Source organism: Acinetobacter sp. SFA (assembly GCF_001647535.1).
In the GTDB taxonomy this organism is placed as follows: Bacteria; Pseudomonadota; Gammaproteobacteria; order Pseudomonadales; family Moraxellaceae; genus Acinetobacter; species Acinetobacter pecorum.
This window is the reverse complement of sequence record NZ_LSZI01000017.1, coordinates 115,344-173,014: the sequence shown is the minus strand read 5'-3', so window position 1 is coordinate 173,014 and position 57,671 is coordinate 115,344. Positions and strand designations below refer to the sequence as shown.

At 43.3% G+C, this 57,671-nt stretch carries 53 protein-coding genes (1 of these 53 only partly in view); 18 read left to right on the top strand and 35 right to left on the bottom strand.

Going from position 1 to position 57,671, the window contains the following annotated elements; translation table 11 throughout:
* The first annotated feature begins 102 nt into the window (after nt 1–102).
* The 3 genes from sodC to AY607_RS09225 all read left to right on the top strand — a co-directional run bounded on the left by sodC (nt 103) and on the right by AY607_RS09225 (nt 3,382).
* On the top strand, nt 103–645 hold the full coding sequence (gene sodC, locus AY607_RS09235) for a superoxide dismutase family protein (protein ID WP_064102428.1): 543 nt from the start codon (nt 103–105) through the stop codon (nt 643–645).
* Between the two features lie 130 nt (nt 646–775).
* A complete protein-coding gene (gene yccS, locus AY607_RS09230; RefSeq protein WP_064102427.1) occupies nt 776–2,959 on the top strand; it encodes a YccS family putative transporter in 2,184 nt (727 codons plus the stop codon).
* A gap of 120 nt (nt 2,960–3,079) precedes the next feature.
* Entirely contained in the window at nt 3,080–3,382 is a 303-nt protein-coding gene (locus tag AY607_RS09225; RefSeq protein ID WP_064094560.1) for a DUF3817 domain-containing protein, read from the top strand.
* A gap of 215 nt (nt 3,383–3,597) precedes the next feature.
* Here AY607_RS09225 and AY607_RS09220 read toward each other — a convergent pair whose 3' ends face one another.
* From AY607_RS09220 to AY607_RS09210, 3 genes are all read right to left on the bottom strand, one after another.
* The gene (locus AY607_RS09220) at nt 3,598–4,827 is read right to left on the bottom strand and encodes an MFS transporter (protein ID WP_064102398.1); all 1,230 of its coding nucleotides are present in this window, start codon (nt 4,825–4,827) and stop codon (nt 3,598–3,600) included.
* A gap of 193 nt (nt 4,828–5,020) precedes the next feature.
* Complete coding sequence (locus tag AY607_RS09215; RefSeq protein ID WP_064094562.1) at nt 5,021–5,398, bottom strand: hypothetical protein; 378 nt, start codon at nt 5,396–5,398, stop codon at nt 5,021–5,023.
* 142 nt (nt 5,399–5,540) lie between these two features.
* Complete coding sequence (locus tag AY607_RS09210; RefSeq protein ID WP_064102426.1) at nt 5,541–6,950, bottom strand: FAD-binding oxidoreductase; 1,410 nt, start codon at nt 6,948–6,950, stop codon at nt 5,541–5,543.
* Nucleotides 6,951–7,304: 354 nt separating this feature from the next.
* Here AY607_RS09210 and serA point away from each other — a divergent pair, with 354 nt between their 5' ends.
* Nucleotides 7,305–8,537, top strand: coding sequence for a phosphoglycerate dehydrogenase (gene serA / locus AY607_RS09205; protein WP_064094563.1), 1,233 nt, complete (start codon nt 7,305–7,307; stop codon nt 8,535–8,537).
* Nucleotides 8,538–8,664: 127 nt separating this feature from the next.
* Nucleotides 8,665–9,531 carry an EamA family transporter gene (locus AY607_RS09200; RefSeq protein WP_064102397.1) on the top strand — a complete coding sequence of 289 codons (867 nt, stop codon included), beginning with the start codon at nt 8,665–8,667 and terminating at the stop codon, nt 9,529–9,531.
* A 55-nt stretch (nt 9,532–9,586) separates the two neighbouring features.
* Here the strand turns inward: AY607_RS09200 and AY607_RS09195 are convergent, their stop codons facing one another.
* Nucleotides 9,587–10,732, bottom strand: a complete 1,146-nt coding sequence (locus tag AY607_RS09195; protein ID WP_064102396.1) for a hypothetical protein — start codon at nt 10,730–10,732, stop codon at nt 9,587–9,589.
* A 311-nt stretch (nt 10,733–11,043) separates the two neighbouring features.
* Between AY607_RS09195 and AY607_RS09190 the strand changes: the two genes are divergently transcribed.
* On the top strand, nt 11,044–11,922 hold the full coding sequence (locus AY607_RS09190) for an EamA family transporter (RefSeq protein WP_064102395.1): 879 nt from the start codon (nt 11,044–11,046) through the stop codon (nt 11,920–11,922).
* Between the two features lie 141 nt (nt 11,923–12,063).
* On the opposite strand, the gene AY607_RS09185 is transcribed toward AY607_RS09190, so the two are convergent.
* From AY607_RS09185 to truB, 3 genes are all read right to left on the bottom strand, one after another.
* On the bottom strand, nt 12,064–12,531 hold the full coding sequence (locus AY607_RS09185; RefSeq protein WP_005248295.1) for a hemerythrin domain-containing protein: 468 nt from the start codon (nt 12,529–12,531) through the stop codon (nt 12,064–12,066).
* A gap of 134 nt (nt 12,532–12,665) precedes the next feature.
* The gene (locus AY607_RS09180; RefSeq protein WP_064102394.1) at nt 12,666–13,430 is read right to left on the bottom strand and encodes a sulfite exporter TauE/SafE family protein; all 765 of its coding nucleotides are present in this window, start codon (nt 13,428–13,430) and stop codon (nt 12,666–12,668) included.
* 12 nt (nt 13,431–13,442) lie between these two features.
* Entirely contained in the window at nt 13,443–14,348 is a 906-nt protein-coding gene (truB, locus tag AY607_RS09175; protein ID WP_064102393.1) for a tRNA pseudouridine(55) synthase TruB, read from the bottom strand.
* A gap of 170 nt (nt 14,349–14,518) precedes the next feature.
* On the opposite strand from truB, the gene AY607_RS09170 reads away from it, so the two are divergent.
* The 4 genes from AY607_RS09170 to AY607_RS09155 all read left to right on the top strand — a co-directional run bounded on the left by AY607_RS09170 (nt 14,519) and on the right by AY607_RS09155 (nt 19,107).
* Nucleotides 14,519–15,547, top strand: coding sequence for a lipase secretion chaperone (locus tag AY607_RS09170; protein WP_064102392.1), 1,029 nt, complete (start codon nt 14,519–14,521; stop codon nt 15,545–15,547).
* 390 nt (nt 15,548–15,937) lie between these two features.
* Nucleotides 15,938–16,948 carry an esterase/lipase family protein gene (locus tag AY607_RS09165; protein ID WP_064102391.1) on the top strand — a complete coding sequence of 337 codons (1,011 nt, stop codon included), beginning with the start codon at nt 15,938–15,940 and terminating at the stop codon, nt 16,946–16,948.
* Nucleotides 16,949–17,032: 84 nt separating this feature from the next.
* Complete coding sequence (locus tag AY607_RS09160) at nt 17,033–18,004, top strand: esterase/lipase family protein (RefSeq protein ID WP_064102390.1); 972 nt, start codon at nt 17,033–17,035, stop codon at nt 18,002–18,004.
* A 134-nt stretch (nt 18,005–18,138) separates the two neighbouring features.
* Nucleotides 18,139–19,107 (top strand): esterase/lipase family protein, encoded by a 969-nt coding sequence (locus AY607_RS09155; protein WP_064094572.1) that lies wholly within the window; start codon nt 18,139–18,141, stop codon nt 19,105–19,107.
* Nucleotides 19,108–19,630: 523 nt separating this feature from the next.
* Here the strand turns inward: AY607_RS09155 and rplS are convergent.
* The 12 genes from rplS to ispH form a co-directional block, all read right to left on the bottom strand.
* Nucleotides 19,631–20,005, bottom strand: coding sequence for a 50S ribosomal protein L19 (gene rplS / locus AY607_RS09145; RefSeq protein ID WP_005101283.1), 375 nt, complete (start codon nt 20,003–20,005; stop codon nt 19,631–19,633).
* 185 nt (nt 20,006–20,190) lie between these two features.
* On the bottom strand, nt 20,191–20,925 hold the full coding sequence (trmD, locus tag AY607_RS09140; protein WP_064094574.1) for a tRNA (guanosine(37)-N1)-methyltransferase TrmD: 735 nt from the start codon (nt 20,923–20,925) through the stop codon (nt 20,191–20,193).
* 28 nt (nt 20,926–20,953) lie between these two features.
* Nucleotides 20,954–21,502 (bottom strand): ribosome maturation factor RimM, encoded by a 549-nt coding sequence (gene rimM / locus AY607_RS09135; RefSeq protein WP_064094575.1) that lies wholly within the window; start codon nt 21,500–21,502, stop codon nt 20,954–20,956.
* A gap of 30 nt (nt 21,503–21,532) precedes the next feature.
* Nucleotides 21,533–21,790: a 30S ribosomal protein S16 gene (gene rpsP / locus AY607_RS09130; RefSeq protein WP_004281198.1), complete on the bottom strand. Its 258-nt coding sequence runs from the start codon at nt 21,788–21,790 to the stop codon at nt 21,533–21,535.
* A gap of 143 nt (nt 21,791–21,933) precedes the next feature.
* Nucleotides 21,934–22,392 (bottom strand): type IV pilin protein, encoded by a 459-nt coding sequence (locus AY607_RS09125; protein ID WP_064094576.1) that lies wholly within the window; start codon nt 22,390–22,392, stop codon nt 21,934–21,936.
* The gene (locus AY607_RS09120) at nt 22,386–22,832 is read right to left on the bottom strand and encodes a type IV pilin protein (protein WP_064094577.1); all 447 of its coding nucleotides are present in this window, start codon (nt 22,830–22,832) and stop codon (nt 22,386–22,388) included. Before AY607_RS09120 ends, AY607_RS09125 begins: the two co-directional genes overlap by 7 nt.
* Before the next feature lie 10 nt (nt 22,833–22,842).
* A complete protein-coding gene (locus tag AY607_RS09115) occupies nt 22,843–26,694 on the bottom strand; it encodes a PilC/PilY family type IV pilus protein (protein WP_064094578.1) in 3,852 nt (1,283 codons plus the stop codon).
* Between the two features lie 15 nt (nt 26,695–26,709).
* Complete coding sequence (locus AY607_RS09110) at nt 26,710–27,477, bottom strand: hypothetical protein (RefSeq protein ID WP_064102389.1); 768 nt, start codon at nt 27,475–27,477, stop codon at nt 26,710–26,712.
* Complete coding sequence (locus AY607_RS09105) at nt 27,474–28,496, bottom strand: PilW family protein (RefSeq protein ID WP_064102388.1); 1,023 nt, start codon at nt 28,494–28,496, stop codon at nt 27,474–27,476. The genes AY607_RS09110 and AY607_RS09105 overlap by 4 nt, the downstream gene beginning before the upstream one ends.
* Nucleotide 28,497: 1 nt before the next feature.
* On the bottom strand, nt 28,498–29,007 hold the full coding sequence (gene pilV, locus AY607_RS09100) for a type IV pilus modification protein PilV (protein WP_064102387.1): 510 nt from the start codon (nt 29,005–29,007) through the stop codon (nt 28,498–28,500).
* Complete coding sequence (locus AY607_RS09095) at nt 29,007–29,453, bottom strand: GspH/FimT family pseudopilin (RefSeq protein ID WP_064094582.1); 447 nt, start codon at nt 29,451–29,453, stop codon at nt 29,007–29,009. Before AY607_RS09095 ends, pilV begins: the two co-directional genes overlap by 1 nt.
* Nucleotides 29,454–29,617: 164 nt before the next feature.
* Nucleotides 29,618–30,568: a 4-hydroxy-3-methylbut-2-enyl diphosphate reductase gene (ispH, locus tag AY607_RS09090; RefSeq protein WP_064094583.1), complete on the bottom strand. Its 951-nt coding sequence runs from the start codon at nt 30,566–30,568 to the stop codon at nt 29,618–29,620.
* A 133-nt stretch (nt 30,569–30,701) separates the two neighbouring features.
* Here ispH and gmk point away from each other — a divergent pair, with 133 nt between their 5' ends.
* The 6 genes from gmk to bfr all read left to right on the top strand — a co-directional run bounded on the left by gmk (nt 30,702) and on the right by bfr (nt 35,562).
* Nucleotides 30,702–31,325 (top strand): guanylate kinase, encoded by a 624-nt coding sequence (gene gmk / locus AY607_RS09085; protein WP_064094584.1) that lies wholly within the window; start codon nt 30,702–30,704, stop codon nt 31,323–31,325.
* Between the two features lie 76 nt (nt 31,326–31,401).
* Complete coding sequence (gene rpoZ / locus AY607_RS09080; RefSeq protein WP_004650579.1) at nt 31,402–31,683, top strand: DNA-directed RNA polymerase subunit omega; 282 nt, start codon at nt 31,402–31,404, stop codon at nt 31,681–31,683.
* 215 nt (nt 31,684–31,898) lie between these two features.
* The gene (locus tag AY607_RS09075) at nt 31,899–34,004 is read left to right on the top strand and encodes a RelA/SpoT family protein (RefSeq protein ID WP_064102386.1); all 2,106 of its coding nucleotides are present in this window, start codon (nt 31,899–31,901) and stop codon (nt 34,002–34,004) included.
* Nucleotides 34,005–34,078: 74 nt separating this feature from the next.
* Nucleotides 34,079–34,462, top strand: coding sequence for a RidA family protein (locus tag AY607_RS09070; protein ID WP_004281184.1), 384 nt, complete (start codon nt 34,079–34,081; stop codon nt 34,460–34,462).
* A 220-nt stretch (nt 34,463–34,682) separates the two neighbouring features.
* Entirely contained in the window at nt 34,683–34,877 is a 195-nt protein-coding gene (locus AY607_RS09065) for a bacterioferritin-associated ferredoxin (protein WP_064094586.1), read from the top strand.
* Nucleotides 34,878–35,097: 220 nt separating this feature from the next.
* Nucleotides 35,098–35,562, top strand: coding sequence for a heteropolymeric bacterioferritin subunit Bfr (gene bfr / locus AY607_RS09060; RefSeq protein ID WP_064094587.1), 465 nt, complete (start codon nt 35,098–35,100; stop codon nt 35,560–35,562).
* A gap of 47 nt (nt 35,563–35,609) precedes the next feature.
* Here the strand turns inward: bfr and AY607_RS09055 are convergent, their stop codons facing one another.
* Entirely contained in the window at nt 35,610–37,244 is a 1,635-nt protein-coding gene (locus AY607_RS09055; protein ID WP_064102385.1) for a PglL family O-oligosaccharyltransferase, read from the bottom strand.
* Nucleotides 37,245–37,487: 243 nt separating this feature from the next.
* Entirely contained in the window at nt 37,488–37,892 is a 405-nt protein-coding gene (locus tag AY607_RS14860) for a hypothetical protein (protein ID WP_081408810.1), read from the bottom strand.
* A 341-nt stretch (nt 37,893–38,233) separates the two neighbouring features.
* Between AY607_RS14860 and AY607_RS09045 the strand changes: the two genes are divergently transcribed.
* Nucleotides 38,234–38,689 carry a pilin gene (locus AY607_RS09045; protein WP_064102384.1) on the top strand — a complete coding sequence of 152 codons (456 nt, stop codon included), beginning with the start codon at nt 38,234–38,236 and terminating at the stop codon, nt 38,687–38,689.
* Nucleotides 38,690–38,746: 57 nt separating this feature from the next.
* On the opposite strand, the gene AY607_RS09040 is transcribed toward AY607_RS09045, so the two are convergent.
* From AY607_RS09040 to AY607_RS08975, 14 genes are all read right to left on the bottom strand, one after another.
* The gene (locus AY607_RS09040) at nt 38,747–39,184 is read right to left on the bottom strand and encodes a pilin (protein WP_064102383.1); all 438 of its coding nucleotides are present in this window, start codon (nt 39,182–39,184) and stop codon (nt 38,747–38,749) included.
* A gap of 209 nt (nt 39,185–39,393) precedes the next feature.
* Nucleotides 39,394–39,954: a TPM domain-containing protein gene (locus AY607_RS09035; RefSeq protein ID WP_064102382.1), complete on the bottom strand. Its 561-nt coding sequence runs from the start codon at nt 39,952–39,954 to the stop codon at nt 39,394–39,396.
* On the bottom strand, nt 39,948–41,003 hold the full coding sequence (locus tag AY607_RS09030) for a TPM domain-containing protein (RefSeq protein WP_064102381.1): 1,056 nt from the start codon (nt 41,001–41,003) through the stop codon (nt 39,948–39,950). The genes AY607_RS09035 and AY607_RS09030 overlap by 7 nt, the downstream gene beginning before the upstream one ends.
* 30 nt (nt 41,004–41,033) lie before the next feature.
* Entirely contained in the window at nt 41,034–41,624 is a 591-nt protein-coding gene (locus AY607_RS09025; protein WP_064094594.1) for a LemA family protein, read from the bottom strand.
* 184 nt (nt 41,625–41,808) lie between these two features.
* A complete protein-coding gene (locus AY607_RS09020) occupies nt 41,809–43,230 on the bottom strand; it encodes an FAD-dependent oxidoreductase (RefSeq protein WP_064102380.1) in 1,422 nt (473 codons plus the stop codon).
* 72 nt (nt 43,231–43,302) lie between these two features.
* Complete coding sequence (gltB, locus tag AY607_RS09015; RefSeq protein WP_171255296.1) at nt 43,303–47,778, bottom strand: glutamate synthase large subunit; 4,476 nt, start codon at nt 47,776–47,778, stop codon at nt 43,303–43,305.
* A gap of 448 nt (nt 47,779–48,226) precedes the next feature.
* Nucleotides 48,227–49,099: a hypothetical protein gene (locus AY607_RS09010; RefSeq protein ID WP_064102378.1), complete on the bottom strand. Its 873-nt coding sequence runs from the start codon at nt 49,097–49,099 to the stop codon at nt 48,227–48,229.
* A gap of 10 nt (nt 49,100–49,109) precedes the next feature.
* The gene (gene aroB, locus AY607_RS09005) at nt 49,110–50,189 is read right to left on the bottom strand and encodes a 3-dehydroquinate synthase (RefSeq protein ID WP_064102377.1); all 1,080 of its coding nucleotides are present in this window, start codon (nt 50,187–50,189) and stop codon (nt 49,110–49,112) included.
* A gap of 28 nt (nt 50,190–50,217) precedes the next feature.
* A complete protein-coding gene (aroK, locus tag AY607_RS09000; RefSeq protein ID WP_064094599.1) occupies nt 50,218–50,754 on the bottom strand; it encodes a shikimate kinase AroK in 537 nt (178 codons plus the stop codon).
* Nucleotides 50,755–50,790: 36 nt separating this feature from the next.
* Nucleotides 50,791–52,956 carry a type IV pilus secretin PilQ family protein gene (pilQ, locus tag AY607_RS08995; RefSeq protein ID WP_064102376.1) on the bottom strand — a complete coding sequence of 722 codons (2,166 nt, stop codon included), beginning with the start codon at nt 52,954–52,956 and terminating at the stop codon, nt 50,791–50,793.
* Nucleotides 52,957–52,974: 18 nt separating this feature from the next.
* Entirely contained in the window at nt 52,975–53,502 is a 528-nt protein-coding gene (locus AY607_RS08990) for a pilus assembly protein PilP (protein ID WP_064094601.1), read from the bottom strand.
* Complete coding sequence (locus AY607_RS08985; protein WP_064102375.1) at nt 53,502–54,221, bottom strand: type 4a pilus biogenesis protein PilO; 720 nt, start codon at nt 54,219–54,221, stop codon at nt 53,502–53,504. The genes AY607_RS08990 and AY607_RS08985 overlap by 1 nt, the downstream gene beginning before the upstream one ends.
* The gene (locus AY607_RS08980) at nt 54,218–54,856 is read right to left on the bottom strand and encodes a PilN domain-containing protein (protein ID WP_064094603.1); all 639 of its coding nucleotides are present in this window, start codon (nt 54,854–54,856) and stop codon (nt 54,218–54,220) included. The genes AY607_RS08985 and AY607_RS08980 overlap by 4 nt, the downstream gene beginning before the upstream one ends.
* Nucleotides 54,856–55,914 carry a pilus assembly protein PilM gene (locus AY607_RS08975; RefSeq protein WP_064094604.1) on the bottom strand — a complete coding sequence of 353 codons (1,059 nt, stop codon included), beginning with the start codon at nt 55,912–55,914 and terminating at the stop codon, nt 54,856–54,858. The genes AY607_RS08980 and AY607_RS08975 overlap by 1 nt, the downstream gene beginning before the upstream one ends.
* 165 nt (nt 55,915–56,079) lie before the next feature.
* Here AY607_RS08975 and ponA point away from each other — a divergent pair, with 165 nt between their 5' ends.
* On the top strand, nt 56,080–57,671 hold the 5' portion of the coding sequence (gene ponA, locus AY607_RS08970) for a penicillin-binding protein PBP1a (RefSeq protein WP_064102374.1). Its footprint extends 931 nt past the window's final position; 1,592 of the gene's 2,523 nt are visible here — the first part of the coding sequence; its start codon is at nt 56,080–56,082; its stop codon lies off the right edge, out of view.

The following is a 57,671-nucleotide window of genomic DNA, read 5'->3' as shown; positions in this document are numbered from 1 at the left end:
AAACAAAACAAAACATTTAAGTACTGATTTTATATAGAGCTTCTGGTCTTGCTCTGTTTAAATGATTTCACCAAACAGAATAAAGATCAGGATGCCAGAATCATGTCTTCATTGTTTAAAATTACGACACTTTGCGCGTTAAGCGCAGCACTTTTTACCGGTTGTGCCTCAACCTCTCCATCAAACGAACTTGTCAGAGCAGTGACTGTAAATGCAGTAACTGCTCAAGGTGTAGGCCAAGAGATTGGTACCGTATTACTCAGTGACAGCCCAGCTGGTCTGGTCATTCGTACTAACCTGAAACAGCTTCCTGCAGGTGAGCGCGGTTTCCATATTCATGAAAATGGATCATGTGCACCTGCAATGAAAGATGGCAAGATGGGTGCAGCACTGGCAGCAGGTAGCCATTACAATCCGAATCAGGCACCACATCACGGTACGCCAACAACCGGTCACTTAGGTGATTTACCAGCATTAAAAGTTAATACTGATGGAACTGCGCGTGTCACCCTGCTTGCACCACGCCTGAAACTGGCTGATGTTCAGGGTCGTGCCATTATGGTTCATGCTGGTGGGGACAACTATTCCGATACCCCATTACCATTAGGCGGCGGCGGTGAACGTATTGCCTGTGGTGTGATCTAAATATACCTTCACGCCAATGACCATATAGAGAAAACGGGCAATATGCTCGTTTTTTCATGGATTTTTCTTTTATTTTGGCGTCTAAATTGCATTCAGAACTTTGCGTTTTTACTTTCCGGATCCTGTCCCTGTGAATGCTGCCCGACCTGCGACTGCTATTTTTGTTAAAATTATAAAACCTGTCCTGCTGCCCTTTCAGTCCAGTGCGCTGATGACTTATTGCCTGCAGATCCTGCTGGTGTTTTTAGGTACTACTTTCGGTCTGAAATTTCTGGGTTATGAGTTCTTGATCGTTCCAGTAACTTTAGGGGCAATTGCCACTGCGCTGACTGATTTTGATGACCGGCTAAGCCTGCGTTTGCGCAACCTGTTACTGGTCATCATTCTGTTTTTTAGTGTCAGCAGCATTCTGGAATTTCTTGCTCCGCATAAATTCTGGTTTGCACTGGGGCTATCGCTATCGAGTGCGCTGTTTATTCTAATGGGTGCCTTAGGCCAGCGTTATGCCACGATTTCATTTGGCACCATTTTACTGTCAGTCTATACCATGTTCGGTCTGGGCGAATATCAGCACTGGTATGAACAGCCACTTTATTTTGTCATTGGGGCGCTATGGTACGGCCTGACGTCTATACTATTTTTTCTGCTGCGTCCTACCTTACAGGTTCAGGAAAATCTCGCACAAAGCTTGCAGCACATGTCGGATTTACTGCTGAGTAAAGCCAAACTGTTTGATCCGGACCAGCATCCGAATGTTGAAAACCTGCTCTATGAGTTGTCCCTTAAAAATACTTTAGTCATTCAGAGTTTTAACCGCAGCAAAGATTCGCTATTGACCCGGCTCAAAGCTTCGCGTGCCAATCGCAATACCATTTACTGGCTGAATCTGTATTTTCTGATGCAGGATATTCATGAACAGGCCACAGCCAATTATCTGCATTATGAACAGATCGAACAGCATTTTAGCCGCACTGACCTGATTTTCCGGATTCAGAAAAATATCCGTCTGCAAGCCCTTGCCTGTCAGCATCTGGCAGGCTGTGTGCTGCGCAATGAAAAATTTTATCTGTCTGCAGATGATGAACTGGCATTAAAACATTTACAGGAATCGATGCAGGACTGGATTACCCAACACCCACAGAATATTGAAGTTAAAAATTTACAGCTTATTCTGGCCAATCTGCTGAGTGTACATGAGCAGTTACAACACCTGCATGATCAACAGGCACTGTATAAGCCACGCTATCAGCAGCATTTTGATGACCTGAGCCTGTTTGATGATGATATTCGCGATAGCACAGATCTCTGGCTGAAACTCAAACCACACTTGAGTCCGCAATCGGCACTCTTTCGGCATGCGGTGCGGATTGCCATTGTGTTTCTAGTCGGCTATGCCATTTCATTATTGCCCTTTGCGAAAAATGGCTACTGGATTTTACTGACCAGCCTGTTTGTCTGTCAGATCAGTTATTTTGCCACCAAAAGCCGGCTCAAATTGCGGACCCTAGGAACATTATTGGGGGTCATGCTGGGCGTTCCCATTCTGTATTTTGTGCCAAGTGTCGAAGGTCAGTTACTCCTGACAGTAATTTTTGGTGTCGGTTTTTTCTATCTACGTTCCAAAAAATATGCCATGGCCACTCTCATGGCGACCCTGATGGTACTCCTGATTTTTAACCTGAAAGGTGCCGGTTATGCCATTATTTTACCGCGTATTATTGATACCCTCATAGGCTGTCTGATTGCATGGATGGCAGTAAGCTGGATCTGGCCTGACTGGAATTTTCGTAATATTTCTAGCAATATTAAAAAATCATCGCTTGCTACACTGGACTATTTTGCTGCAGTGGTCGAACAATATCAAAACGGTAAAGATAACAGTATTGCTTACCGGACTGCACGGCGTCTGGCCCACAATGCACAGATTGATTTATCCAGCATGATTTCAAGCCTGAGCACCGAACCGAATCCAGATCCGCAACTGGTTAAAAGTGCCTTTCGCTATCTGGTCTATAGCCATAGCCAGCTCAGTTATATTGCAGCATTGGGGAGTCACCGTGAGCAGGTTACTGATACACAAATTCTGGATTTAATGCGTTGGTGCAAGCAAACCTTAACTGGGGTATTGCTGCAACAACAGCCTTTAGATACCTATGACATTGATCATAAACTGGCAGAAATTCAACGCTTAAGTACACAGGAAAACCTCTCAGCACATCTGCTTTTGGTGCTGAAACAGATCAGTTTATTGCTGGAAACCTTACCGGAATTACTAAAATTACGTCATGAATTACTAGGTGCCGAGATTAAATAACCAACTGCTTTACTTGGTTATAACTTATTAAAAATATTGAATATATCTTTATTATTAAGATTCAATATTCAGGTGATATTCGGTACACTCAAAACTAATTTGGTTAAATCAATATGTATTATGAACATCAAAACTTTGCGTCTGGTCGGTTTGCTTGAAGGGATTTCATTCCTGCTGCTGTTATTTATCGCGATGCCAGTGAAATATATGATGGATAATCCGATTCTGGTCAAATATGTCGGTATGGGGCATGGGGTACTGTTTGTGCTATTTCTGGTGGTTTTATTCGCGGTATGTGAAAAACAGAAATGGTCTCTCAGCATGTTTGTGATGGGTTTAATCGCTTCGATTCTGCCTTTCGGTCCATTCCTATTTGATATGAAACTGAAGAAGCTAGAGCTACCGGTAGCGGAAGAAGCTTAATTGCTCCCTCTCTCTAACTCTCTCCCACAGGGAGAGAGGACCTTGAATATCTATCTATTCTTCATTATTAATTCTAAAAACCATTAAATTTAATGAAAATTCCCTCTCCTAAGCAAGTTTTAAAGTACCGCTTTTAAAACGAAGCGCAAGTGAGGGCTAGGGAGAGGTAAATTTCTTAGAAAATAATCTTTAAGCAAAAAATAAATTTTAAAAAATCAAAACTCTCCACGCTCCTGTCTTTCCAGCATTAACTGTTTGAGTTGCATGCGTGGCAAAGTAAACCAGAGTGCAATCAGAATCAAAGAGGCAGCACAGTAGGCCCAGATATCGTAGGTTTCATATGCCATTCTTACTGCTTCAATGACCACAAAAAAGCTGAGCATCAGGATAATAGAAACCGTCGCGGCCACCGTGCCTTTGGACACTTCTGAAGACATCAGTGCAAAACGGTAAAGTACCGAAAAACTTACCCCCTCACCTAGACTGATACAAGTGGTGCCGATAATCAGACAATGAACAAAATACTCTGGAATCAATAAACCCAGCATCAATAAACCGGCACCCAACAGCATCAGTGGCAGACCCAATAATACGGTTTTACCCAGCGGCATTTTATCGATAATTTTCAGCAGAATCAGATTACCTGCAATCAGGCCGCCCAAGACTGGAAACTGCGCCAGACCATATTGCACACTACTGAATCCAAATTGCTCGACCAGAATCACCGGTGACAAGGCAATCCATAACATCAAAGGCAAACTTACCAAAGGCAAGGCTACAGTCATGATCACAAAGCGTTTATTTTTTAGAACCTGTTTAAAGTCATCCAGAATATAGCTGACCGGCTGTCTGGGAATACTGACGTTCAGGTTTGGCATTTTAGCTTTCAGGCCGAACCAGCTCAGAAATGAAAGAAATGCGATCCCGATAAAACCCCAATGCCAGGAGATGTGATCAATCATAAAGGCACCCAGCACTGGTCCTAGCAAGGGTGCCAGCAAAGACACATTGGCCATCAGTGCCATGACTTTGATGGCATCACGTTCTTCAAAGCTTTCCTGAATGGCGGCATAACCTACAGCGGTAATAAAGGACAGGCCAAAGCCCTGTAAAAAGCGCAGAAATAAGAAACTTTCGATATTGGGTGTTAATAAAATAGCCAGACAGCTGATGGTAAAAAATGCCACACCACCAAGCAGTACCGTTTTACGTCCAAGACGATCGGACAAAGGTCCCAGAATCGCTGCGACAAATGCCCCACCCAACAGGAAAAAGGACATGGAGGATGGTGCCCATGAACTACTCACGCCAAAATCACGGGTAATCGCCAGCATGGCCGGCTGAATCAGGTCATTACAGATATAGACGGAGAATTCAAACAAGACCAGTGCCAGCGGGAACATGAGTGTGGCACGGGTCAGTTTTTGGGTCTGGATATTTTGCATGGGAGTTTTTATTGTCAGTCTGCCGGATGAAGCAGAATGAGCTTTATCTAAAATAGAAAGCAGGAATTTTAGCAGATGAGATATTCAAACGCTCTGAATAAATATAATTGATCGTAGAGATAATCTTCCAAAACAAAAAAGCGCATCACTTAGATACGCTTTTAACCAAAATCTGTCTAAAGATCAAACACTATTATGGACAGACCGCTTTCTGGAAAGTTTTGGTATTTGCCCCACGCATGCAACGATAGGACCTGTCAGTATTATCCAGCTTCCAGCTCCCGTTTTTACGGCTAAAATAGTAAATGGTCTGGACTGAACGCACTGAATCGTCCTTTAAACGGGTTTCAGTTACTTTGACCTGCCCAATGGTAGGTGTCTCCGCCTTATTGAAGAACTGGCGCAATTCAACCGTCGCCAGTTCCTTACGCAAATCCGGTCTCATTTTCAAAACCTGTTCCAAGGGCGTATCTGAAGAAGACTGTACTTTTGCAATGACCTGTTGCGTGGTGGTACAACCCGACCCCATCACACCGAAAGCTAAAGTTATGACTGCCAATATCCGTAACATATTGTTTAACCCCAAATTGTCATTATTATTCCAACACATCATGCCGAGCTTTTGAATCGAAGACTATTTAGACTCTGTAACTGTATTTACACAGCAATAAAAAAGCGCACCTTTCGATGCGCTTTTTTTTAATTTCGAACAATTAAAGATCGAAAAGTTTACCCGGGTTCATGATGCCCTTTGGATCAAAGACTTTTTTCAGGGCTTTCATATATTCAATCTCTTCCGCAGAACGCGAATATTCAAGATATGGCTTCTTGGTCATACCTACACCATGTTCCGCAGAAATTGAACCGTCATATTTTTTCACAGTATCAAAGACATACTTGTTCACGACCTGACATTTGGCAAAGAATTCATCTTTGCTTAAGTTTTCAGGTTTCAGGATATTCAAGTGCAGGTTACCGTCACCAATATGACCGAACCAGCAGATTTCAAAATCAGGATAGTTCTCGCTCACAATCGCATCGATTTCTTTAATGAATGCAGGAACGTGCGTGATCAGAACTGAAATGTCATTTTTATATGGAATGAACGGCGCAATAGATTCTGAAATATCTTCGCGTAAACGCCATAAGCTTTCTACTTGATCAAGGCTTTGGCTCATCACGCCGTCCAGTACCCAGCCCTGTTCCATACAGTGCTCGAAGATTTCCATCGCCTTGTCCATAATCGGTTCAAACGGCGCTTCAAACTCAAGCAACACGTAGAATGGACATTCGGTTTCAAATGGACGCTGTACATGGCCATTGGCCAAGACTTTTTGCATCGCCAGTTCACCAAAGAACTCGAATGCGGTTAAATCAATTTTCGCCTGGAAGGCATGCAATAACGGCATGATTGCATCAAAATCAGGTACACCCAGAACCATCACTTGCAGGTCTTGTGGTTGACGCTCTAATTTAATTTCAGCTTCAGTTACTAGACCCAGCGTGCCTTCACCACCGATGAATAAGTGTTGAAGTGCGTAACCGGTTGCATTCTTGATCATGCCCTTGTTCAAGCGAAGGATGTCACCTTTACCGGTTACCACAGTCAGGCCGAGTACCCAGTTACGGGTCATGCCGTATTTAATTACTTTAATGCCGCCAGCATTGGTCCCGATATTTCCGCCGATTTGTGATGAACCTGCTGAAGCAAAGTCAACAGGATAGTACATGCCCTGTTCTTCAGCATAGTTCTGCAACTGTTCAGTCACCACACCTGCCTGCACGCGTACCATACGGTCTGCCGGGAAGAATTCCAGAATCTGGTTCATCTTGTCCATGCTCACCACGATCTCGCCGTTGGCTGCAACTGCACCTGCGGAAAGACCGGTACGGCCACCCGATGGTGTCACTGCAACATTGAACTGGTTGGCCAGTTTTACGATGTCTTGGACCTGTTCCGTTGAGGATGGAAAAACAACGACTGACGGGTTTGGATCAAAGTGCTTGGTATGATCGCGACCCCAATTCTGGAGGCTATCCGTATCGGTTTTAATACGGTTTTCACCCACAATTGCAGTCAATTGGGTCAATAACTCAGGGGTTAAAGCGACTGGAGCATTCATCGTTTGCAGACCTAGCATGATTTAAACAAGAAAGACTTCGCTGGTTCATTTGCACATTTTTTATGCATAAAAACATGGATACAAATCAGGCGAAACATGCTGATTAAAGCACCAAAAATGGGAGCTTAAACAGCATGGCGCAATATTATAAGCTATTTTTTGGCGTTTCCCTGAAAAAATGACAATTTTGATAATATACCTTTGAAAATGATGGTTTAATTCAACCAGTTCTATCATTTTCACTACTATCACTTGCAAAAATAGCTGATATTGTAGCCATCAAGGAAATGTATAACCGCCCCATTCCTGTGCTATCATACCGCGACTAAATTTGGCCTTTGTAGCGGAGCCGTAATGAGCCAACATCTTTCTCTACCTAAAGATAAAATCCGTTTTCTATTGCTAGAAGGCGTTCACCAGAACGCAATCGATACATTGAATGCAGCTGGATATACCAACATCGACTATCGCAAAACAGCGCTCGAAGGCGAAGCACTGAAAGAAGCGATTAAAGATGCACACTTTGTCGGTATTCGTTCCCGTACTCAATTGACTGAAGAAGTATTTGAAGCCGCGAACAAACTGATTGCAGTAGGCTGCTTCTGTATCGGTACCAATCAGGTCAATCTTGATGCTGCAATGCGTCGCGGTATTCCGGTATTTAATGCACCGTATTCAAATACACGTTCAGTTGCTGAACTGGTATTGGCAGAAACTATTCTTCTTCTGCGCCGTGTACCTGAAAAATCAACAGATACACATGCAGGTGGCTGGAACAAATCGGCTGTCGGTTCATTCGAAACACGTGGTAAAACTTTAGGTATCGTAGGTTACGGTTCAATCGGTTCACAACTTTCTGTACTGGCTGAAAGTCTGGGCATGAAAGTAATCTATTATGATGCGGTGACCAAATTACCTTTAGGTAATGCACGTCAAGTCGGCTCTATGGGCGAATTACTTGCCAATGCAGACGTGGTTACTCTACACGTTCCGGATCTGCCATCTACCCGTAATTTCTTTGGCAAAGAACAGTTTGCGCAAATGAAAGAAGGTTCAATCTTCCTGAATGCGGCACGTGGTACATGTGTCGTGATTGAAGATCTGGCAGATGCGATCAAGTCTGGTCACATTGCGGGTGCGGCCGTAGATGTATTCCCGAAAGAGCCGAAAGCAAATGGTGAAGAATTCGTTTCTCCACTACGTAACCTGCCAAACGTGATTCTTACTCCACACGTGGGTGGTTCTACCATGGAAGCTCAGGCGAACATCGGTCTGGAAGTGGCGGAGAAATTCGTTGCTTACTCAGATAAAGGCATGACCCTTTCTGCGGTGAACTTCCCGGAAATCGCGCTTCCATTGACTGAGGGCAAACACCGTCTTCTTCACATCCACAAAAACATTCCAGGCGTATTGTCCAAGATCAACAACCTGTTTGCCGAACACGGCATCAACATCTCTGGTCAGTCTCTGATGACTAAAGGCGATGTAGGTTACCTGGTCATGGATGTCGATGCGACTGCATCTCAGGAAGCACTGGAAACACTTCACAACGTTGAAGGCACAATTCGCGTACGCGTATTGTTCTAATTCAGATTTTAAAAAAGCCACAGTCTTCGAGCTGTGGCTTTTTTTATTGCTTCAAGGTTTTTAGGTTTAAGCCTGATCCAGCGTTTGCTGTGCTCCCGCTCTTCGAGTCATCGAAACAAATTTAGTCATGCCAAATTTTAAAATTGCACCAGTGGTGCAAGCACCGCTGATTTTGCTAATCGCCATGATCAGTATGCAAAGCAGTGGTTCCTTTGCCAAATATCTGTTCGGTCAGTTTCCCATTCTGACCGTTTCAGCCATGCGCCTGCTCCTCGGCGCATTGATTTTGGCACTGATTTTTAAAATCTGGCAAATTAACTTCAAACAGGTGAAATGGTCAGCGATTATCAGCTATGGGCTAGCTCTGGCTGGTATGAATATGCTGTTCTATCTGGCGATTGATCGCCTGCCTCTCGGAATTGCAGTTTCTTTTGAATTTATTGGCCCCTTAAGTGTTGCCCTGTTCCACGCCCGACAAAAGTTCGACTTTGTCTGGGTTGGAATGGCAATTCTGGGACTGGTGTTGCTGTTTCCTTTTAATCAGGCCACACAACAGCTTGATCCGATCGGAATTCTATTTGCCTTGGGTGCAGGTGCCTGCTGGGCACTGTATATCGTCGCTGGACAGAAGCCTTCCGGGGTTTCCGGCAATCATACAGTGTGTCTGGGAATGTTTGTCGGCATGCTGGTGCTGATGCCAATTGCACTATTTACAGGAATGCCAGCACATACTTTTGAACCGATGAGCTTGCTGTATTTTGTCGCTTTGGCTGTGCTGGCCAGTGCCCTGCCTTTTACGCTGGAAATGATTGCCCTGCGAAATTTAACTGCCTTGAGTTTTGGGACCTTGATGAGTCTGGAACCTGCAGTTGCAGCGCTTTCCGGTTTCGTATTCCTGGGTGAAACCTTATTATGGACCCAATGGCTGGCACTCGCTACCATTATTAGCGCTTCAATTGGCTGCACGGTCACGACTCAAAGACAAAAAACTTGAATAAAAATAAAGGCGCTAGAGCGCCTTTATTTAAGATAGCTGTATTAAAATGCTTTTAACGTGGTGTGGCGTCTTTAATTGCCGTATTCAGTGCATTGGCTGCTGCAACATTGTAGCCATCACAACCTGAAGCGAGCTGATCATAACTGTATTCTGTCCATTTGATCATTAAAGAGCTTGCATCTTCTGCCTTTAATCTGTCCAAGGCAACCTGTCTTGATTGGGCAATATAATCGTCATGATCAATATGTTCCCCATGTTCCGAGAAGGCACTGTCATAAATTCCTCCCTGATATTCGATCGCACCGAAATATTTGTAATATTGCATGGCAGCATCTTTATATTCTGCCTTTTTATATTTCAAACCAGCCATGGTGCCATCTAGAATAGTTTTTGCCATCTCCTGGACAGAGGCTTGTGCCTGCCATTCAGCCAGTGTGGTATAGCGAGTTTTTTCTACCGGGTTAAATTCAATATATTCTTCTTCAGGGTGTTCAGCCAGAAGACGGAAACATTTAGACCCATTCGGGAACTTGCGGGCCTTCTGCAAATCAATAAAATTGGTCGCAAAGGCATTATAATACTTGCGGTCAGCTGCTGTGGCGCTATCACTGTTAAACAAGGTTCTGGTCTCAGTATCCTCATACATTTTCACCCCGGCAATATTGGTACGCTCAGTTAATGCTTTGCCTGACAGATCGTACCATGCTATGTGACGATGATTACTGATGTTGTTCTCCGGTATGGTTACAGGACGGCTCTTGAATTGAGTTGTCGTATTTTCCAGTACTTTTTCCAGCTTGTAACCTAAGGCTGTACGGTTCTGATCTGCAGGGAATACACCTTTGTCTGTGACATAAGTCGGAAAGACCATGTCATCTTCAACATCATATTCAGTATCCACGGCACTGTTATCATCCGCATATAATATGCCGTCAGTAATTTTATTTTTATGACTGGCCAATAGAAGTTTTTTCGACTCCATCTCTGGGGCTTCAGCATTCGGCAGGTTGAACTGGTAGTTATAGAATTCCGAAACCGTGTCTGATGCGCCATCACCCGGAGTAGGATTATTCGGATTACTAGGATTGGTCGGAGCCGGTGGGCTAGGAGCTGGTGTATTATTATCAGAATTATCAGAGCCTCCACATGCTGCAAGCATACAGCTTAAAATGGCGCAGGAAAGTATTCTTAATTTCATTATTATCTACCTTATTATTTTCATTGTTATTTTAATGCCATCCCGAATCGGGATCTAAGACATTTTAATAAATATAAAAATAAGATCAAATTAAAAATTGATTAATTTGTAATCACACCTCAGCTCGCTTCAATTTTGAAAAGCTGATCCTCATGGATTTGATCAAGCCAAAAACCCGGATGGATTGAGTCCAGATATTACTGGACCCTGATAAAATATTGCTCTGCCCTACTCATCAAAAATTAACCATTTTGCTATAATCCCGCTTTCTTCCATGTCCCGATTACACCTTTCTGGTGTAAGTAACTCCCATGCCAAACGCCCAACTCCTTGCTGTGTTGTACATGGTTTTATCCATGACCTCGTACCAGATCAGTGCATCCTTCGCCAAGCAACTTTTTCTGGTCCTTGACCCTATCACAGTGACCATTTTAAGACTCTGTTTTGCAGCGATCATTGTCGGCGTGATGTTTCGTTCCTGGAAAATCATTCAGCGTTTGCCTTTTTTGAAATGGCGGGATTTACTCTGCTATAGCGCCGCTTTAGGCGTAATGAATATCCTGTTCTATATGTCGCTGGGCAAACTCCCCCAAGGGATTGCGGTAGGGCTAGAATTTATTGGTCCGCTCGGCTTGGCTCTTATTTCGATTCAAAACCGCAAAGATTATGTCTGGGTAATGCTGGCAATGCTGGGTATTGTACTGATGGTGCCATGGGGACAGGCCAATAGCAGTAATTTCGACCTGCTCGGCGCCGCCTGTGCTTTAGGTGCGGGTTTATGCTGGGCATTGTATATTTTCTTTGGCCAACGTGTGGTGCAGCAAAATATCGGCATGCATGCACTGACTATTGCGATCAGTATTTCAGCCTTATGCCTGTTACCGATCGGACTGTATAACAATGCTCCTGCCTTGATAGACACCCAGTACTGGGGCAAGGCAATTAGCATTGCTGTACTGGCAACAGCCATTCCTTATGCTCTGGATTTAAAGGCACTTCAGCATTTGAATAAAACCAGCTATGGTACCTTGTCCAGCCTGTCTCCGGCTTTGGCCGCACTGGCCGGTTTTGTACTATTAGGCGAAAAAATTACGCTTCTTCAGACCGTGGCACTGATCTGTATCATGCTGGCATCAGTCGGCGTGACGGTACGTGCCGCCCGTCAAGGATCGGCAGAAAAGAATACCTAAAAGGCTTAATTGGAATTTGAAAAACTAATTAAATATTCTATCCATTCTGTGTTTTTACTTGCTTTGAAAGAAAAATATAGAAGGCATAAAAAAGATGGTACTACTGCCATCTTTTTTATTTATTCGACTTGAATTTAAAGCTTAGCTTTGTACCAGCATATCTTTTTTCATGTCTTTATAACGCTGGTATTCATTCTGGTACTGCACTGCTAAAGCAGTCTTCTGCTTTTCATCCAGAATTTTACCGGCCTGCTGGAAGAAACCATGTTCCTCTTCTTTTAAGTGATGATGCACCTTTTCGGAAAGTTTTTTGGCCATGGCAATCCAGCCCGGATTACTCAATTCAGTTGCAGTTAATTCCTCGATCATTTCATCCATTTCATGATGTTCGGCCAAGGCATGGCGGGTAATATTCAGGCCCGAATCAGTCATCATCAAGGGAATATAAAAATAACGGTCTTCCGCAGCTTCATGGGCAAATAATTCATTTTTCAGTTGCTTGAACAGCTCGCGGCGTTCTGGTGTATCCCCGGAAGTCTGTAATAGTTTTTCTGCAAGATCACGCTGAATCTCATGACTCTCTCTTAATGCTTCAAAAATAGTCGTCATTCCGATATTTCTCCGATTGTTTTATTTTTCATATCATTGATTCTAGAAGATTTTCAGAACAGGTTCAGACGCAGTTTATACAGTGATTTGTTAAGAAATTTTAATATCGAGAATGATTTACATCGGGTTTAGATCTAAAAAAACATCTGGTATGCCATCCGGCAAATCAGCAGACTGACCAGAATCAGGAATAAAATCCGGATAAAACCACTGCCATATTTAAATGCCAAACGCACCCCGACCAAGGAACCACAAATATTGGCTACCGCCATCATTGCCCCGACCATAAACAGCACATTGCCACTGGGAATAAAAAAGCTTAAGGCGGCCAGGTTGGTGGTGAAATTGGCAATTTTCGATAAGGCCGATGCATGCAGGAAGTCGACGCTTAAATAGCGAATAAAAAAGAAAATAAAGAAACTACCGGTGCCCGGACCAAAGATACCATCATAAAAGCCAATCACCAGACTGCCCAAAGCGGCCAGAATCAGCATTTTCCGATTCAGTTTTTGTTCGGTATGCACCTGGCCAAACTGTTTTTTCATTAAGGTATAGATTGCGATCACGATCAACATGACCAGCACAAAAGGCTTAAGTATCTCGACTGGAATTAGCGTAACGCTGGCTGCACCAATAAAAGAACTGACAAAACTGCACAGTGCAATCACGCCCAAGAGCAACCAGGGCAGTTTTACCTGACGCAGATAGGAAAATGCCGCAGAAGCGGTGCCACAAATGGACGCGAGTTTATTGGTGCCAAAGACCGTAGCAGGCTGTAAATGCGGTAAAGTCCCCATAATTGCCGGGATCTGGATCAGACCACCACCGCCCACGGCAGCATCAATCGCCCCTGCAAAAAATGCAAAGACAACCAGACTGATGATGATCTCAATTTCCATATATTGACTCGATTAGAGGTTTAGGACGCGTTTAGGTACCAGACGTTTTTTGTCAGTAATTTCTGCCAGACCCAGACATTTCTCACCATCAAAAACCAGTACCTGTTCAGCTGCTTCATGTTCGATATTACTTTCCATGCCGCGGCTAAAATATTCTGCACGACCTTCGGGTATCTGCACTTTTGGAAAATGATCAACCGGTGCATAGGCCGGCAATAACAGTGCATCACGCTCTGCTTCGCTCAGGCTTTCCAGATATTCAATGGTATAACTCGGAATCAAATCAAAATGGCCGGTTTTGATGCGATGCAGATAAGTCAGATGGCCATAAGTTCCTAGCGCTTTGGCAATATCTTCCCCCAAAACCCGGATATAAGTACCTTTAGAACAGGTAATATCCAGCGTGATACTGTTTTCCGTAAAGGATAAAAGCTCAATCGCTAAAATGGTAATCGGACGTGCTTCACGTTCAATCTCGATACCTTTGCGCGCCAGTTCGTATAAAGGGCGGCCTTCCTTTTTCAAGGCAGAATACATCGGCGGCACTTGCTGGATATCCCCGATAAACTGTGCCAATGTGTCCTGAATCAAGGCTTCCGAGAGTTCAGGAACTGCTTTTTCCAGAAGCACCTCACCTTCCACATCGCCCGTGGTGGTGCTATGCCCCAAAAATACGGTCGTCTGATAACGCTTGACCGAATCTAATAAATAATGCGAAAACTTGGTCGCCTCCCCCAAACACACGGGCAATAAACCGGATGCCAGCGGATCCAGCGCACCAGTATGGCCGGCTTTTTGTGCACGGTACAACCAGCGGACTCTTTGCAATGCGGCATTAGAACTGATACCCAAAGGCTTATTGAGCAGGAAGACACCACTGAGATGACGACGCTGAATTTTAGGAGATGATGCTTTCATGGCAAAAAATCAGACATTTTATAAATTGGCGCCATGGTAAAACCCTGTGAGATGATTTACAACTTTTCTATAGTCTCTAATGATTTTTATAGCATATTGAGCCGGCTTGAATATCTAAAAGCTTGAACATCTAAAAATAATGAAATAACGAGAAAATAGGTGCATAGGATATGCAGAAATATAAAATATGGATCATTCTGGCGTTGCTGATGCTGTGCATCCTCATGCTGATCTTATGGCTGTCTCCAAAAGAAAATACCCAGGCAGATACCGGGACAAAAACGCCTGTAACTGACACTCAGGCAGAGCAAACCGCACTCTTGGTCAATGGCCCTGCCAATGCAGCTTTCCCCAGTGCCAGCCAACAAGATACCGAAATTAATTGTCAAATGCAGTTAGATGCCAGCAATCGTCTGATCGTGAATGAACAGACCCGCAACTGTTTCGAATATTTTATTACCCAGTTTGGTGAAAAAAATCTGCAGCAGATCCAGCAGGATTTTAAAGCCTATATTCGCCAGAATCATAAAGAACCGGCACTCTCGCACATTCTGGATTTATGGGATCGTTATATCCAGTATCGTGAGGGTTTGGGCCAGCTCACTGCACCGACTGGGCTGAATCAGGAAGATCCTGCCTATTATCGTAGCATCTATAACAGTACCCAGAATTTGCGCCAGCAGTACTTTTCCAAGTATGAAATTGAAGGCTTGTTTGGCACAGAAGATGCCTATCATGAATATACCCTGGACCGGATGAGTGTATTGGCAGACAAAAGCTTGACTGAGACTGAAAAAGCCCAAAAGCTCAAAGCACTGTTTCAGCAGCTCCCGCAGGACTGGCAGGAAAACCTGGAACAACTGAATAAACTGGAAGATCTGCGCAAACTCACCGCAGATATTAAAGCCCGTGGCGGTTCCCGTGATGAAATCCGGCAGATGCGGATTAATCTGGTCGGCCCTGAAGCAACACAACGACTAGAGCAACTGGATGTACAACGCAGCGACTGGAAAAACCGGGTGACGGGCTATTTAGATGAACGAGATCAGATTACTCAGTCCGGCATGTCCGATACAGCAAAAAAGCAAGCCATTGCCCAGCTGCGTAGCAAGCATTTCAATACACCGCAAGAACAGCTACGGGCAGAAACCTTTGAACAGGTCCATGATCAAGGGGCCAAGTTACTCTTCGCGGATTAAATCCAAAAGCCATCACCTGTTGATGGCTTTTTTATGACCTCAATATTTAAGACTTAATTGTTGTGCTAAAAACAACTCCTAAGAGTTGTTTCCAAATATTTCTTATTTACACAAAATAACCCGCACGAGCTTTTTGTATTTCAGCCACTTGTAATTTAAATACATGTGTAAATAAAACATATGCTTACAATGTAAAAACCTCCTGTCCTGCATGTCCTGAAATGACATGGTTTAAACGCTTTGAAATGAAAAAATACCTCTTTTTAAAAAGAAAATTTGCTCAGCCACTGAAGGCCAGAACTGTATTTTCATCTTCTGATTTTGTGGCTTGCAGCACTTTATACAAAGCAATGATTGCTTGAATAACGATAAAATTAAAAAGGGACAGTTATGCGTACTTTTAGTAAGACAGCACAGTTTATGACTGTAGCTTTAATAACAACGCTGGGATTAAGCTTTTCTGCACAGACCCAGGCCGCAGCGAGTGCAACCCAAGTCATCGAAAAGAGCAGATCCGACTATGCCAAGACCAAATATCCGATCCTGATGGTGCATGGCTGGTTAGGCTGGTCACGTATTGGCACCGATAGTATCGGGCTGGATTACTGGTATCAGATTCTGCCAGATATGGCTCGTAATGGTTCAACCGTGTTTGCTGCACAATTATCACCGGCAAATACAACGATGCATCGCGGGGAACAACTGATCCATCAGGTTGAAGAGGTTCTGGCAATTACCGGCAAGCAAAAACTGAACTTGATTGGCCATTCCCATGGCGGACCAACAGTGCTGTATGTTGCAGCGACCCAGCCGCAGTATATTGCGTCTATCACTGGCGTTGCAGGAACCTACCATGGCTCCAAAGTGGCAGATGATATTCAGAATAATCGCCTGACCCGTACCGCCTTTAACATTTTAGGTGATTATATTATTGGTCCATTGATTGCACTGGGCCAGTTTAAACCTGAACTGGAAATTGATTTTGATGCTTCCATGAAATCCCTGACCCAGACCGGCTCAAATACTTTTAATGCCACAGTGGCGCAGCAGGTGGTCAAAGATGGTGTATTGGCGTCCACAGAAAACTGCAATAAAAATTTAAAACAGAAAGACAGTAAAGGCATCCATTATTATTCATGGACAGGTGTAGCTCAAGCCACCAATGCCCTGGATATTGATACAGTTCTGATGCAGCTCGGCCCTTTATCTTATGGCAGTAAAGACAATGATGGCATGGTGTCACGCTGTAGTGCATTTATGGGCAAGGTCATTCATGACCAGTACAAACTCAATCATACGGACCTGGCCAACATGATGTTTGGTCTGAAGGGTATGTTTGCACCCGATCCGGTCGCCCTCTATCGCCAGCATGCCAACCGGCTCAAATTAGAAGGTTTATAACCCCAGAGTGCCTATATTTCAGCTGAGATATAGGCTTTTTTCTGATTATTTTTTATTTGACCTATCCGTAATCGGGAAGCTGCAATGAAAAAAATAATATCGTACTTAAGCTTTTTGCTATTGGTTTCCCTATTAACTGGTCCTGTGCAAGCCGCGGCATTACAGCAATATAAAAGCAATTTTGTCCTCTCAAGTTATGCCAGGACAAAATATCCGATGGTCTTTGTGCATGGTTTTGGTCTGGGTTTTAACCGGATTGGAACGGAGAGCATCGGTCTGGATTACTGGTATCAGATTCCCCAGGACCTGAGCCGGCATGGTGCACGGGTATTTTCTGCCGAATTGTCTGCTGTTGCATCCAATGAACTGCGTGGCGAACAGCTCTTGATGCAAATTGATGAAGTACTGGCACTGACAGGTCAGAAGAAAGTCAATCTGATTGGGCATAGCCAAGGTGGCCCAACGATTCAATATATCGAGGGCGTTGCACCGCATAAAGCCGCTTCTTTAACCGCCATTGCAGGCGCCATGCAAGGCACACCGGTTTTTGTCAATGCCAGCCAGACACCTCTGCTTGAACCTTTTATTCATGCCATCGGGACAATTCTGGGCCACAGCATGAATCTGGTTACAGGCAACCAGTATCCGGTCAGTATGATCGAGGCACTGCAAGCCATGAACCCAGAGGCAATTCAGGCTTTCAATAGAAAATATGGTTCCGCTGCCATTCCCCAAAACTGTCAGTCACAAGGCAGCAAACTTACACCCAATGGAGTTTACCATTATTCCTGGATGGGCAACCGCCAAGGAACCAATTCCTTGGATGCGATTGAATCTACAGTCGTGACTTTAGGTAGCAGTTTTCTGAAAGGAGAAGCCAATGATGGTGCCCTGCCACTGTGTAGCGGACGCTATGGCCAGATCATCCGTCAGGACTATGCCCATAACCATTTTGATGAAGTAAACCAGTTTTTCGGCATTTTGGGGGCCTTTGCGCAGGATCCGGTCGCCCTGTATCGCCAACATGCCAACCGACTCAAACTGCAAGGCTTATAAATCACTCATCTTTATGAATAGATCATCTCTATTAATTAAAAAAACTTAGGAAACTAAGTCCCTGCTACAGAGGGGAACTTTAGGCAACTGGATGAGGATCATCCTGTTAAAACAACAAACGTGAGGAAAATATAATGAAATTCGGAATATTAATCACCGGCCTGCTGCTGGCAGGTACATGTCTCAGCACCCAGGCATCCACCCAGGCCAGTCAGGTCACAGCAAAAGCCAGTTCACAATATGCCAAGACCCAATATCCGATTGTCTTTGCACATGGGATGGCGGGTTTCATCCGGATCGGTACTGACCAGTTTGGACTGGATTACTGGTATCAGATTTTACCGGATCTGGCGCGTAATGGCGGCAATGTCTGGGCAACCCGTGTCTCACCTTTTAACTCATCGGAAATTCGTGGTGAGCAACTTTTAGAGCAAGTAAATGAAATTCTGGCCATTACCGGTGCAAAGAAAGTCAATCTGATCGGTCATTCGCATGGTGGCCCGACCATTCGTTATGTCGCAGGTGCGGGGAATGGAATAGTTGCTTCCCTGACTTCCGTCGGTGCTCCACATAAGGGCTCCCCGGTTGCAGACCTGATCCTGCAAGCAGAAGGTACACCGATACAAGGGCCTTTAGTGGGTGGCATCAACCTGGTGTCTAAGGCCATCACCTGGGCACAAGGGTTAGACCCGAACAGTTTCCCGCATGATTCTCTGGCTGGTGGTCGCAGCCTGACCCTGGCAGGATCTGCGCAATTCAATCAGAAATATCCACTGGGTATGCCGACTACCACCTGTGGTGAAGGTGCATATCAACAAAAAGGTATCTACAACTATTCATTCACAGGTGTAGGCCAAGTTACCAACCCGCTCGATCCTGATTCAGCACTCAAAGTTACAGCCCTGCTCATTGATGGCGGCAAGGAAAATGATGGTCTGGTCTCCCGCTGTAGTGCCAAATTCGGTAAAACCATTCGGGATAACTACAACTGGAACCACCTGGACGAAGTGAACCAGTTACTCGGGTTAAAAAATGTCTTTGCTCCAGACCCAGTCGATGTTTATCGCCAGCATGCCAACCGCTTAAAACTGCAAGGTTTATAGAGCTACACAAGCCTCTATTCATCCAGAGGCTTTTTCCATCTTATTTTTCGCTAAATTTTTTCTTAAAATTTACTTGTTAATCATGATTAAACTGCATATAAAATATTCATCAAATATAAAAAGAACTGTGAAATAAAATAAATGCAGATACGTTCTATAGAAATCAAAAACAGATTTAAAAGAATCTGCCCCTGTTGCAAACGAAAAGTGATTAATCCTTTTCAATTTAAAAAATATGAGCCTTATTATTGCCCCTCTTGTCATCGACATATTATCGCAAATGTATGGATCAGTATTTTACTGGCTATCACACAATGTTTTATTTGCATTCAACTTTTTAATGCAGGATTCCAGTCTTGGGGATATTTTGTATTATTCCTGATGTTTCTGCATAAAATTTTCTTGGATATTTTGGATGCCATGATCTTGCCTTTGCAGGAACATTTCGAATAAATCTAAATAAAAATCAGGCATAAAAAATGCGCCCAGAGGCGCATTTTTTTCACTCGTATAAAGCTTAAAATTAAGCTTTAGTTTTACGAGCTGGTAATTTTTCACGAATACGTGCAGCTTTACCAGACAATTCACGTAGGTAGTAAAGTTTAGCACGACGAACGTCACCACGACGTTTCACTTCGATACCAGCAACGATTGGAGAGTGAGTTTGGAATACACGCTCAACGCCAACACCGCTAGAAATTTTACGTACTGTGAACGCAGAGTTCAAACCACGGTTTTTCTTAGCAATTACAACGCCTTCGAACGCCTGTAAACGCTCACGCTCGCCTTCTTTTACTTTAACTTGAACAATAACTGTATCACCTGGTGCAAAAGCAGGGATGTCTTGTTTCAATTGTGCGTTTTCAATTACTTGAACTAAAGGATGCTTACCGCTCATGGGGTATCTCCAATATGTGCGAGTCAGAAGAGGTCTGATCATCGCTGGGTATAGAGGCTAAAGCGCATACACCCGATTATCTTTCCCTTTATGGTTGACCATCTCAACCATAAAGAGCCTATTAAAGAATACTTAAATCATTTTAAGTACTTGCTTGAAGACAGAAATGATCACTCATCAATATCTTACAAATCTTTTAGCCATTTTTTCTGCTGCTTGCTCAGTTCGACTTTTTCCACCAACTCTGGGCGGCGTTCAAGTGTACGCTGATATCGCTGCAAAAACCGCCATTTTTCAATATTGGCATGATGCCCGGACTTTAACACCTCAGGCACATCCAAACCTTCAAAATGATCTGGCTTGGTATATTGTGGGCAATCTAGCAGACCATCCACAAATGAGTCTTGCACGTGTGACTGTTCATCAGACATGGCACCCGGAAGTCTCCGGATAATACTGTCCAATAAAACCATCGCAGGAAGTTCACCACCCGACAACACGTAATCTCCAATTGACCATTCCTGATCAACATATTGCTGGATCAAACGTTCATCGACGCCTTCATAACGTCCACAGAGTACAATTAATCCGTCATATTTGACAAAATCCTGTACCGCAGTTTCGTTTAAGGTTTTTCCTTGCGGTGACATATACACCACAGGAACCTGAACTGCACCCGCTTGCGTTGCAAGCTCTTTGGCATGCTGGATTGCTTTTGCCAGAGGCTCAGCCATCATCACCATACCCGGACCACCACCGAATGGACGTTCATCCACGCGTTTATAGTTGCCCGTCGCATAATCGCGAGGATTGATGCAATGAATTTGCATCAATTCACGTTTTGCTGCGCGCCCGCTAATACCATAGGCTGTAATCGCTTCAAACATTTCAGGAAAAAGCGTAATGACTGCAAAGAACATCGCAGACTCCCTTATTTCCGAAAAATTCTTAGTAATCTACGCCCCAATTGACGTAGATACGACCAGCTTCAAGATCAACGCGTTGCACCACATCTTTATGCCATGGAATCATTCGCTCTTCGCCATCGATGCTGTCGGCAGTTGCGCGAACTACCATCACATCATTAGCACCTGTTTCAAACAGCTCAAAAATTTGACCGAGATTGATTTCTTGTTCCTGCTCATCCAGACCTAACACCGTTAGACCTTTCAAATCAGACCAGTAATACTCATCTACACCAGCTTGAGGCAGTTGCGATTTAGAGATCCAGACATTGGAGCCAACCAGTTCGTCTGCAGCAGTGCGATCACTCACACCTTTCAGCGAAACAACCAGGCCTTTACCATGTGGTTTCCAACGTTTTACATCGACAATTTGCCAACCTGCTTTGGTCTCAATGTACCAAGGCAGATAGTCAAATATGTTGCTCATGGGGTCTGTATTGGAATAGACCCAGAGCCACCCATTTAATCCATATGCTGAACGTAACTGTCCAATCTGAATACGATCTTCGGGAACATTCTGTGTTGGTGTCATGGGCAAGCTACTACCTAATTTATATAAAAATTATGCAGCAACTGCAGCTTTTTTAGCTTGAGCAGCTAAAGAAGCAACACGATCAGAAGGTTGAGCACCTTGAGAAACCCAGTGAGCAAAACGGTCAGCATCTAAACGAAGTTTTTCTGCTTTACCTTGAGCTGTAGGGTTGAAGAAACCGATACGTTCGATGAAACGACCGTCACGTGCATTACGGCTATCAGTCACAATAATTTGATAGAACGGACGTTTTTTAGCACCACCGCGTGCAAGACGAATAACAACCATGATAGAACCTTATAGTTTTTACGGATTATCCTTGTACCGACCATCGATACAGCTCAAACCCCTTTCATAGAGGGCAGTATTTTACTTGAACTTTGCCCTGAATGAAAGATCAAAAAGTATTTAGGTAGAATTTTGGATTTGAGTTAGCGACCGTCCCAAGTAGATGTTTCACTCAAGGCACAAGCTACCGCACCCTTAGCCCAAAATTTCTGGTTTCTTTGATTTAAACAAAGAACACCATTGTTAGCAACCACAGTACCGGTTTTAGGAGTAGCTACAAGTGTCCATGTACTCAACCCGACATTAGTTAAAGCGACGGTATATAGGACTTCACCTTGTGATGGAATATTTCCTGAGTGCTGTATATCTGCTAACGTAATAGCCGTTGGTGTCCCTCCAACATCTTTCATATAAGAAAAATTAGCAATTTTATAGCGCTGTATTTTTTGAGCAATATCCAATAACTCAGCTTGAGCTTCAGTTCTTTTCGTTTTTCGAACATATTCCTGATATGAAGGATAAGTAATCGCAGCAAGGATACCTATAATTGCCACCACAATCATGAGTTCGATAAGCGTAAAGCCTTTATTTTCATTTACCATTCTTCATGCCCCGCTCCACACGTCATGGTCGTGGTATTAATATTAGCCCAAGTCTTATTTTTACAGCGCAAGCCTGTGCTTGACATTAAGAAGCTAAAGTTTCGCGTATCTTGACTTTCAGCTGTCACAACCCATGTTTGTCCGGTGGCGCCAGGAACTAAAACAAAATTGTACTTAACAGCTGTTCCAGTTGCACCTTTAGGCAGCACCCTCAAATCCGTTGGCACATTAGCTCCCTCATAGCTAAAGTTGCGAGACTTATGCTTATCTAACATCATTGCTATTTGTTGGAGTTGATCTTGTGCTTGCGCAGCCTGACCACGTCGTACAGTAGCTTGATAGGATGGAATCGCAACCGCAGCAAATATAGCTACAATTACGACCACAACCATGAGTTCAACCAAAGTAAAACCCTTTACTGGTGAAATATTTAAATTCATAAGTCACCTATCAGTTTTTACGCGCTAGTTTTTCATACCAACGTTGGGGAATCAGACACATTTCTGTTGCTTCACCACCACCGAAACCACCCGTCACAGTTAGAGCAATACGGCCACTTGTTTGAATACAGTAATTTTTTGCACTAGACTCACCTTCCGCTTCTGGTGGACATGCTTCATCACCACAAGTTACAGGTGGACAGCTGTCACCTTCACAATCAGGCTTTCCTCCACCTCCATCATCTTTACCACCAACGGTTACAGTATGAATACCTACACCAATTACAGCACGTGAATCAGCTGGCTCCGAAGCACATTGGCCATATGGCAAACAAAAAGCTGTAATCATACTTTCACCTTTAACCCCAGCACCACAGTCACCTGAAATACCAGGTTTACTCGCATCAAAGGTAGAAACATATAATTTATAGTTCATCGCCAAGGGTGTACCAAATACTTTCTCGCTTTGTTTCTTATAGCTACTACAATTGTTAGTTGTACCATCCACACCCGCTGTGCACGTTTTAAACCTATAGAACCAACCGTTAGTATTAGTAAAGTTAGCTATTAAATTCATATTTGAGAAACGGTTTGCATCTGTTATCTCACCTAAACTCGATTTAGTAACATCTTTTGTATTGAGCCTAGTTGTTGTAGTAAATAAATCACGTCGAGCGACATCTTTATCATATATATTATAAATAGCATCATAATCGTAAGTATTATCAGAAGCAGTATAGTCTTGTAATGGCTTACTACGATTTCCACTACCGGTTGATATTAATGCAAACGTAGTTCCGCCATGATTATAAAGAGAAAAAGTTGGCATATCATAAAAACGCGGACTTTTCGCTCCGGCATTTAGGTTTAGTAATCGAGTTGGTGTTTTAGGTACTGCGCCCCTTATATTCTTTGAGTTATCAAAGTCAATTCTAAATAATTGGCCACCTAAATCACCAAAATAGATATGATCAACTAATTCATCTCCATCACGATCAACCGTACGAATTTGACTGGTCACACTATATTTTAAATCTGCATGCTTTGTTGCAATCACGCCTGAGTTAGTAGAAGTTCCCGAACTGCTCGCTACGTTATCACTTGCCCACCACAATAGGTCACCATTATCGGCATCAAACATATAGATGCCAGCACCTTTTTTATTAATTTGGTTGTAATTATGGTCTTCATAACCGCCATATACTCCTTTTATCCCGTTGGTACGTGCATCACCATCATCACCACCGGCATCATATCCTCCGCCTACAAACATAACGCGTTTACGTACGCCTCCCCAATTGATCCATGCAATCGAGGGTTTTGACCAGCTCTGACCCATATATTGCAATTGTGAGAATGTCTTACTTGATGTGCCACTGTAAACAGTATTTGTAGCTGGATCTATATGAAATTTTAAACTCGGGGCATTAATATTACTAAGATCTAAAGCGTAATAGCTTCGGCCTCCCATGCGCAAACCACCGTATGCAATTTGCCAGCCCTTTTGACTACTGGTTCGACCATTACCTACAGTTAGATTACCAGAACCATCAATCACATAACGCGTATCTAATGCCCAAGGACCATCTATACCATAAAAAAGCTTATCCATCCCTTGATTTGTGACACTGGAAAGTCGGAATGCATCCTTCTGATTTTCAACCATCTCATTAGGAACAAATGCAAATTTTTCAGCACCTGTTTCAGCATCTACAACATGTAACAAACCTTGAGTTGTTCCAAATAATACATAGTCCTCTCTATTAGTAGACTGCATAACTTTATCAGTCGAGTTATAGCTTAATTTACCTTTATTTGTAACAAGTACAGGGTAAGAGTGCATGACTGCACCCATCTGACGTAGAGCTGGTTGGGTAATTAAATTTGCAACTGTCGTTGGCGGGCTATTAACATCGATGTTATAACCTAATAATGATATTAAATAACCACGATTCGGATCATTTTGATAAGTTGTATCCAATATATCTGAAAGATCTACTTGTCGTAATGATCCTGTACCATCAAAAGTAGCCGTTGATCCAGTTCCGATAGCTTTTCGATTAGTTAATAATTTTCGCTCAGCCAGATCATTTGCTTTAGCTCCTAATAACAACTTAGACCATGCCCCGCCCCTAGCTGCAAATTTTTTACTACCTACTGTATTTTCATCTGCATTTTCAACAGCTGGATTAATTGCTTTAGCCCAAAAATCATAAACAGCTGAGGTAATATTTCCATTCGCATCATAAGTTGGCTCAATAACACTTCCATCACTCGCGAAAACAGATGCATTATTTCGAGCTTTCAATACGCCATTGTCTGATACTACATATTTTTTTAAGTTACCTAACCATAATTGATAATTAGTATTGGGCGTAGGTTGGAAACTTTGATAGTAAGCATTGTTCTGCAGCTCTGCAGGGTTTAAAGCATCTCTTGGAATTGTCGGCGAACCAGTTGTAACAGATGGAATTTGTTGTCCTAAATTGCTAATAAAATCATTTACACTATTAACTACATCACGAGAGCTATTGCCTGAATACCACCCCCCCTCAGACTCTACTCCCCAACGAGCAGCATTTTTAACATCGGTTGTTGCAGTTGATTTCGTAATATTATCTAAGTTTTCCTGTTGCGTTAACTCCTTACTAAATGATGGAATATTATTGAAGTCACCGCCAAAACCAACCACAGCTGTTTTTAGAATCGGTCTATTACCATTCCGCCTAGTATCCAGAATATTTGCAGCAAATTTTTGAATACAATCCCAACCAGTTCCACTATCACTACAAGAAAAACTATTATCACCTAATGCCTTTCGCATTAACCCTCGTGCATTATTATTATTACTTGGCACACCATCTGTTAAGACGTATACACCTTGACCACTACATTTACGACTTTCTAAATCATCCATTTGGCGCTGTATACTTGTAGGCCGTACATAGTTGTTACCTGAAGTAACCCCTGTACCTGCATAACCGAAACCACTTTCTGTTGCATCTTTTGTAGACGTCCCCCACAACGCCGCTACTGCTTCTGCATAAGCATGAGCTGTTGGTGTACCACCTCGTGCACCTAAGATAGCAATCTCATTAAGCAATAATTGGCGTTGAGTTACCCCATTAACTAACGTACCGAGTGGACGAGCTGGGATTCGAACTTGCCCCCTCACATTGTCCGCTGTTGAAGGTCGTCCTAAATTATCAAATCCTGTTGGGCGAGAATATGTAGTAAGACCTATAATTTTATCATCTGTTAAACGTGGAATATTATTCGCAGTATTACCATTTAATAGATCAAACATTCCGTCTTTTACACGGGTAATACGGTCGTAATACTTTCGCTCCATACCTTCATAAGCGACTGTATAATCGCTACCTCCTATACGTACTGTCTCTTTGTATAAACTATCGTAATCTGAAGGTTTTTGATTGTAACGACTGCTCCAAGTACACAAACTAACATTGTGACTATTATTTTCACAAGTCCAATAACGGCGTGTACTACTCTCTACTCTTGATCTATATTTATAGGTTTTAGTTTCTATAGCATTACAATAATATCGTCTATAAGTAGGCGTACCATTAGTAGAATCTTCCCACCCATCATCAGTAATAGTAATTCCCGCAGGAACATCACAGGAATCACGATCACCAGTTTGCTGAGGCGCCCCCATACTTCCTGAGATATCCAGTGTAAACATTAAAGTAATGTCACCTGACTTTGCATTTTGATAAATTTCAATATCACTTGCCTGAGTTACACTTGTAGTAACACATACAGTGGAAAGAGCAGTCATACTTGCAACAAGAACTTTATAGCCATATGAACTTAGAAAATTATTTTTTAATTGTTTCATTTCATTACCCCAAATTTAGACAAAGTCCTGAACAATGACATATTCAGTCACATGAGAAGTAAACGGAACATTGAGATCACTCAGGCATTCTGTGACCGTTCTTCTACTCGGTGCATTTAAACTTACCGTAGTCCCTACAGGAATTGTTACTTCACTCATATGATTTTGAAAACATGCATTAATTGCTGAACTCGTTGCAGACGTAAGATTAGGCATAACTGAAACTGCAAAAACCTTTACTGCCTTACTACGCTCGAATTTAACTGCTTCTTCATCCGTACCAAATTGCGCCCCAAAAAATGGATCATTTTCAGAAATACTAGAAAACTTGACCGCGACTTGTGTCATTACCACTTTTCTTCCACTTGTAAAAAAGTTAGTAGAACTTCCTGTACTCGAATCACAGTAACCTTCTGTACCAAATTCATTATTTGTTGGTGCAGTTGTTCCCGCTTTCCAATAGATGATACTTGCACGATTGATGTCAAAGAAACTTGGTTCAGCACCTCTATAGCAAAATACAAGTTCCTTATCTCTATCATCAGCCCCACCAATATAGCCAAACATCCCACTGCCACCGAGTGCCTGAATGATATTATCTTCTCTTTCAATATTGAAAAATGCCGAGTCCGAGTTTTGTAGCAACAGCTGCTGCGCTTGACTATTCGTTGCAATTCCCAGAGAAACCATTCCTTGTCGTACTGCAAGCGTTCCCAAGACAATAACAGCTAACAATATAAGTAGAACCACTATAAGCGTTGCACCACGTTGTTTCTTAATCATTGCCCTCTTTCCCCAAATGTATTTCTCAAAGCGACTGTTTGTGTTACTACTTGACGAGCATATTTAGGAGAGTTCGCTGCAGGTGTTTTAATTTTTACAGCTTGATCTAATACTTGAAACACTTGGCTGTCTGAGAAGGTGCTGTCATTCCCCACCGACTGATTGGAGCGCCCAAGAATCCCTAATTGAATTAATAGAATTCGCGGTCTTGGAACTGGCAATGCAAGATAAGTAGCAGCATCAACATAACGATAATTAGCCCCATTTTGAATACCATACAACACCCTGAAATGATCGGCGCGTTTTAAAATAATCTGTCCAGCATCTCCAAATCCTGTAATAGAAGTTGGACTACCATCTAAAGGATAATACCCTGCATCACAGGCAAGCGCTAAAGGCTGATTTGGCTCATTATCGCTTTTATTACTATCAGCTCTTAAGAAGTAACGCTGTACTATTACCTGTCTCCCCTGTGCCAGGGTAAATTCTAAATTATTCCCTTCGCAATCAAATCCTCCATACCAAACATCATCTGTAGTGGTTAGGGTGCCTTTATCATCTTTGATGTATTGAGGTAAATATTGAATTGTTAATTGGTCACTAGAAAAAGTATTTATATTTGAGATACCAGACCACTGTGGGGCACTTCCTACTGTCTGACCATGACTTCTGGATAATAAATTCTGTGCCACAGTACCCCCAATAAGTGTAATAGGCAGATTAGCTCTATCTGTTCCTGTTACAGTCACTGCATTTGCACTCGACCTAAATACAATACCGCCATAGGTACTAAGATCATTGATACTTGATTGAACGGTATTCAAATTACCCAAGCGAATATCTTGAATAATTGTATTTAAACCAAAATTTGCATCATCTTGTAAACTCGCCTGTCCTTGTTGTAATGCTTGACTTCTTGATGCAGTTAAAAACAGCATCAAAGCTGCTGCACTAATTACCAGACCAAGTGCTAATGCGATCATCAACTCGATTAAAGTGAAACCTACTTGTTTATTCATATCAGTAGACCTCCATAATTAAACAGGTTGAATCAGGATCATATGCAGTACTCGAAGTACAGTTTCCTTCCCCAACTGCTCCATGTGTTGGTGCAGTGTCTCCCCATGCTACATAAATGCAACGGCGCCCATCATTATTTCCTTGGCATGGCAAATAATTAATCATCATGCCAATTGAACGTGCTTTTCTAGAAATTTCGGACACATCAAAATCAGCAAAGTCAGTACTTGTACAATTAGTTGCAGTAAAGCAGTTTTTCGCTCTATCCAGTTGTTTCCCTGGTGTATTCAAGTTATATGTATAAACATTTTCTGCACCACGATTCACTCGCATTCTTTCAGCCAAGTCACGACCTAAATTAATCGCTTGAATACGCGAACCACTTTCTATAGTTGCTTCAACCGCTCTATACTGAAGCGCAATAAATCCCATTACGCCGATTGCCAGAATAAGCAATGCAATGAGTACTTCCATTAGTCCAACACCCTGTTGATGGTTTATTCTATTCATCAGCATGTTCCCTTCACCACTTGTTGAACCGTTCCCATTTTAGACACTGAAATAGTTTGAGATATTCCGCCCGAATTACTACATAAGATAAATGTCGTATCTGTAGTTGCACCAACTACACCGCCATTAAATCCATATGTAATTTCTGTTGCACTACTTGGAAGTAATGTGGTGGAGCCATAAGGCATCCAATTTAAAACCGTATCAGTATTTGCTACCCGAGTTGGTGTTTCTACAGACTTGAGCTCAATCTTTACATTCCGACGTTCTAAAACAGCTTTAGAGCGTGCTTCTTGCAATACTCCGATGAGTTCATTAGTACTTTTCTTGAGATTTTGTTGTGTCATCATATTTCCAAAAGAAGGAGCAGCTATTCCTGCAATAATCGCCAACACCGCAATCGTGATCATTAACTCAATTAAAGTAAATCCTTGGCTTTTATACATACTTCCTCCCCCTTGGGCCTCATATTCACCCATTTAAACTATTACTTATTAAAATTACAAAAACTACACAGAACAGATAAAAGGCATAAAAAAACAGATAACTGTCAGTTCACAGCCATCTGTTTATTTTTAAATAAAAAACAGAATGTTAAGCAGTTAACAGTCTAGCCTTGGATTACAGGAATACGTAACTCTTTCGGTAGGCTGAATGTAATATTCTCTTCTCGCCCATCCAGCTCATGTGGTGCTTGGGCACCCCAGTCCTGTAACCGCTGAATGACCTGCTTAATCAGAATTTCCGGTGCTGACGCGCCTGCTGTTACCCCAATCTGGATATTTTCTGCAAACCATTCCTGTTTGAGCTCATCGGCATTATCAACCAGATAAGCAGATTTACCCATACGTTCAGCCAGTTCACGCAAACGGTTTGAGTTAGATGAATTTGGTGAACCCACAACTAAGACTACATCACAACGTTCAGCCAGATCGCGCACTGCATCCTGACGGTTTTGCGTAGCGTAGCAAATATCATCTTTACGCGGGCCTTGGATCATTGGGAATTTTTGACGTAAGGCATCAATCACTTTCGCCGTATCATCAATTGATAAAGTGGTTTGAGTGACAAATGCTACTTTTTCAGGATTTCGCACAGTTAACGCAGCAACGTCTTCTTCGTCTTCTACTAAATAGATATCACCGCCATTTTTCTTGTCATATTGGCCCATGGTACCTTCAACTTCTGGGTGTCCCTCATGCCCAATCAGAATGGCTTCCACTCCTTCGCGTGCATATTTCGTCACTTCAATATGTACTTTAGTGACCAACGGGCAAGTCGCGTCAAAAACTTTTAAACCACGGCGTTCAGCCTCAAGCTGGACGGCTTTCGAAACACCATGTGCACTAAAAATCACGATATTATCGTCAGGCACTTCATCCAGCTCATCAACAAAAATTGCACCACGCTGGCGTAAGTCATCGACCACAAATTTGTTGTGCACCACTTCATGACGCACATAAATTGGTGGGTTAAAGCATTCTAAGGCACGGTTCACGATCGCAATGGCACGATCCACACCAGCACAGAAACCACGCGGGTTGGCTAAAACAATTTCCATAGAATCCTCAATACTCACACCATTTTTAGTGGTTCAATTGAAATAAATGTAAACAATCGGCTGACAACTATTTAGTTTAAAGCCGCTCTACTCTAAAATAGAGAAGATATTTTATCATATCAGGAAAAATATCATGTCGGGTCTCTTGTTTGTCGTTTCTGCAGCGTCTGGAACAGGCAAAACATCCCTTGTTAAAGCCCTACTTGAGCGTGTCAACAATCTTCACGTTTCTGTTTCACATACTACACGTGGTCAACGACCTGGCGAACTCGATGGCGTGCATTATCACTTCTCCACCAAAGAAGATTTTTTAAATCTGGTCAATGAAGGTGGTTTTATCGAATACGCTGAAGTATTTGGTAATTACTATGGTACCGCGCAGGCCACGGTGAAAGAACAGTTGGCTAAAGGCCATGATGTACTGCTGGAAATTGACTGGCAGGGCGCACAGCAGGTTCGTCGACTTTTTCCTGAATCAAAACAAATTTTTATCTTGCCGCCAAGCCAGTTTGATTTGCGGGAACGCTTGTCTAACCGGGGCACTGATACCGTTGATGTCATTGAACATCGCCTGAGCTGCGCAGTAGAAGATATGCAGCAATATAGCAACTTTGACTATATCATTATCAATGATGACTTCAATAAGGCGCTGCATGACCTGGAAGCAGTGATTATTGCCAATCGTCTGGTGCTTAGCCAGCAAGCCAACCGTCATGAAAAGCTAATTCAGAAACTGATCACGCCGACTGAGCAGTGATTAAAACTTGAGTCTATAGACAAAGCCTTTTATACTGTGCAGTCTGTTAAAATTTATTATTCAAACGAGAATTCTTATGGCACGCGTCACCGTTGAAGATTGTTTAGACCATGTAGACAACCGCTTTGAGCTTGTACTAGTGGCAAGCAAGCGTGCGCGTCAATTGGCGCGTCAAGGCATTGAACCAACTGTAGAATGGGACAATGACAAACCGACTGTTGTTGCTTTACGTGAAATCGCTGCAGGTCATGTATCAAAAGATATTTTGAAGCAACGTGATCAAGACTATCAGACATCAAGTCTGGACCTTGCACTTTCTGCAAACAATCTGAACTTAGACGGTTTTTCTTTCCAATAAGAGATCGTCAATCAAAAAGCCTAGTTTAAAACTAGGCTTTTTTTGTTATGTGACTTTTATATTTATACCAGAACGGTTATAACATAAGGGTTAGCTCATGCAAACTGCTAGAGATTTTCTACTTTTTATAGTAAAAATTAATCAGCTCTGTACTTTGCATTTCATTAGAGCTTTCTCGGTTTAATTTGTAAAAAATTCAGTTTTAAAGGTGTTTTATGCCAGGCCCACAGGTCAGTCAAGCCAAGCAACAGCTAAAGATCATTATCGACGCGTATTTAAGTGAAAACGACGTTGAACGTGTGCTTGCGGCCTGTGATTATGCAGATATCGCCCATGACGGCATTATTCGCAAAAGTGGCGAACCTTATATTCTGCATCCAATTGCGGTCAGTTGCATTTTGGCGCATATGCGTCTGGATACTGAAACCTTAATGGCTGCCCTGCTGCATGACGTGATTGAAGACACTGAGTACAGTAAAGACGATATTGCTGAAAAATTCGGCAATACAGTCGCAGAACTGGTCGATGGCGTGACCAAACTGAGTCATTCTAGCGATAAAGAATATAATAAAGCAGCTTCTTTCCGGAAAATTCTGCAAGCGACCTTACAGGATCCGCGTGTCATTATTGTGAAACTGGCTGACCGCTATCACAACATGACCACCCTGGAAGCGCTACGCCCAGACAAACGTGCCCGTATTGCCCGGGAAACCTTTGAAATTTTTGTTCCAATGGCACGTATTGTCGGCATGAATGAAATGGCCGACAATCTGGAGCATTTGTGCTATCAAAATCTTGATCTGGATATGTACAACAATGTTCAGACTGCCCTGCAGGAAACCAAGCCGAAACGCTGTGAATATCAGGCCAAATGGGAAAAAAACCTGACCGAACTGCTGCAGAAAAATGGTATTCAAGGCCGCATTAAAAAGAAAAATAACAATATCGAGTTACTTCGTCATTTTGTTAAAAATGACATTGACCTGCAAGAATTGACGCATAGCCATGCTTTTGAAATTATCTTACAGAGCATTGCCGATTGTGACCGTCTCGCAGAGATTCTGACCCAAAGCTTTAAGATTCAAAGCTATGAAGACCATATCCGTCGCCCCTTACCCGGTGGCAACCAGTCCCTAATGATGCGCCTGAAAGGCGAAAAGACCACTTTGTCTTTAACCATTCAAACCGAACTGATGCGTAAAGCCGCACGTTTCGGTGTAGTTTTGGGCGAAAATGCTCCACAAGCCTGTCGTTCTGCGATTCAGGCGTCAATGCAGAATCTCAATGTACTGGTCGATGGTGAATGTGCCAAAACCACATTTAGTGAATTACTGGATTATCTGCATCAGGAAAAAATCTGGGTCTATACCCCGCATGGGCACCTGCATGAATTACCACAAGGTGCTACAGCAGTTGATTTTGCTTATGCCGCCAGCTTGTTCCTTGGCAACCATGCGGTGGGCGCTAAAATCAATAATGAAACCAAACCGCTATCAACGCCGTTGGCTAGTGGTCAGGTGGTTGAAATCATTACTGATGTACTCGCGACACCCAATCCCGACTGGCTCAGTTTTATCAATACTCAAAAAGCCCGCCGTGCAATCCAGAATATTTTGCGCGATCAGGATCTGGACGAGCAGCGTCTGGTAGGACAGCAGGCACTGAATCGTGCATTAAAACTGTTTCATCGCTCAATTCAGGATCTGACCGAGGCTGACTGGAAAAACCTGCTGGAATGGCGTCACATTGCCAGTAAAGAGCAACTTTTTGAACAGATCGCGGTCGGTGATTTATTACCGCAACTGGTGGCCAATCATTTGTTTGCCCAGGACCAGCATCAGAATGTTGCGAGTTCAGGCCGCCTGATTCAGGGTACGGAAGGGGTTGATGTTAAATATGCACATTGCTGCAATCCGGTACTTGGCGATCCGATTCAGGGTCATTTGACCCGTCGTGGCCTGATTGTGCACCGCTCACGCTGTCATAACCTGCTGCATGAACAGCATCAGCATCCTGAAAACATCATGCCATTGCAATGGACTGCCGATGATCTGGACGATATCAGCTTTACCGCCTATCTCTGTATTGACCTGGTGATGGATGATGAACAGATCTCTGACCTGATCTATCAATGCCGTAAAGCACATTCCGGTGTAGAAATGGTCCGCTCTCAAGATAACCAGACCTACGTCAATATCGTAGTCCATAACCGCAAACAGATTGCACAGATCATCCGTGACCTGCGCATGTATTTCGGTTTTCCCCGAATTACCCGTCTGTCCCAACCCGTCATTCTGAGTGAAGCGTCTAAAGCGAGTTAATCATTTAAAACGATAATGCTTTTGTCAGCCGAAACGATCGAATATGATGTATGTTGATGATAAAGGAGAAATTAATGTCCCGCCAAGTAATCCATACTGAAAATGCCCCTGCTGCGATTGGCACTTATTCGCAAGCCATTTTAGTCGGTGATACCCTCTATCTATCTGGTCAAATTGGCTTGGATCCTTATAGTATGGAACTGGTTGAAGGCATTGAGGCCCAGATTCGTCGTGTATTTGACAATTTAAAGGCTGTTTGTGAAGCGGCGGGTGGCTCTTTGGCAGACATCGCCAAACTGAATATTTTCCTGACAGATTTATCGCACTTCCAACTGGTGAATCAAATTATGGGCGAATATTTTGCCCAGCCTTATCCAGCCCGTGCAGCCTTGGGTGTTGCCAGTTTACCTAAAGGTGCTTTGGTTGAAATGGATGGTATTGTCATCATTAATCAATGATTTATATCATTAATTAAGCAACCAGATTTCAAGACCCAGTTCTAAATTATTCACTTATTTTGTGTGGAAATCCGGATAACACTCGGATTTCCGTTCAGATCATCTTCTTTTATCTAAATCACCAATTATTATAAAAAAGATTTCAAATGATTTTTATTGACAAACGATAACAATTATCAATAATATTACTTATCTTATTTAATCACTGTGGTTGTGTCCTATGTACGTTTGTTTATGCCGTGGCATTACAGATCAAGACATTAAAGATGCTATTGCAAATGGCGCTGAAAGTTATCGTGATGTGCGCGATATGCTGGACTTGGGTACATGCTGTGGCCGCTGTGCGCCAGAAGCCCGTATGATCATCAGTGATGAAGTATCACAAATTGCAGCCCGCCTGGGAGTGGCTGCCTGAACTATAAACACAATCATAAATCAATGGTCTTCGATCATTCCTCCTCCCCCGCCTCTGACTCTGGCGGGTTTTTATTGCCACTTATCTGAGTCTGGATGGATTCGATTGCGATTTTCATTTGCTGTTCCATAAATTACTCGCCATTGTCCACTGACTTGCTTTACTATCAGAGTTAAAACGCTTTCTTAGAAAGATAAACAGGTTTAAATGGAGTGATGTAATGAAAGGCAATCGTGATGTGATTAACCAGCTCAATCAGGTGTTGTATCACCACCTAACCGCGATTAACCAGTATTTCTTGCATTCGCGCATGTTTAATGACTGGGGCATTGAGAAACTGGGCTCGGCAGAATATAAAGAATCCATCGTTCAGATGAAGCATGCCGATAAAATTATTGAACGTATTTTATTTTTGGAAGGTTTGCCGAATTTGCAGAATCTGGGCAAACTGTATATCGGCCAGCATACTCAAGAAGTACTGCATTGTGATGTGCGCAAAGTCAAAGAAAATATCGAAGCGATCCAGAAAGCTGTCGCACTGGCTGAAACTCAGATGGATTATGTGACCCGCGATCTGGTTCAGGAAATCCTGGAAAAAGAAGAAAATTATCTGGACTGGACTACAACGCAAATTGATCTGATTGAAAGTGTAGGTATCGAAAACTATATCCAAAGCCAGCTCTAAAACTAGAATTAAATTAAAAAAGCCAGCATCTGCTGGCTTTTTTGTATTTAGCGTGGCATATCCTGCATTAGTTCATCATAACTCAGTTCAGTCTTTTGAATGGTTTTTAAGCGCTGCAACTGATGCTTGGCTTCCACCTCATAGTCATTAAAAGCTAAAAGTTTGGCATATTTGATCAGATTATATTTGGTAGGGTAAGTTAACACCATCTGTTCACCTTCCTTAATCTGCTCAGCAGATGCTTCGCTATAAGGATTTAAACGAATCCAGGCAATACGATGATTAAACTCGGTCAGCAGATAAATTGGTTTTTCATTGGTGATTTTTTCCGGCTGTTTTTCATAACGAATACTTTGTCCAAGCTTTGGCACCGCAACATCATAGTCGCGATAAATCACAATCAATAAAAGCAACCCAACAGCAAAAATGAATTTCATGCCGCTTGAGGGCATAACTATTATTTTAATTTTTGGATTTTGTGCCAGAACCGTACCCAGAATAAAACCGACTGGCAGCAGGAAATAGGCATAATGCTGTGGAAACTCAAACATGGCATGTGTTACAAAAGCCCCGATCATCAAGATCCCGATGACAGATTCTGGCGTATCCACCCAGCGCTGTAACTGATAGCCCAAATAACCAAAATATGCCAAGAAAGGCAGACCGATGATCAGTCCATTCCAGAGCAAAAAGTCCAGAATAAAATTATGTGCGCTACGAATCCAGACCGGACCTTGAACGGTATCACTAATCGAGACAAAAGCGACACTGGTTTGATACCAGCCATAGCCAAACCATGGCTGCGCCTGAATTGCAGCGATCATTTGCTCCCAGATCGCGAGGCGTGACATATCGCCGGTAGCACGCGCTACTACATCCCGGCTTTGAACTACGTCCGTATCCATTGCCTGCGCAGCCAACTGACTGAGTAAAGGAAAGGCCACAACACAGGCAATAAAGAAGATGAGCCAAGCGATGCTGTAATACCATTTCAGGCGAATAATGCCTTTATATTGATAGAAAGCTAAATAGAGCATGATGGCAATTGCAGCTACCCAGGCAGTACGTGACTGGCTTAAAGCCACTCCCATAATAATCACAGCAGCGCAGGCAAACAGCCACTTGGTCTGGATTTTTTTCTTTTCATAGAGGTACAAACAGCTCATCAATGCCATGACTAAAAAAGTTGCCATATTATTTGGCTGGGCGAAGTTGGCATAGGGCCGTTGAGTACCACTGATATTCACCATGCCTGGCAATATTGAATCCAGATTTGTCCATTGGCAAAGTGCAATGATGCCCGTGACAGTACCTGAAGCTAGAAACACGTAGCTCAAATTAGTGAAGGTTTCTTCCCGGCTATAGTTTCCGGTTGACAGGTGATAACCCAGCACGCTTGCCAGCCAAAAGCTAAAGACAAAAATGAAGCCCATCATGGCGGTGCTAAAGAAAAACACTTGTCCTGCCAGCAAATGTATAAGCGGGACACAGGCGAGTAGCAACAAAGGTAAGGTTATGGCGGGTATTTTTAATTTATCTTTTAAGCAAATTGCAGCTAATACAAATAGCGCAAAAAAGGCATACAGCTCACCTGTATAAGTAACCCAAGGGCGGTAGTGAATGGGCATGAGCCACGCGAGGGAGATGAGAATTGCTGCGATAAGGGCGAGCGTGAATTTCATGGAAATAGCAGGCGGTGGATGTTGGGCACATGATAAACAAAAAAGTAGATTTGGGTAATCTGCTTTTTTAAAAGTTCTGAATTTGCTTTACCCCGGCTTTATTACCAAGGACGGAGGTTAACGATTTTTATTAGTTGATAACTATCATCAACCAAAACAATCATATCTTCAAATGAAGCTTTCATTGGAAAGAAATATTGAGCTTGGGGATTATGACTTACCATACTTGGGCCATTGTATTTACTAAGCTTTTTTTATAGGTAATGCATATTTTTTCATATCATCTTTAATATTATCAATTGGAATATATGCCAAGCTAAAACCTGAAAGCTCCAATGAAAGTTTCTGTGAAAATTTTTTAGGGTCTGAACTTAATTTAACCCGTGCATATTTTGGCCCCAACCAAGAGCTTGATTTACTTAGATTCGATTCAACAATCACATCCGAATGTCGAATCAATTCATAACTATTTTTATAATAAACAATCCAAGCTGGACGACCTTGAGCAATATTATAAACACCGTAAAATAATGCCAAAACTTGTAAAATAACAATTACACTCAAATCAAAAACTAAACTTTCTTTACCTTCTTTATATATAAGTAAACTTAAAACTGGTCCGATAGTAATATCGATAACAATCAACATATAAATAATATGATTTATGCCCACTGCTTAAGCAAGAGGTGAGGGATACCAAATTAGAAAAATAACTGTGAGTAGAATACAGGCGACAATAACTGAACCAGCTAAATGTGATAAAAAGTATCTTGCTCTTTTATCTACTTGCATTTTATTTCCTTCTAATAAAAAGCAGACACTTAGCCAGCAATAATTAAAATACAAAATGATACATATATGCAAAAATTGTCACAATTTGACATTCAATTTCTTATTAAAAATAATAATTTATTGATTTTTATATATTTAATTCATGGAATGATTTTTGCATAAAAAATTATATCATTTAAAGTATTTAGAAAGTAAAAATGAAAAAAATCCAATCTGGCTTCACGTTAATTGAATTAATGGTGGTGCTAGCAGTTATTGGGATTTTAACTTCTATCGCGATTCCTGCTTATCAAAATTACATTGCACGCTCTCAAGTTACTGAGGCTTTAACCTTAGCCTCTAGCTTTAAAAACCAAGTTAGTGATACTTTTTGGCAAACAGGAGCCTGTCCTACACTTACTGACCTTGGCTTGACAGCTCCTACAGCCATACAAAGTCATTTTTTAGCAAGTATAAATGTGACCACTAGAAATGGAACAGAATGCAATCTCGAAATTACATTCAAGAATTCAAATGTTTCAAATGGACTATTATCTAAAACTTTAAACTTTGGAATGAGCACCGACATTGCCAATCCAAGGGTAAGCCAATGGGATTGTATGTCTAATCATATTTCCCAACATTTATTACCAACAACTTGCCAAGGCATTTAATGATTTAAAAAAAACAAATAAAAAAGGTTGCCGAAGCAACCTTTTTTTATTTACACCTTAAGTACCTATACAAGCTTTTGGTAAATATTTTTGCTCAATATCAGTTGACTTGCATTCCCAAGTAACTGAACCAGTTGCATCAGTAGGGGTAAGAACTAAAGTTCCACCTTGAATACCTTTAGAAATACCAGTAGCTTTCATAGTCGCTGTAATAACACCGTCATCTACAGCAACATTATCAACATAAGAGCCAGTAATATCAGCAGCAGCAGGAATTCCGTTTGTTTCAGAATCAATACCCGCAAAATCTCCTAACTGACCGTAAGATTCTGTTACATTCGTTTTCAAACCACTTGCTAAAGACATAGCTTCAGTCATTTGCGAACGAGCGATATAATCCTGATACGCAGGAATCGCAATCGCAGCCAAAATACCGATAATTGCTACAACAATCATTAATTCAATAAGGGTAAAACCCTTTTGTACTGTATTCATAACATTCTCCACAAATGTTTTTGTTTATTTATAAGCCTAAAGAAAAGCTCATTTAGCTTAATTTTATATTTAGCACTAAGTGTGCCAAGTTTTATTATAATAAAATTGAGAGAAAAAACAGCACTTTAAAAAAATATTTTTATTTTTGTAATTTTTGTGTTTTCTTTTGTGTAACTAACTAACAAATTTTGTCAGTTAGTTGACTAAAATCACCCCAATATAATCGGTTTATTCCCTAATTCATTCTTTAAATCATCTATTTTACGATCATAGTACTGATCTAAAACCAGACCAATCTGCTTCACCCCTTCAATTACCCCTTCTTTAAACTTCTGCTGGACTAAATGCTGAATAATATTTTGGCAGATTTCATCCCAGACTTGCTGGGTCGTTGCATCTTTAATTCCACGGTCAATCACAATTTCCACCTTGTGCTCGCACAGGTTCAAATAGAGCAATACACCGCTGTTATATTCAGTATCCCAAACGCCAATTTCAGCAAATAACTGTCGCGCACGGCAGAGCGTATCCTGATAATAAGCAGATCGTGAAGGTAAACACCCTTCAATCACCACCTGAATCTCTCCCACATGTCCATGCTCTGCTTCTTCCACCGCCACTGCAATCGCATGCTGATCCTGCTTGGAAAAAAAGCGCTTGGTTGCCGGCATATAAAAGAAATGCTTGAGCCAGCGTTTAAAGCTTGGCTGTGCATGTTCTTCCAGTTTGGGCTGCGTGACTATATCTGTTGTATCTGTAGTTGTTACCATGAGCCTGATGCTCCTCCCCCGCCAAAACCTCCACCGCCACCGCCGAAGCCGCCGCCACCAAAACCACCACGGCCACTACCGCCGCCTCGACCGCCACCAGCCAAAAAGGCATGTAAAATCAGCTGGGCTATAGAGGTGATCAATAAAAAGAAAATACCTGCGCCAATCATCAAACTTGCAAGCAGCCCCATGCCATTTACCAGACCGGCAGCAGTCCCTGCAACTGCGGCAGTCGCAGCGCTTAGTTTTCTGCCGAAAATCATGGAACCTATGACACCTGCGACAATAATAAACAGCACACTACTGAACGTCGCCTTGCTGGCTTTTTGTGCCTGATAAGCCTGTTCCTGACGCTCTTTAAGCTCATCGGCCGCCTGTGCTGCAATTTCAGGATCAAGATTTAAAATCCGCTCAATTTCAGTCAGGCCTGCAGCAATCCCTTGCGCATACTGGCCCTGCTTAAAATACGGCGTGATGGTGTCATGAATAATACGGCCTGCCACGATATCGGGCAGCACCCCTTCCAGACCATAACCGGTCAAGATCTGAATACGGCGATCATTGATAGCAATTGTCATTAATAAACCATTATCCCGTTTAGCCGAACCAAGCTGCCAGGCCTCCGCCACCCGCATGGAATAATCAAAAATATCTTCCTGGCCAGTCGTTGGTACAATCACTACACCAATCTGGCCTTTTCCTTCCTCATAAAGTTTCAGAATACGCTGACTGAGTTGCTGTTTTTCAGTGGCACTGAGTATATTGGCTTGGTCAATAATAGGTTGGTTCAGGCTTGGCAAGTCGCGCTGCAGCTGCCCTTCAGCCATATCATTGGCAATTTGTGGCTGTGATGCTGCTGCAGTTTCTGTTTCAAGTCCACTTTTTTGAGCTGGAACATTTTGACCCGCTTTAGGCTGCAAAATTTCACGGGCCACGATCACTTCTTCAGTATCCGTAGCTGTGGCTGTTTCTGCTGACACAGGCGCTACCATCCCCATGCCCAACATGAGGAGCAACCCGGCACAGTATTTCAGCAGCATCTCAGACATCTGATTTCTCGCTTATTTACAAGTCAGTCATTATTCAAAAGAAACCGTGGGAGCTTTCTGGGCACTTTGCTCGGCGCTAAAGTTCGGTTTAGGCTCCATTCCGATCACTTTGGCAGTCATGACTTGCGGGAACTGACGTGCATAAGAGTTAAAGTCCTGAACCGTGGTAATGTAACGGTTACGTGCCACAGCAATCCGGTTTTCAGTTCCTTCCAGTTGTACCTGCAGATCACGGAACTGCTGGTTGGCTTTCAGATCCGGATAATTTTCAGTGACAGCCAAAAGACGTGACAAGGCACTGGTCATCTGCGCCTGTGCTTCCTGATAGCGCTGAAACAGTTCAGGATCTTCCAGTACTTCACGATCTACTTTCAGGCCGGCAACATTGGCACGTGCTTGGGTCACTTCCGTTAAAACCTGCTCTTCATGCGAGGCATAGCCTTTGACTACATTGACCAGATTAGGTACCAGATCGGCACGGCGCTGATACTGGTTCTGAACTTCCGACCAGGCTGCGGTTACTGCTTCATCTTTGACTTGCAAGGTATTATAGCCACAGCCACTCAGGGTCAAGGTACTGGCCAGCATCAAAGCTATGAGAGATTGTTTTAATACACGCATGATGTCTCGTCCTCAATTCTTTATTGATATTTATATAATTAATTTGATTTTAAACACTATTTTCTAAAGTTTTGTTACTTTTTATAATATTTTTAATGCTTTCCATTTTAGGACTCAAACTCCTCAAAGATTAAAAAACCCGCCGTAGCGGGTTGTTTGAATGATTTCAGTGAATTTTCAACTGTTAAACATCTAGATAATCCAGAATACCTTCAGCTGCCTGACGGCCTTCCCAGATTGCGGTTACCACCAGATCAGAACCACGAACCATGTCACCACCAGCGAAGATTTTTGGATTCGAGGTCTGGAATTTGTATTGCTGCTGCTCAGCGGCAACGACACGACCTGAACCATCCAGATTGATTTCCACATCGGTGAACCAGTCTGCTGGACTGGTACGGAAACCAAAAGCCAGCAGAACTGCATCCGCCGGCAGAATTTCTTCTGAACCTGGAATCGGCTCTGGACTACGGCGACCACGACTGTCTGGCTCACCTAGCTGAGTAGTAATAAATTTCACACCCGTAACCTTGCCATTTTCACCCACAATTTCAATTGGCTGGCGGTTAAACTGGAATTCCACACCTTCTTCGCGCGCATTTTTTACTTCACGACGTGAACCCGGCATATTTTCTTCATCACGACGGTAAGCACAAACTACCGACTCAGCACCTTGACGGATCGAAGTACGGTTACAGTCCATAGCCGTATCACCACCGCCTAAAACGATGACTTTTTTGCCTTCAACACTGATGTATTCCGATGGATCTTTTTCCCAGCCTTGGCAACGGTTGACATTTGCAATCAAGAAATCCAGCGCATCATACACACCATCAAGGTCTTCACCGGCAAAACCACCTTTCATATAAGTATAGGTGCCCATACCCATGAATACCGCATCGTAATCAGAAAGTAGCTGATCAATGGTGATATCTGTACCAATCTCAGTATTCAGGCGGAATTCCACCCCCATACCCGTGAAGATTTCACGGCGGCGTTTCATCACGTCTTTTTCCATTTTGAATTCTGGAATACCAAACGTTAAAAGACCACCAATTTCCGGACGCTTGTCAAAAACTACAGGTTTTACCCCGTTACGCACCAGAATATCTGCACAGCCAAGTCCGGCAGGACCTGCACCAATGATCGCAACTTTTCTGTCTGTCCATTTCACATTGGACATATCTGGACGCCAGCCCAATGCAAAGGCAGTGTCGTTGATATATTTTTCAGCATTACCAATCGTTACCGCACCGAAACCGTCGTTCAGGGTACACGCCCCTTCACACAGACGGTCTTGCGGACAGACACGACCACAGACTTCCGGCAAGGTATTGGTCTGATGACACAGTTCAGCCGCCTGGAACAACCGGCCTTCAGACACCAGTTTTAACCAGTTTGGAATGTAGTTATGTACCGGACATTTCCACTCACAATACGGGTTACCACAACCTAGGCAGCGATGCGTCTGGTTGGCTGCAATTTCCGCGGTATAAGGCTTATAAATTTCCACAAATTCTGCTTTGCGGACATCAATCTCTTTTTTCTCTGGATCTTGGCGTGCGACATCCAGGAATTGAAAGTCATTATTCAGGCGTTCTGCCATGTCTCTCTCCGTGGGGAGATGTAAGGGGTTCACAGTTGCCTTACATCTGCCTATGTTTCTGCAGTAGTGGAATTATTGTGGATCAGCTTGAGTTGTTTTTAACAGCGTTTGCAAGTTGGCTGCTTTTGGTTTTACCAACCAGAACTTGCGGCTGTAAAAGTCAAACTCATGGCGGATCTTGTACGCCCAAGCACTACCCGTTTCTTTAATATGTTCATCGAGAATACGACCCAGGAAGGCTTTGTGCTCTTCCATCGCTTCAGTTGAAATGCGATTCAGCTCAATCAGCTCGTGGTTATAATAATCAACGAAGTCATTATCCAGATCAAGCACATAAGCAAAACCACCAGTCATACCCGCACCGAAGTTATGTCCAACTTTACCCAGCACTGTCACAATACCACCGGTCATATATTCACAGCAGTGATCGCCTGCACCTTCAATTACGGCAAATGCACCCGAGTTACGTACTGCGAAACGTTCGCCTGCCGTACCGGCAGCAAATAATTTACCTCCGGTTGCACCATACAGACAGGTATTCCCAATAATCGCAGTATTTTGCGTCTGGAATGGCGAGCCTTTTGGCGGGAAGATCGAGAGTCGTCCACCTGCCATGCCTTTACCAACGTAGTCATTGGCATCGCCTTCCAGGCTGATATGCAGACCACCAGCATTCCAGACACCCAGTGACTGACCCGCAGTACCATTCAGGTGAACTTTCACCGGATGGGCTTCCATGCTCAGGTTGCCATAGCGTTTCGCAATTTCACCAGACAGACGGGCACCAATCGAACGGTCACAGTTACCGATCGTAAAGCTATATTCACCGCCAGTTCCCGCTTCAATCGCAGGCAGAATCTCATCCACCATTTTCTCTGCCAGAATCCCTTTATCGAATGGTGCATTGCCCTGTACTTCGCAGTACTGTGCTTTACCTTCTGCAGCAGGATGTGACTCAAGCAATTTGCTTAAATCAAGATGTGCATGCTTTGCAGTTTCACCTGGCAAGACTTCCAGCAGATCCGTACGGCCAATCAGGTCTTTCAGACTCGACACACCAAGTGCTGCCAGCCATTCACGGGTTTCTTCAGCAATAAAAGTGAAGAAGTTGATCAGCATTTGTGGCTCGCCAATATAATGCTCTTGACGTAAATGGTCTTGCTGGGTTGCCACACCGGTTGCACAGTTATTCAAGTGGCAGATACGCAGGTATTTACAACCCAATGCGATCATTGGGGTTGAACCAAAGCCGAAGCTTTCTGCACCCAGAATTGCTGCTTTGACAACATCCAGACCGGTTTTTAAACCGCCATCTGTCTGTACGCGAACTTTACCACGCAGGTCATTCACACGAAGGGCCTGATGCGCTTCAGAAAGCCCCAGTTCCCACGGTGAACCTGCATGATGAATTGAAGAAAGTGGAGAAGCCGCTGTCCCGCCATCATAACCAGAAATGGTAATGAAATCGGCATACGCTTTCGCTACACCTGCCGCAATCGTACCGACACCCGGTTCAGAAACCAGCTTAACTGACACCATCGCCTGTGGGTTAACCTGTTTTAAATCAAAGATCAACTGTGATAAATCTTCAATTGAATAGATGTCATGATGCGGAGGTGGCGAAATCAGGGTAACGCCCGGCACAGAGTAACGTAAACGGGCAATGAGACCATTCACTTTACCACCCGGCAACTGACCACCTTCACCTGGTTTTGCACCTTGCGCGACTTTAATCTGGAGAACTTCTGCTGATGTTAAATAAGCAGGCGTTACACCAAAACGGCCCGATGCAATTTGTTTGATTTTCGAGTTACGGATAGTGCCGTAACGCGCTGGATCTTCACCGCCCTCACCCGAGTTTGAACGACCGCCAATCGTATTCATGGCAATCGCAATCGCTTCGTGCGCTTCAGGTGACAATGCACCCAAAGACATGCCGGCAGAGTCAAAGCGAGGCAGGATCTCTTCCACAGATTCCACTTGTTCGACTGGAATCGAATTGTCTGTTTTCAGTTTGAATAAGTCACGGATCGTTGCGATCGGACGGTTGTTCACCAGTTCTGCATATTCTTTAAAGTCCGCATAATTACCCGAACGCACTGCTTTATGCAGCGAGTTGATCACGTCCGGATTAAAGGCATGGTATTCCTTGCCGAATACAAATTTCAGCAAGCCGCCCTGATCAATTGGCTTACGGTTTTTCCAGGCAATATCCGCCAACTGTTTCTGATCATTTTCAAGATCGACAAAAGTGGCACCCTGAATACGACTTGGCACACCGATGAAGCATTTATCCACCACTTCATTAGATAAGCCCACTGCTTCAAACAACTGACCGCCGCGGTAAGAGGCAACCGTAGAAATACCCATTTTCGAAAGTACTTTCAGTAGACCTTTTTCAATCCCTTTACGGAAATTGTTTTGTGCATAAATCGGATCACCCAACAACTCACCTTTGGCGACCAGATCATTGATCACGTCATAGGCCAGATATGGATAGATCGCAGTTGCACCAAAACCAAGTAGCACTGCAAACTGATGGGGATCACGGGCAAAACCGGTTTCAATAATCAGATTCGCATCGGTACGTAAACCAGTCTTGATCAGGTGATGATGCACAGCACCGGTCACCATGAATGCATTGGCAGGTAAGTAGCCTTCACGGATTTTCTTGTCGGAAAGTACCAGTAAGGTTTTACCATCACGAATCGCTTGAGCAGATTCTTCACAGATACGCGCAATTGCTGCTTCCAAACCTTCAGATTCAGCATAGTTCAGGTCGATATCTGCAATTTCATAGCCGGCACGACCCAGGGTACGGATTTGATGCATTTTAGAATTGGATAGTACTGGACTTGATACGATCAGACGATCAGCATGTTCAGGACCCTGTTCAAATACATTTTGTTCACGGCCAAAACAGGTTTCCAGTGACATCACAATCGACTCACGTAGCGGATCGATTGGGGGGTTGGTCACCTGTGCAAACTGCTGGCGGAAATAATCCGATACATGACGTACCTGACGTGACAATACCGCCATTGGGGTATCATCACCCATTGAGCCTACCGCTTCCTGACCACTTTCGGCAATCGGGCGCAGCAACTGGTCTCGCTCTTCAAAGGTCACCATGAACATTTTCTGTGCCGCTTTCAGGCCATCACCTTTTAAGCCTTGATCACATAAATATTCTTCCAGCTCTGGACTACCTTGCAGACGCACAGAATTTTCACGTAACCATTCGCGGTATGGACGCATACGTTTCAGATGATTATTGACATCTTGCGTATCCAGCACCTTGCCGGTTTGTGTGTCGATTACCAGCATTTGGCCGGGGCCAACACGTCCTTTAGAAATGACATCTTCAGGTTGATAACCCCAGACGCCAATTTCAGAAGCCAGCGTGATATAACCATTTTTGGTAATGACCCAACGCGCAGGACGCAGACCGTTACGATCCAGCATACAGATCGCATGTCGGCCATCCTGAATCACCAGACCTGCAGGACCATCCCAGGCTTCCATATGTTTTGAGTTGAATTCATAGAAGGCACGCAAGTCAGCATCTAAGGTTTCCACATTCTGCCAGGCAGGCGGAACCAGCATACGGAGGGCACGAAACAGATCCATGCCACCACCGACCAGAATCTCCAGCATGTTGTCCAGGCTCGAAGAATCCGAACCGGTACGGTTCACAATCGGATTCAATTCTGTTAAACCGGGCAATAACGGATTTTCAAATTTTGGTACACGTGCCATGGCCCAGTTACGGTTCGCAGTAATAGTATTGATTTCACCATTGTGTGCGAGGTAACGGAACGGCTGTGCCAACGGCCAGCGAGGCAAGGTATTGGTCGAGAAGCGCTGATGGAACACCACAATATGCGATTCCAGACGCGGGTCTGCCAGATCTGTATAAAAATCTGCAATCGCTTCTGGCATCATCAAGCCTTTATAGCTGATCACCGTTGAACATAAAGTAGTGACATAGAAAGACGTATCATTCACCAACAATTGTTCTGCACGACGACGCGCCAGGAATAACTTACGGTTAAATTCAACCTCAGTCACGCCCATCGGGCAATTAACAATAATCTGTTCAAATGCTGGCATCGATTGCAAAGCAATTTCACCTAGGGCATCGACATTGGTTGGAATCACACGCCAGGCCAGAACGATCAAACCTTCAGCTTCAATCTCTTTGTTTAAAACCTGTTTGGCATGTGCCGCAAGCGCAGGATCAAGATTCAGGAATACCGAACCTACAGCAAAGACTTCACTTAAGGTGGTATCGCTTAAGCGTTTTGCTTCTTCACGGAAGAATTTTTTTGGCATCGCCAAGAGCAAACCACAACCATCTCCAGTCTTGCCATCTGCGGCAATACCACCACGGTGGGTCATGCAACTCAAACTATGAATCGCAGTCTTGACGAGATCATGGCTTGCATCACCCTGCATATGGGCAATTAAACCGAAACCACAGTTATCTTTAAACTCATCCGGTTGGTATAAACCTTGAGCGGGAGCTACATTATTAGGCGATGGCATGTGCATAGCGTACCCTTCTTTCACGAAGCCTCAATAGGCTGTTAAACAATCTAAATTCTTCTCTGCGCTGCGTTTAATGAACTTTCGAAGACTGTCTTGATAGAGCAAAAACATTGTTCTCTATTTCTTCAGCGTAGTCCTTTTTCAGACAGAATGCATAAAAAATAAAGTTTATTTTGCTGATGAATAACATAAAAATCAGGAATAAATATGACATTCACATAGTGTCATCGAATCATTTTTCGCGCTAAAACAGGGAGATTAATTCAATTCATGCACCAATAAAGCAAATTCCATGCCAATAAACAGAGCAAAAATGAAAACTATACAGATGACAAAGATTTAGCGCAGATAAGCGCTAGATAGGTGATTTTCAATGTGCATTTTTTGCACCAAAAGCGCTCATTTTTGATTCTTTAATTTTCTAGGTGCGCTATTTTAGACCGGACTAATTAAATGGATCACTAATCTCGTTATTTTGAGGACGAGGATTAGTGTTCTGACTAGGACGAGAGTTGTTTTGCGGTTGGGGCATACTCTCTACAGCGCTTTCAGATTTCTGCACATCGACCACATTTCCAGAGGTGTCACGACGCACAATTGTGGTACTGGTTGTAGCGGCATCAGGACTACGCAGTTTGATTTCCGGCTGGGTTTGCTGTCTGATTCGTGCCGATTCATCTATTTTTGGCAAAGGCACATTTTTCAAATGAATTTCGTAAAGCTTTTGATTACTGGCTAATTCTTCTGAACCCAGACTATTTACCAGACTGACATACTGCTTGATTTGTACCACTTTAGGCTTGACCGAAGCAGGTAAATTCAAATTGAGGGTTGAAAGCGCCTGATTCGCTTGTGCCGCAGTCTTAAATTGACCATATAACAACACATATTGCTCTGGCTGATTTTCACCCGATATTCTTAAGTAAATAAAAGGCTTACGATCTGGCTGTTTTTTAAGGAAACTTTTTAATATTGCTTCATTGGTCACGCGAAACAATTCAATTGCATGCTGGTTTTTCGCTTCATTAACAAACTTGGTACCGCGAAATTCCGGTTCATGACTGGCATTCACGATAGTACGCGTGGTCAGGTCAAGTGGTTTCACTTCATCAGAAAGTGCACCAAGATGGGTCATTGTTGCGACTTTTTCTGGCTGAATCTGCAACTGGACTTCGGTTTCAGGTTTTTTTTCAATTTCAATGACTTCATCTGAATCAGTAGCTGCCCAGAAAATCAAGGCAGCAAAAAGACAGCCTACTCCACAGACCAGCCAGAAATAATGCTGAACCTTTTGCCAAGGAGTATGTAACGCTGCCATAAAACTAAACCTATACCTGATTGGCTAAAATTGTCTGTTTCATTAACTCGAAATCGAATTCTCGAGTAATTACTGCTTGGCCTAATTGCTTTAACAACACCAGACGCAATTGTCCATTCAAGACTTTTTTGTCATGGGCCATATAGGCCAGAAAATCATCCAGAGGGATTTTAGGACAAACCACAGGAAGTTTGGCACGAGAAATGATTTTTTTTGTACGTTCTAAATCTTCTTGAGAAATCCAGCCCATACGCTGTGACAGATCCGCAGCCATCACCATACCGGTGGCAACCGCCTCACCATGTAACCACACCCCATAACCCAGGTAGGATTCAATCGCATGTCCAAAGGTATGGCCCAGGTTCAGCAATGCACGCTCACCCTGCTCTTTCTCATCATTGGCTACGATCCGCGCTTTATGTGCACATGAACGGTAAACGGCTTCGGCAAGCAACTGCTCATCACGAGCAATCAGGCCTTCCATATTCGCTTCCAGCCAGACCATAAATGATTCATCACCAAGTAAAGCATATTTAATCACTTCAGCCAGTCCTGCTGAAAGCTCACGGTCCGGTAAAGTAGCAAGCTGCGACATATCTGCCAGCACCACCTGCGGCTGCTGGAAAGCGCCAATCATGTTTTTACCCAGGGGATGATTGATCCCGGTTTTTCCACCCACACTAGAATCGACCTGCGACAGCAAGGTGGTCGGTACCTGAATAAAATACACTCCGCGCTGGAAGCAGGCCGAGGCAAATCCGGCCATATCCCCAATGACGCCACCACCTAATGCTAGTACAGTACAATCGCGGTTAAACCCGGCTTCAAGCAGCGCATCAAAAATCAGGTTTAGATGCTGGCTATCCTTATATTTTTCACCATCAGGCAAAATGCAAGTCGCAACACGTTTGTCTAGAGCTTCAATTGCAGTTTGATAACGCTGCAAATAAAGTGGTGCAACTGTGGTATTACTCACAATCATCACTTGCTTGCCCTGAATATAGGGAGCCAATAAGGCCTGTGGATCCAGATCGCTTCCAATAAAAATAGGATAACGACGTTCTCCGAGTTCTACATATAAGGTTTGCATGCTTGATTAACCACTTGATTCAATGAACTTAATTTTTAGAAACAATGAGATTGAGAATCCGCTGCGCCAGATCTCGTGCAGCACCCTGATTGGTCTCAATAATATGATGTGCCACTTCCCGATACAAGGGATCACGAACTGCCAGTAAATCACGCAACTTTTGTTCCGGATTTTCGACTTGAAGGAGGGGACGGTTTTTATCGCGATAGGTGCGTTGCAGTTGAATTTCAACCGGCGTATAGAGATAGACAACAATTCCGCGCTGTTTCAGATAATCCCGGTTTAAGGTCTGAGTAATGGCACCACCGCCGGTGGCTAAAACCAGATGGGGACGTGAGGTAAGGTCATTAATGACAGCAGTTTCACGGTCACGGAAACCCTGCTCCCCTTCTTTTTCAAAAATCCAGGGAATGGTCGCGCCTGTTTTACGTTCAATTTCATGATCACTGTCTAGAAATTCACGCCCTAACAATTCTGCGAGATGTCGTCCTACTGTTGTTTTACCGGCCCCCATCGGCCCTACCAAATAAATATTTGGCAGGGTTTCAAACTCTTTGCTTGGCAAGGAGTCACCTATTCGTTTTGTTAAATTCAAAATATATTAATGATTTCTTGAAACACTGTCATTAACAATTCGAGGTGTAACGAAAATCAGTAGCTCACGTTTATTATCCGACTTTAAATCTTTACGGAATAAACGTCCTACATAAGGAATATCCCCCAGGAATGGCACCTTGGTTTGCGCATTACGGGTTTCTTGCTCGAAAATACCGCCCAGAACCACGGTTTCGCCATTGTCCACCAAGACATTGGTAGTGATCTGGTTTTTGTTAATAGTGAGCTGTCCAGTCGGTGTCGGGTTACCCGGTGAGTCACTAGTAATATTGAGTTCCATCTGTACTTTGCCATCTGGCGTAATGCTTGGTGTGACATCCAGACTTAGCGTAGCATCAATAAATTCCGTAGTAGATACTGCATTCGCACCACCACCCTCTGCTGACTGATACGGAATTTGAGAACCAGAGGCAACAGTTGCTTTCTGCTTGTCCGCAGTCAGTACTTTAGGGGTAGAAATCACCTCACCATAGCCATCTGCCTGAAGTGCAGACAACTCAAGATCCAGCATAAAATCAGAGAGACTGATTAAGCCAAAGGCGATACGACTGGCACCTGGACTGGTTACCCCCAAATCTACATTCAGGTTTTGTGGACGCTGAATCTCATAAGTATATCCACCCAAATCATTTTCTTTAGGATCTCTGAGATCCCATAACGTCGTGTCACTACCACCGACCAGAAGACTATCATTGTTGGTAATCCCTTGAGACAGAATTCCCCATTTCACTCCCATCTCTTTGGTAAAGTCAGTGGTAGCTCGAACAATACGCGCTTCGACCATCACCTGCTTCACCTGTACATCGAGCAGATCTACCATATTACGAATTTTATCAATAAAGAGCTGGGTATCATTGACAATAATGGTATTGGTTCGTGCATCAACAGACACAGAACCACGGGAACTTAATAAACTTTCCCCACCCTCATTATTATTCGTACTGCTCGAGCCGCCTGAACTAGATGCGCCTTTATTCTGCGTAATCAGTTTCTCAATATCAGCGGCTTTGGCATAACTGAGCTGCATATATTCCGTCTGGATAGGCGCAAGTGCAACACTCTGCTTAATCGCCTTAGCTTCTTCCTCTTCAGCCTTTATCAGCTCTGTAACTGGTGCGATCCAGATCACATTGCCATTGCGGCGTTTATCCAGATTTTTGGTTTTCAGCACAATGTCCAGCGCCTGATCCCAAGGTACCTCTTTCAAGCGCAAGGTAATGTTACCTTGTACACTATCTGCAGCCACCATATTGATATCGGTAAAATCTGCCAGGAGCTGTAATACACGACGGACTTCGATATCCTGAAAATCTAAAGAAATCTTCTTACCGGTATAGGCAACGGTTTTAGGACGCAATGGACTCTTGGCTTCTGGTCGTTTCAAGCTGATGGTCAGCTTGTTATCAGTCTGATAAGCCATATATTCATAACTTTCCGCAGACTGAATCGTAATGACTCCTGAACCATTTTGATTCACAGCATCCACACTTGATACCGGAGTCGCAAAATCAGTCACATTAAGACGGCGGGTCAAATGAGCCGGAATCTTGGAACCTAAAGTGCGCACAATAACCTTGGTACCCTGCTGCTGTACATCAACAGGAGTATTATTTCCTAATAGATCAATAACGACCTGGCCTTCACCTTGCGCACCGCGCTGGAAACCAATATTGCTAATACCCTGAGCTGACTGTTGCTGCACAGGTTGAGCCATGGCTACAGGAGTTGCCGAGTTAATTTTAAGAATAAAAGTATTGCCTTCTACTCGAGTGGTAAAGGCACCTGCATCTGTCAGATTAACCGTCAAACGGGCACGCTGTGCATCCGAAGTAACATCGACCGAACTGGCTTCACGCGTTGCGACCGGAATTTTACTTTGTTTTAAATTCTGTTGGGCCTTGTCAAAGTCCAGAATCAAACGTGACGGTGATTCTAATTGATAGGCTTGTGGTTGAGGTGGTAAACCATTAAACATCACCCGAATTTCAGTTCCCTGACCAGGAAGCTGCATAGGTACCACATTCGTTACGGCCACTTGTGCGCTGGCTGCTTGCATCACCGCAATCGCAACAGCACCCATTGAAAACTGACGAAACACACGATTCATTGTATTAGCATCCCCAAAAATAAATTCTTTAATACTCTTATTCATTGTTATTCCTTTAAAACCTTATGGCGCCGGCCCAATGAGAACCAGACTTCGCGGACGTTCCACATATCCCTCACGGCCATCTGGAATAATCTCAATTAGATTGATCTGTGTCGGTGTAATTCCAATTACACGACCATGATTAAGTCCCATATAGCTGCCACGCTGAATCCGCTCAACCTCACCATCAGGGGTCTGGATTAAAGCCAGAATCTGTCCCGCCTGATTACGCATACTGCCTTTCATGGTCAAGGTTTCTAGCGGATAACTTTCTAGTGGTTGCAACTGACGTGACAAATTTGGATAAACCCGTTTCCCGGCCATAATTTTCAGTTCAGCAGCCAGAGAACTTGGTAAAAATGGGCTTTTGATCTGGTGCGCTGCATAATTAAAGGTTTCAACTGGCATAAAATCAGGCGCAGGTTCAATCGGCAAAGGCGGCTGATTACGAATATTGGCCATTTCCTGATTGACCGCATCAATACGGGAATCACATCCCACTAATAAAAACCCGAGCGTTAAAGCCGAAGTAATTTTAATTTTTTTCATTACTGCGCCCCCTTAGCCGTGCTGTCAGCTGCTGGCATTGCAGCACCTTCAGCATTACCGACATAACGATAAGTTTTGGCTTTTACCACATAATCAATAACCGGAATTTCAGATTTTTTCTCTTTGTTTTCAGTACCGGTAATAGTGAAATCATGTAGCGTAACGATACGTGACAAGCCGGCAATACTGCTAACAAAAGAGCCAAAAGCGTGATAATCCCCAGTGGCTTCAATCGCAATTGGCTGCTCAATAAAGAATTCTTGCTTAATTTCAGGTTCCAGTCGGATATTTTTAAACTTCAGGCCTGAATTCACACCGCTCAGGTTAATATCTTCAACCAGACCCGGAATTTCAGTTTCTTTCGGCAATTGTTCTAACTGCTGGTTAAAACGGGCTTCCATTTCCTGCAGTTGGATTTGATATTGTTGTAAGTTGCGTAATTTGGATTCTTTTTCGCGAAATTCATTCAGCAGGTTTTGTTCTTGGGCACTGGCTTGCGAAATCGACTCAATCGTGCTTCTGATCATGACAAAGTAAATCACCGCAAATGCCAATGCAGCAATGAAGATCCAGCAGGTAATTTTGACCGCTAAAGGCCAGCTACCATAATTATTTGGATCTAGAGTATTGAATTGTTGAAAAAACTTTTCAACAGTCATTTTATTTTTGGGTACAGCGACGACATCCTGGTTGAACTCATCGTACTCGTCATTACTCATGATGATGCCCCCGTAGTTGTAGTAACTGCTTGTTGTTCTTCGTTAAGTACTGGCTGAGCGATCTGATCCAGATCTACAGTTACAGTAAAACTGCCATAAGATTCTTCCACACGTGGAATAATCGAGCTCGGCGCCTTTTCTTTGGCTTCTTCAGCCACCAGGAAAGCGTTCATAAAGGCATTCCGATACCAAGATGAAGCTTCCAGATTGCGTAGCAGTTCAGCTACGGTATTAGGACTCTCAGCTTTACCTTCAATAGTAAATTTATCGCCGGTACGCTGGAATTTGGTGATGTACATATTGCTTGGGGTAACCCGCACAATTTCATCAATCAGATGTACTGCAATCGGACGCTGGGTCTGTAATCCCTGAATTAGCTTCATTCGCTCGACAATCGCATTACGCTGTTCTTGCAAACCTTCTAGTGCCTTTAACTGCACATCCAGATTCTGGTTGGTGCTTTGAATCAGCTGATTGGCCTGTTCATGATCCTGAAGTTTTTGATCATAATAAAACCACGTAGAACCAGCTGCTGCTAATCCTAAGAACAGCGCCCCCACACAAATCGCCACAAATTCATTATTTCTTTTAATTCTTAGCTCATCACGCCAAGGAAGTAAGTTAATTCTTGCCATTAATCAAAACTCCTTAAGGCCAATCCACATGCAACCATGAGTGATGACGCGTCATTTTCAATTTTTTTAATATCAATTTGCGGAGAAAAGCCCATTTGCAAAAATGGATTCGCGATCGTGACACGGTAACCGAGTTTTTGTTGTAATAATTTTGCCAGCCCTGGAATATTGGCATTTCCGCCGGCCAGTAAAATATGGTCGATTTCATTGAACTGAGAAGATGAAAAGAAGAATTGCAATGAACGGGCCGCCTGCTGTACCACCGCATCCAGAAAAGGTTCCAGCACTTCAATATCATAATCATCTGGCAAGGCACGGGTTTTTTTAGCACGCCCAGCTTCTTCAAATGACAATCCATAACGGTTCTGAATTTCCTGAGTCAACTGCTTACCGCCAAACACCTGCTCACGGGTATAAATAATCTTGTTGTTCTGCATAACTGACAAGGTGGTCATACTATGCCCAATATCTAAAATACCGACCGTATTAACCCCCATCGGCAAAGTATCCGAAAATACTTTAAAGGCATTTTCCAGTGCAAAGCTTTCTACATCTGCAATCTTGGGTGTCAGTCCGGCAATTTCCAAAACTTCGGAACGTGCTTCGACATTTTCAATGCGGGTCGCGACCAGCAACACATTGACCCGGTTCGGATTGGCAAGACGGTCTGGCAGAACTTCAAAATCCAGACTGGCTTCATCGAGAGGGAAAGGAATATATTGTTCCGCATCTTCACGAATCTGAACTTCACGTTCGTCATCCGACATATCTGCATCCATCTCAATGATCTTGGTGATCGCCATTGAGGTGGGTATTGCAAAAGCGGTCTGATTCGACTGGGTATTGCCCAAATTAATTGCACGCCCAAGGGCATCAGCAACTGCTTCTGGATTTAAGACATTTTTTTCAACAACACTGTTTTCCGATAATGGGACCAAAGCATAACTCTCTACCCAATAACGGCCACTTTTTACAGAAAGTTCTAAAACCTTAACAGAAGTCGAACTAATATCGACTCCTATTAACCCCTTATTCGGTTTACGATATAACCTGCGCACAATATACTTCCTATTATTTTTTTGTCCCCAATTCAATCTAACTTACCAATTGGTCCAGCCTATAATTTTATATAGATACAATAACTGATCTAACAATATGGATATCGACAGGATATACTGACCGGTAATTAGTTCGCCATTAGCTCTTATTAAAACTTACTTGTTATGAAAAAGCTATCTTGTTCAGGCCTTGTTCATCCATTTTTTTTGATCATTATCATTATACTGATCTCAATTCCGATGGGTTTCTATGGCATGTATCTCTATATTGCCCCATCTTTGCCTGAAATGTCCACGCTTAAAAAGGCACCTTTATTAAAGCCTTTACAAGTATTTAGTTCAGATAATGAATTAATCGCCGAATATGGCGGCAAGCTTTCAGTTCCCGTGAAATATGAACAAATTCCGCAGGAGTTTATTCATGCGTTCCTCGCAGCGGAAGATTCCAGCTTTTTTGAGCATAGCGGCATCAGCTTTAAAAGTTTGGGACGCGCCCTCAGCGAGACCGTGACCGGTTCAGATGTCCAGACCGGTGGCTCGACTATTACCATGCAAGTGGCAAAAAATTATTACCTCAGTCCTGAACGGACGTTGAAACGTAAACTGACTGAAATTTTTCTGGCCCGTAAAATTGAGCAAAACCTAAGTAAAGAAGAAATTCTGACCCTGTATGTCAATAAAATTTTCCTGGGGAAAAATGCTTATGGTATCGCAGCGGCAGCTAAAATTTACTACAACAAGAGTCTAGAAGAACTTTCAAATGCGCAAATGGCCATGATCGCCGGCCTGCCTAAAGCACCTTCCCGCTATAATCCGGTTGCTAATCCCAAGCGTGCTTTGGAGCGTCGCAACTGGATTTTGGGACGTATGCTGCAATTGGGCTATTTAAACCAGAGCCAGTATCAGCAGGCCATTGCTGAACCGATTAATCTGGACATGCCGGATCGCAGTACCCGCAATAAATTCCCTTATGTGGGTGAAATGGTACGTTCTGAGCTGGTACAAAACTTTGGTGAACAGGCGATCGATTCTGGTTATAGAGTCTATACCACCATTCATAGTGAACGTCAGACCTATGCCGAGCAAGCGGTACAAGAAGGCTTAGAAGCCTATGACCGTCGACACGGCTGGCGAGGAGCTGAAGCTCATGATCAACCCCTTGAAAATTTCCGCGCCTATGCCAATACCTATCCTGCGCAAGTAACCAAGGTAGGCACTTCCAGCTTTGAAGCACTCATGCAGGATGGGAGCAGCGTGACTGTTCCGTGGTCAGGCATGTCCTGGGCACGTCGCTTTCGTAACGTTAACAGTGTAGGCGGGGCACCCAGCAAAGCCTCCCAGATTGTTAAAGTCAAAGATATTGTCCGTTTAAGACCCAATGAAAATAAAACCTCTTGGTCACTGGTACAGATTCCCAAAGTACAAGGACAGCTGATTGCTATCAATCCAAATAATGGTGCAATTGAAGCTATTGTGGGCGGATATAATTTTTATCAGTCGAAATTTAACCGGGCCATCCAAGGCTGGCGTCAACCTGGGTCTACCATTAAGCCTTTTGTTTATGCACTGGCTTTAGAACGTGGCATGACGCCACATACCATGGTCAATGATGCACCTATTACCATTGGCAAATGGTCACCGCGTAACTCGGATGGCCGTTATCTGGGCATGATCCCGCTACGCCGTGCCCTTTATCTGTCACGCAATACAGTCTCGGTGCGCTTATTGCAGACGGTCGGGATTGAACGTACACGTCA

Bases quoted from the DNA above. Each gene is read 5' to 3' on its own strand.
- sodC (WP_064102428.1), top strand. From the start codon at position 103: ATGTCTTCATTGTTTAAAATTACGACACTTTGCGCGTTAAGCGCAGCA.
- AY607_RS09225 (WP_064094560.1), top strand. From the start codon at position 3,080: ATGAACATCAAAACTTTGCGTCTGGTCGGTTTGCTTGAAGGGATTTCA.
- AY607_RS09220 (WP_064102398.1), bottom strand. From the start codon at position 4,827: ATGCAAAATATCCAGACCCAAAAACTGACCCGTGCCACACTCATGTTC.
- AY607_RS09215 (WP_064094562.1), bottom strand. From the start codon at position 5,398: ATGTTACGGATATTGGCAGTCATAACTTTAGCTTTCGGTGTGATGGGG.
- AY607_RS09210 (WP_064102426.1), bottom strand. From the start codon at position 6,950: ATGAATGCTCCAGTCGCTTTAACCCCTGAGTTATTGACCCAATTGACT.
- serA (WP_064094563.1), top strand. From the start codon at position 7,305: ATGAGCCAACATCTTTCTCTACCTAAAGATAAAATCCGTTTTCTATTG.
- AY607_RS09200 (WP_064102397.1), top strand. From the start codon at position 8,665: ATGCCAAATTTTAAAATTGCACCAGTGGTGCAAGCACCGCTGATTTTG.
- AY607_RS09195 (WP_064102396.1), bottom strand. From the start codon at position 10,732: ATGAAATTAAGAATACTTTCCTGCGCCATTTTAAGCTGTATGCTTGCA.
- AY607_RS09190 (WP_064102395.1), top strand. From the start codon at position 11,044: ATGCCAAACGCCCAACTCCTTGCTGTGTTGTACATGGTTTTATCCATG.
- AY607_RS09185 (WP_005248295.1), bottom strand. From the start codon at position 12,531: ATGACGACTATTTTTGAAGCATTAAGAGAGAGTCATGAGATTCAGCGT.
- AY607_RS09180 (WP_064102394.1), bottom strand. From the start codon at position 13,430: ATGGAAATTGAGATCATCATCAGTCTGGTTGTCTTTGCATTTTTTGCA.
- truB (WP_064102393.1), bottom strand. From the start codon at position 14,348: ATGAAAGCATCATCTCCTAAAATTCAGCGTCGTCATCTCAGTGGTGTC.
- AY607_RS09170 (WP_064102392.1), top strand. From the start codon at position 14,519: ATGCAGAAATATAAAATATGGATCATTCTGGCGTTGCTGATGCTGTGC.
- AY607_RS09165 (WP_064102391.1), top strand. From the start codon at position 15,938: ATGCGTACTTTTAGTAAGACAGCACAGTTTATGACTGTAGCTTTAATA.
- AY607_RS09160 (WP_064102390.1), top strand. From the start codon at position 17,033: ATGAAAAAAATAATATCGTACTTAAGCTTTTTGCTATTGGTTTCCCTA.
- AY607_RS09155 (WP_064094572.1), top strand. From the start codon at position 18,139: ATGAAATTCGGAATATTAATCACCGGCCTGCTGCTGGCAGGTACATGT.
- rplS (WP_005101283.1), bottom strand. From the start codon at position 20,005: ATGAGCGGTAAGCATCCTTTAGTTCAAGTAATTGAAAACGCACAATTG.
- trmD (WP_064094574.1), bottom strand. From the start codon at position 20,925: ATGTTCTTTGCAGTCATTACGCTTTTTCCTGAAATGTTTGAAGCGATT.
- rimM (WP_064094575.1), bottom strand. From the start codon at position 21,502: ATGACACCAACACAGAATGTTCCCGAAGATCGTATTCAGATTGGACAG.
- rpsP (WP_004281198.1), bottom strand. From the start codon at position 21,790: ATGGTTGTTATTCGTCTTGCACGCGGTGGTGCTAAAAAACGTCCGTTC.
- AY607_RS09125 (WP_064094576.1), bottom strand. From the start codon at position 22,392: ATGGTAAATGAAAATAAAGGCTTTACGCTTATCGAACTCATGATTGTG.
- AY607_RS09120 (WP_064094577.1), bottom strand. From the start codon at position 22,832: ATGAATTTAAATATTTCACCAGTAAAGGGTTTTACTTTGGTTGAACTC.
- AY607_RS09115 (WP_064094578.1), bottom strand. From the start codon at position 26,694: ATGAAACAATTAAAAAATAATTTTCTAAGTTCATATGGCTATAAAGTT.
- AY607_RS09110 (WP_064102389.1), bottom strand. From the start codon at position 27,477: ATGATTAAGAAACAACGTGGTGCAACGCTTATAGTGGTTCTACTTATA.
- AY607_RS09105 (WP_064102388.1), bottom strand. From the start codon at position 28,496: ATGAATAAACAAGTAGGTTTCACTTTAATCGAGTTGATGATCGCATTA.
- pilV (WP_064102387.1), bottom strand. From the start codon at position 29,007: ATGAATAGAATAAACCATCAACAGGGTGTTGGACTAATGGAAGTACTC.
- AY607_RS09095 (WP_064094582.1), bottom strand. From the start codon at position 29,453: ATGTATAAAAGCCAAGGATTTACTTTAATTGAGTTAATGATCACGATT.
- ispH (WP_064094583.1), bottom strand. From the start codon at position 30,568: ATGGAAATTGTTTTAGCCAACCCGCGTGGTTTCTGTGCTGGTGTGGAT.
- gmk (WP_064094584.1), top strand. From the start codon at position 30,702: ATGTCGGGTCTCTTGTTTGTCGTTTCTGCAGCGTCTGGAACAGGCAAA.
- rpoZ (WP_004650579.1), top strand. From the start codon at position 31,402: ATGGCACGCGTCACCGTTGAAGATTGTTTAGACCATGTAGACAACCGC.
- AY607_RS09075 (WP_064102386.1), top strand. From the start codon at position 31,899: ATGCCAGGCCCACAGGTCAGTCAAGCCAAGCAACAGCTAAAGATCATT.
- AY607_RS09070 (WP_004281184.1), top strand. From the start codon at position 34,079: ATGTCCCGCCAAGTAATCCATACTGAAAATGCCCCTGCTGCGATTGGC.
- AY607_RS09065 (WP_064094586.1), top strand. From the start codon at position 34,683: ATGTACGTTTGTTTATGCCGTGGCATTACAGATCAAGACATTAAAGAT.
- bfr (WP_064094587.1), top strand. From the start codon at position 35,098: ATGAAAGGCAATCGTGATGTGATTAACCAGCTCAATCAGGTGTTGTAT.
- AY607_RS09055 (WP_064102385.1), bottom strand. From the start codon at position 37,244: ATGAAATTCACGCTCGCCCTTATCGCAGCAATTCTCATCTCCCTCGCG.
- AY607_RS14860 (WP_081408810.1), bottom strand. From the start codon at position 37,892: ATGTTGATTGTTATCGATATTACTATCGGACCAGTTTTAAGTTTACTT.
- AY607_RS09045 (WP_064102384.1), top strand. From the start codon at position 38,234: ATGAAAAAAATCCAATCTGGCTTCACGTTAATTGAATTAATGGTGGTG.
- AY607_RS09040 (WP_064102383.1), bottom strand. From the start codon at position 39,184: ATGAATACAGTACAAAAGGGTTTTACCCTTATTGAATTAATGATTGTT.
- AY607_RS09035 (WP_064102382.1), bottom strand. From the start codon at position 39,954: ATGGTAACAACTACAGATACAACAGATATAGTCACGCAGCCCAAACTG.
- AY607_RS09030 (WP_064102381.1), bottom strand. From the start codon at position 41,003: ATGTCTGAGATGCTGCTGAAATACTGTGCCGGGTTGCTCCTCATGTTG.
- AY607_RS09025 (WP_064094594.1), bottom strand. From the start codon at position 41,624: ATGCGTGTATTAAAACAATCTCTCATAGCTTTGATGCTGGCCAGTACC.
- AY607_RS09020 (WP_064102380.1), bottom strand. From the start codon at position 43,230: ATGGCAGAACGCCTGAATAATGACTTTCAATTCCTGGATGTCGCACGC.
- gltB (WP_171255296.1), bottom strand. From the start codon at position 47,778: ATGCCATCGCCTAATAATGTAGCTCCCGCTCAAGGTTTATACCAACCG.
- AY607_RS09010 (WP_064102378.1), bottom strand. From the start codon at position 49,099: ATGGCAGCGTTACATACTCCTTGGCAAAAGGTTCAGCATTATTTCTGG.
- aroB (WP_064102377.1), bottom strand. From the start codon at position 50,189: ATGCAAACCTTATATGTAGAACTCGGAGAACGTCGTTATCCTATTTTT.
- pilQ (WP_064102376.1), bottom strand. From the start codon at position 52,956: ATGAATAAGAGTATTAAAGAATTTATTTTTGGGGATGCTAATACAATG.
- AY607_RS08990 (WP_064094601.1), bottom strand. From the start codon at position 53,502: ATGAAAAAAATTAAAATTACTTCGGCTTTAACGCTCGGGTTTTTATTA.
- AY607_RS08985 (WP_064102375.1), bottom strand. From the start codon at position 54,221: ATGAGTAATGACGAGTACGATGAGTTCAACCAGGATGTCGTCGCTGTA.
- AY607_RS08980 (WP_064094603.1), bottom strand. From the start codon at position 54,856: ATGGCAAGAATTAACTTACTTCCTTGGCGTGATGAGCTAAGAATTAAA.